44 protein-coding genes and 1 tRNA gene (1 of these 45 running past the window's edge) are annotated in these 57671 nt (G+C 49.2%); 20 read left to right on the top strand and 25 right to left on the bottom strand.

Annotated features, from left to right (window positions below; genetic code table 11):
- Positions 1 to 716: the 5' portion of an SLC13 family permease gene (locus DRJ53_RS14275; protein ID WP_114236330.1), read on the bottom strand. 703 nt of this gene lie to the left of the window's left edge; only the first 716 of its 1419 coding nucleotides appear in the window; it begins with the start codon at positions 714 to 716; the stop codon falls past the left edge of the window.
- Between the two features lie 317 nt (positions 717 to 1033).
- On the opposite strand from DRJ53_RS14275, the gene DRJ53_RS14270 reads away from it, so the two are divergent.
- Positions 1034 to 3418 (top strand): T9SS type A sorting domain-containing protein, encoded by a 2385-nt coding sequence (locus DRJ53_RS14270; RefSeq protein WP_114236329.1) that lies wholly within the window; start codon positions 1034 to 1036, stop codon positions 3416 to 3418.
- A 320-nt stretch (positions 3419 to 3738) separates the two neighbouring features.
- Here the strand turns inward: DRJ53_RS14270 and DRJ53_RS14265 are convergent, their stop codons facing one another.
- Complete coding sequence (locus DRJ53_RS14265; RefSeq protein WP_241558557.1) at positions 3739 to 4386, bottom strand: DNA-3-methyladenine glycosylase; 648 nt, start codon at positions 4384 to 4386, stop codon at positions 3739 to 3741.
- Between the two features lie 143 nt (positions 4387 to 4529).
- Here DRJ53_RS14265 and DRJ53_RS14260 point away from each other — a divergent pair, with 143 nt between their 5' ends.
- Positions 4530 to 5288: an EI24 domain-containing protein gene (locus DRJ53_RS14260; protein WP_114236327.1), complete on the top strand. Its 759-nt coding sequence runs from the start codon at positions 4530 to 4532 to the stop codon at positions 5286 to 5288.
- Between the two features lie 157 nt (positions 5289 to 5445).
- A complete protein-coding gene (locus DRJ53_RS14255) occupies positions 5446 to 6144 on the top strand; it encodes an SAM-dependent methyltransferase (RefSeq protein ID WP_114236326.1) in 699 nt (232 codons plus the stop codon).
- A gap of 194 nt (positions 6145 to 6338) precedes the next feature.
- Here DRJ53_RS14255 and DRJ53_RS14250 read toward each other — a convergent pair whose 3' ends face one another.
- The gene (locus DRJ53_RS14250) at positions 6339 to 6764 is read right to left on the bottom strand and encodes a hypothetical protein (RefSeq protein WP_114236325.1); all 426 of its coding nucleotides are present in this window, start codon (positions 6762 to 6764) and stop codon (positions 6339 to 6341) included.
- A 199-nt stretch (positions 6765 to 6963) separates the two neighbouring features.
- A complete protein-coding gene (locus DRJ53_RS14245; RefSeq protein ID WP_114236324.1) occupies positions 6964 to 8346 on the bottom strand; it encodes a M20/M25/M40 family metallo-hydrolase in 1383 nt (460 codons plus the stop codon).
- Between the two features lie 221 nt (positions 8347 to 8567).
- On the opposite strand from DRJ53_RS14245, the gene bshA reads away from it, so the two are divergent.
- A complete protein-coding gene (bshA, locus tag DRJ53_RS14240; RefSeq protein ID WP_114236417.1) occupies positions 8568 to 9701 on the top strand; it encodes an N-acetyl-alpha-D-glucosaminyl L-malate synthase BshA in 1134 nt (377 codons plus the stop codon).
- Positions 9702 to 10256: 555 nt separating this feature from the next.
- Here the strand turns inward: bshA and DRJ53_RS14235 are convergent.
- The 5 genes from DRJ53_RS14235 to porV form a co-directional block, all read right to left on the bottom strand.
- Positions 10257 to 11639, bottom strand: coding sequence for a murein hydrolase activator EnvC family protein (locus DRJ53_RS14235; RefSeq protein WP_114236323.1), 1383 nt, complete (start codon positions 11637 to 11639; stop codon positions 10257 to 10259).
- Between the two features lie 50 nt (positions 11640 to 11689).
- Positions 11690 to 12502, bottom strand: coding sequence for a lipoprotein insertase outer membrane protein LolB1 (gene lolB1 / locus DRJ53_RS14230; protein ID WP_114236322.1), 813 nt, complete (start codon positions 12500 to 12502; stop codon positions 11690 to 11692).
- 4 nt (positions 12503 to 12506) lie between these two features.
- Complete coding sequence (gene dut, locus DRJ53_RS14225) at positions 12507 to 12947, bottom strand: dUTP diphosphatase (protein WP_114236321.1); 441 nt, start codon at positions 12945 to 12947, stop codon at positions 12507 to 12509.
- Positions 12948 to 13108: 161 nt separating this feature from the next.
- Positions 13109 to 13585, bottom strand: coding sequence for a 2-C-methyl-D-erythritol 2,4-cyclodiphosphate synthase (gene ispF / locus DRJ53_RS14220; RefSeq protein ID WP_114236320.1), 477 nt, complete (start codon positions 13583 to 13585; stop codon positions 13109 to 13111).
- A gap of 122 nt (positions 13586 to 13707) precedes the next feature.
- A complete protein-coding gene (gene porV, locus DRJ53_RS14215; protein WP_114236319.1) occupies positions 13708 to 14874 on the bottom strand; it encodes a type IX secretion system outer membrane channel protein PorV in 1167 nt (388 codons plus the stop codon).
- A gap of 604 nt (positions 14875 to 15478) precedes the next feature.
- Between porV and DRJ53_RS14205 the strand changes: the two genes are divergently transcribed.
- From DRJ53_RS14205 to DRJ53_RS14195, 3 genes are all read left to right on the top strand, one after another.
- A complete protein-coding gene (locus DRJ53_RS14205; protein WP_175580757.1) occupies positions 15479 to 17014 on the top strand; it encodes an SUMF1/EgtB/PvdO family nonheme iron enzyme in 1536 nt (511 codons plus the stop codon).
- 169 nt (positions 17015 to 17183) lie between these two features.
- Positions 17184 to 18470, top strand: coding sequence for a UDP-N-acetylmuramoyl-tripeptide--D-alanyl-D-alanine ligase (locus DRJ53_RS14200; RefSeq protein WP_114236317.1), 1287 nt, complete (start codon positions 17184 to 17186; stop codon positions 18468 to 18470).
- A 73-nt stretch (positions 18471 to 18543) separates the two neighbouring features.
- Positions 18544 to 18999 carry a DUF983 domain-containing protein gene (locus tag DRJ53_RS14195; protein ID WP_114236316.1) on the top strand — a complete coding sequence of 152 codons (456 nt, stop codon included), beginning with the start codon at positions 18544 to 18546 and terminating at the stop codon, positions 18997 to 18999.
- A 263-nt stretch (positions 19000 to 19262) separates the two neighbouring features.
- On the opposite strand, the gene DRJ53_RS14190 is transcribed toward DRJ53_RS14195, so the two are convergent.
- Positions 19263 to 20144, bottom strand: a complete 882-nt coding sequence (locus DRJ53_RS14190) for a glutamate--tRNA ligase family protein (RefSeq protein WP_162303881.1) — start codon at positions 20142 to 20144, stop codon at positions 19263 to 19265.
- A gap of 160 nt (positions 20145 to 20304) precedes the next feature.
- Here DRJ53_RS14190 and DRJ53_RS14185 point away from each other — a divergent pair.
- Positions 20305 to 20378 (top strand) — tRNA-Asp (locus tag DRJ53_RS14185).
- A gap of 123 nt (positions 20379 to 20501) precedes the next feature.
- On the opposite strand, the gene DRJ53_RS14180 is transcribed toward DRJ53_RS14185, so the two are convergent.
- The 4 genes from DRJ53_RS14180 to DRJ53_RS14165 form a co-directional block, all read right to left on the bottom strand.
- A complete protein-coding gene (locus tag DRJ53_RS14180; RefSeq protein ID WP_114236314.1) occupies positions 20502 to 21191 on the bottom strand; it encodes a PKD domain-containing protein in 690 nt (229 codons plus the stop codon).
- Between the two features lie 96 nt (positions 21192 to 21287).
- Positions 21288 to 21824, bottom strand: a complete 537-nt coding sequence (locus DRJ53_RS21325) for a hypothetical protein (protein WP_155523215.1) — start codon at positions 21822 to 21824, stop codon at positions 21288 to 21290.
- A gap of 105 nt (positions 21825 to 21929) precedes the next feature.
- Positions 21930 to 22754, bottom strand: a complete 825-nt coding sequence (locus DRJ53_RS14170) for a helix-turn-helix domain-containing protein (RefSeq protein WP_114236313.1) — start codon at positions 22752 to 22754, stop codon at positions 21930 to 21932.
- A 30-nt stretch (positions 22755 to 22784) separates the two neighbouring features.
- Positions 22785 to 23234: an SgcJ/EcaC family oxidoreductase gene (locus DRJ53_RS14165; RefSeq protein WP_114236312.1), complete on the bottom strand. Its 450-nt coding sequence runs from the start codon at positions 23232 to 23234 to the stop codon at positions 22785 to 22787.
- 397 nt (positions 23235 to 23631) lie between these two features.
- On the opposite strand from DRJ53_RS14165, the gene DRJ53_RS14155 reads away from it, so the two are divergent.
- The gene (locus DRJ53_RS14155) at positions 23632 to 24810 is read left to right on the top strand and encodes a threonine aldolase family protein (RefSeq protein ID WP_114236310.1); all 1179 of its coding nucleotides are present in this window, start codon (positions 23632 to 23634) and stop codon (positions 24808 to 24810) included.
- 24 nt (positions 24811 to 24834) lie between these two features.
- Here the strand turns inward: DRJ53_RS14155 and DRJ53_RS14150 are convergent, their stop codons facing one another.
- From DRJ53_RS14150 to DRJ53_RS14135, 4 genes are read right to left on the bottom strand one after another with little or no spacing between them, the layout of a single operon-like run.
- The gene (locus DRJ53_RS14150) at positions 24835 to 26985 is read right to left on the bottom strand and encodes an FN3 associated domain-containing protein (protein WP_114236309.1); all 2151 of its coding nucleotides are present in this window, start codon (positions 26983 to 26985) and stop codon (positions 24835 to 24837) included.
- A 43-nt stretch (positions 26986 to 27028) separates the two neighbouring features.
- Positions 27029 to 28057: a 6-bladed beta-propeller gene (locus tag DRJ53_RS14145; protein ID WP_114236415.1), complete on the bottom strand. Its 1029-nt coding sequence runs from the start codon at positions 28055 to 28057 to the stop codon at positions 27029 to 27031.
- A 36-nt stretch (positions 28058 to 28093) separates the two neighbouring features.
- Positions 28094 to 29542, bottom strand: coding sequence for a DUF1501 domain-containing protein (locus DRJ53_RS14140; protein WP_114236308.1), 1449 nt, complete (start codon positions 29540 to 29542; stop codon positions 28094 to 28096).
- Positions 29543 to 29544: 2 nt separating this feature from the next.
- Positions 29545 to 31860: a PSD1 and planctomycete cytochrome C domain-containing protein gene (locus DRJ53_RS14135; RefSeq protein ID WP_114236307.1), complete on the bottom strand. Its 2316-nt coding sequence runs from the start codon at positions 31858 to 31860 to the stop codon at positions 29545 to 29547.
- 184 nt (positions 31861 to 32044) lie between these two features.
- On the opposite strand from DRJ53_RS14135, the gene DRJ53_RS14130 reads away from it, so the two are divergent.
- The 3 genes from DRJ53_RS14130 (at position 32045) to DRJ53_RS14120 (ending at position 34800) form a co-directional block, all read left to right on the top strand.
- Complete coding sequence (locus tag DRJ53_RS14130; RefSeq protein ID WP_114236306.1) at positions 32045 to 32641, top strand: 3-keto-disaccharide hydrolase; 597 nt, start codon at positions 32045 to 32047, stop codon at positions 32639 to 32641.
- Between the two features lie 67 nt (positions 32642 to 32708).
- The gene (locus DRJ53_RS14125; protein ID WP_114236305.1) at positions 32709 to 33980 is read left to right on the top strand and encodes a Gfo/Idh/MocA family protein; all 1272 of its coding nucleotides are present in this window, start codon (positions 32709 to 32711) and stop codon (positions 33978 to 33980) included.
- A 106-nt stretch (positions 33981 to 34086) separates the two neighbouring features.
- The gene (locus DRJ53_RS14120) at positions 34087 to 34800 is read left to right on the top strand and encodes an endonuclease III domain-containing protein (RefSeq protein WP_114236304.1); all 714 of its coding nucleotides are present in this window, start codon (positions 34087 to 34089) and stop codon (positions 34798 to 34800) included.
- 413 nt (positions 34801 to 35213) lie between these two features.
- Here the strand turns inward: DRJ53_RS14120 and DRJ53_RS14115 are convergent, their stop codons facing one another.
- Positions 35214 to 37688 carry a zinc-dependent metalloprotease gene (locus DRJ53_RS14115; protein WP_114236303.1) on the bottom strand — a complete coding sequence of 825 codons (2475 nt, stop codon included), beginning with the start codon at positions 37686 to 37688 and terminating at the stop codon, positions 35214 to 35216.
- Positions 37689 to 38030: 342 nt separating this feature from the next.
- Here DRJ53_RS14115 and DRJ53_RS14110 point away from each other — a divergent pair, with 342 nt between their 5' ends.
- The 8 genes from DRJ53_RS14110 (at position 38031) to DRJ53_RS14075 (ending at position 43904) form a co-directional block, all read left to right on the top strand.
- Positions 38031 to 38351, top strand: coding sequence for an ArsR/SmtB family transcription factor (locus DRJ53_RS14110; protein WP_114236302.1), 321 nt, complete (start codon positions 38031 to 38033; stop codon positions 38349 to 38351).
- Complete coding sequence (locus DRJ53_RS14105; RefSeq protein ID WP_114236301.1) at positions 38348 to 38848, top strand: SRPBCC family protein; 501 nt, start codon at positions 38348 to 38350, stop codon at positions 38846 to 38848. The genes DRJ53_RS14110 and DRJ53_RS14105 overlap by 4 nt, the downstream gene beginning before the upstream one ends.
- 309 nt (positions 38849 to 39157) lie before the next feature.
- Positions 39158 to 40021 carry an STAS domain-containing protein gene (locus DRJ53_RS14100; RefSeq protein ID WP_114236300.1) on the top strand — a complete coding sequence of 288 codons (864 nt, stop codon included), beginning with the start codon at positions 39158 to 39160 and terminating at the stop codon, positions 40019 to 40021.
- A gap of 3 nt (positions 40022 to 40024) precedes the next feature.
- On the top strand, positions 40025 to 40426 hold the full coding sequence (locus DRJ53_RS14095; RefSeq protein WP_114236299.1) for an STAS domain-containing protein: 402 nt from the start codon (positions 40025 to 40027) through the stop codon (positions 40424 to 40426).
- Positions 40407 to 40820: an anti-sigma regulatory factor gene (locus tag DRJ53_RS14090; protein WP_114236298.1), complete on the top strand. Its 414-nt coding sequence runs from the start codon at positions 40407 to 40409 to the stop codon at positions 40818 to 40820. The genes DRJ53_RS14095 and DRJ53_RS14090 overlap by 20 nt, the downstream gene beginning before the upstream one ends.
- Positions 40813 to 41829 carry an ATP-binding SpoIIE family protein phosphatase gene (locus DRJ53_RS14085; RefSeq protein WP_114236297.1) on the top strand — a complete coding sequence of 339 codons (1017 nt, stop codon included), beginning with the start codon at positions 40813 to 40815 and terminating at the stop codon, positions 41827 to 41829. The genes DRJ53_RS14090 and DRJ53_RS14085 overlap by 8 nt, the downstream gene beginning before the upstream one ends.
- Positions 41830 to 41834: 5 nt before the next feature.
- Positions 41835 to 43475, top strand: a complete 1641-nt coding sequence (locus DRJ53_RS14080; protein ID WP_114236296.1) for a sensor histidine kinase — start codon at positions 41835 to 41837, stop codon at positions 43473 to 43475.
- 9 nt (positions 43476 to 43484) lie between these two features.
- A complete protein-coding gene (locus DRJ53_RS14075; protein WP_114236295.1) occupies positions 43485 to 43904 on the top strand; it encodes a response regulator in 420 nt (139 codons plus the stop codon).
- Between the two features lie 94 nt (positions 43905 to 43998).
- On the opposite strand, the gene DRJ53_RS14070 is transcribed toward DRJ53_RS14075, so the two are convergent.
- The 6 genes from DRJ53_RS14070 to DRJ53_RS21415 form a co-directional block, all read right to left on the bottom strand.
- Entirely contained in the window at positions 43999 to 45159 is a 1161-nt protein-coding gene (locus DRJ53_RS14070; RefSeq protein WP_114236294.1) for a M20 aminoacylase family protein, read from the bottom strand.
- Between the two features lie 434 nt (positions 45160 to 45593).
- Entirely contained in the window at positions 45594 to 45851 is a 258-nt protein-coding gene (locus DRJ53_RS14065) for a hypothetical protein (protein WP_114236293.1), read from the bottom strand.
- Positions 45852 to 46198: 347 nt separating this feature from the next.
- On the bottom strand, positions 46199 to 47023 hold the full coding sequence (locus tag DRJ53_RS14060; RefSeq protein ID WP_114236292.1) for a hypothetical protein: 825 nt from the start codon (positions 47021 to 47023) through the stop codon (positions 46199 to 46201).
- Between the two features lie 160 nt (positions 47024 to 47183).
- Positions 47184 to 47690, bottom strand: coding sequence for a hypothetical protein (locus tag DRJ53_RS14055; RefSeq protein ID WP_114236291.1), 507 nt, complete (start codon positions 47688 to 47690; stop codon positions 47184 to 47186).
- Between the two features lie 21 nt (positions 47691 to 47711).
- Complete coding sequence (locus DRJ53_RS14050; RefSeq protein ID WP_162303880.1) at positions 47712 to 56831, bottom strand: hypothetical protein; 9120 nt, start codon at positions 56829 to 56831, stop codon at positions 47712 to 47714.
- A partial coding sequence (locus DRJ53_RS21415; RefSeq protein WP_162303879.1) for a hypothetical protein occupies positions 56831 to 57671 on the bottom strand: 841 nt, incomplete at its 5' end. The genes DRJ53_RS21415 and DRJ53_RS14050, both read right to left, overlap by 1 nt.

The following is a 57671-nucleotide window of genomic DNA, read 5'->3' as shown; positions in this document are numbered from 1 at the left end:
GGGTATAGCCATTTTACCATTACCACATACAGCAGCAACAGCAGCACAATGGCCAGCGGCATACACAACATCATCCAGTTGAAAAACCCTGGGCCGGCGCCGTATTTTTTTTGCATATAAGCTGCATACGCCACGTTGGGCGGCGTGCCAATGATGGTGGCGATGCCGCCAAAATTGGAGGCCAATGCAATGGCCAGCATCATGGTGAGGGCAAAATGGTCCATGCGGCCTTCGGGCTTTTGCTCGTCGAGCACCTGGATGACCGAAAGGGCAATGGGAAACATCATCATGGTGGTGGCCGTGTTGCTCAGCCACATGGAAATGCCGCCGGTAGCCAGGATAAAACCCAGCACGATGCGGTTACCGCTGGTGCCGGTAAGGCGCACAATATTGAGGGCAATACGGCGGTGCAGGTTCCATTTTTCAATAGCCAGCCCAATCATAAAACCACCCATGAATAAAAAGATCACCGGATTGGCAAATGATGTGGCCGTGGTATCGAGCGGCGCTATGCCCAGCAGCGGAAACAACACCAGCGGCAACAGGGCCACTACCGCCATGGGCAACGATTCGGTGAGCCACAACGCCACCATTAATACGCCAATGGCAATTACGCGGTTGGCATCGGCCGCTGCGCCAAAGGGGTTCCATAAATAAAATGCAAGGGACAGTAATACCGAAGAAACAATAAAAACAAGGGGCCTTCCTTTTTTCATGCAGGCAAACGATCTGGTAAAAGATTACAATATATTTCGCCTGCTCCGGGCCAAAAAATTTGTTTTCGCATAACCATGCGCCGCAGCCAATCCCGCTATAATTGCCTAACGGTAAAATGCAACAGACAGCCTACCGTTTAAGCAGCTCAACGACCCTCAAAGACTGAAAACAAAAGCTATAAATATTACAAAAAACGCTTGCACGTTCAACAGTTTTTATTGTACATTGTATCAACCATTGAAGCTCCTGCCCTAGCCTGCCTGCCCTATTCTTTTCAGCCGTCTATTTATTTCTTCACCCAATACCGCTAACGTTTATGAAAAGAATCTTCTACTTTTTACTGCCAGCATTTTTGATCTTTTGTATTCCCTCATTTGCCCAACAACTTAAGAAAGCCGACCTGCAGGCGGTGTATGGCGAAAATGCCATCCGCAAAAAAACATTTGCCACACAGCAGGCCCGCACCATGGATGCTACCCGCCCCCCGGTAATGCGCACACCCATACGCTACAAAATGGAATACCGGAAGTTTAAGAAGTTCAAACCCGGTGGCGTTGAAAAAAACATGGGCGATGATGCCGAAGAAAGCCTGTCGCGGGCCGAGGCCGCCGATGACAGAGATGAAGCAGACGATGCCGCCGAAGATGATGTACCACCCAATGTATGGTCCAACTACCTGGCGGCCTCTTTTGAAGAAGCACCTTATATGACCCCGCCGGACCCCAACGGCGCCGTAAGCGGCAGCCAGGTGGTGGTGGCCACCAATGCCAGCATCAAAGTGTTTGAAAAACGAAGCGTAACCGAAAAGGCAATGACTACGCCAAAAGGCACATCGCGCAAACATGCACCGGAAGAAATCTTTATGCTGCTGGATGATTTTTTTGCACCGGCGCTACCTGCAGGCAGCTATGCAGTGGACCCGCATGTACGGTTCGACCGGCTTACCCGCCGCTGGTTTTTCAGTGCGATGGAGGTAAACGCGCAGCAAGCCAACAACTACATTATGCTGGCGGTAAGCGATGCCGAGCGGCTCGATGAGTCGACCAGCTTTTTGTACTACCGGTTTCGTGCAGGCGCCGTTATTCCTTACAACCCGGCAGCGCCCTTGGCGCCCTTTCTCGATTTTCCGCGCATGGGCGTAGACCGCAATGCAGTGGTGATCGGTGGTGTAAACTTTTTTAGCCCCAATGGTTTTACGGTTGACTCGGTTCAGTTTGTCGGTTTTTTACTGGATAAACGCAGGCTGACCCGCGGACAACTGGTGATCTATGGATTAAAACTGGGTGGCATTTCCAACGTCACGTTTACCGGTGGCGGCATGTTTGTACCGCAGGGCGTACACAACGACGACCCGGCTGCTTCGCAAAGCTTTTTCGCCGGCCTCTCGGTAACCACAGATGCGCTATCGCTGGCTTCTATTTCATTCAATGCATCTGGCATACCCACCGGCGGAACGGTTGGCGAACTGCCGGTACAGCCGTTTAATTTTCCACGCGATGTAACGGCCATTGGCAGCCCTATGCCCATTGATGCACTGGATGGAAGATTGCTGGTGGCCAATATTCATAAAAATAAAATTACCGGCACCAGCAGCTTGTGGACGGCCCATGCCATTGGCGTAAACCGTGCCGGGGGTTTTGTACCCGATGATGCGTATGTTGCCGAAGCCCGCACTGCATCGCGATGGTATGAAGTCGGTAATATCTATTCCCGTCCTTCCATCAGCCAGTACGGTACGGTGCACGATGACAAGCCCAGTGGCCGGCGGGCCATACAGTATTTCAACCCCAGCATCATGGCTAACGGCCAGGGACATGCGCTATTGGGCGGAACTACCGCAGCATTTAACAAACGACTCAATGTATTTGTGGCGGACCGCTTTGCCGGCGATGCCGCGGGAACCACCAATGCACCCATGCGGGCAACCAACACTAAAGCGCTGTATGCATTGGTGTATGGAAACTATATTGGCCGCTGGGGCGACTACAGCCAAACGGTGGTAGACCCCGACGACGACCAAACGCTATGGACCTTCCAGGAATATACCAATGTGGATGATAGCTACGGCACCCGGGCCGTGCAGCTAAAAGCGCCGCCTCCTGCCACACCCATGCCGCTGGGGCTCATCTCAAGCAGGCGGGATACGGTGATAACTATTAAAGGACTATCCATTGACCGGTCGGGATTTTTTGACCCTGGCGCAGATAGAAACGGGCCGGGCTACAAGAGGCTTTCGGTAAAATCGACCGGCGGCATACCGGTGAGCAACGTTATGTTTATCAGCCCCACCGAAATAAAAGTACGCCTCAACACCCGCAACAAAGCTGCCGGCACTTACACCCTCATCATCACCAACCCCGATGGTCAGGTAGTGACCACCAATTATCACATTACACCGCAGGCCATTCCGGGCAGCGATGCCAATTCGGAGTTGCTTAAAGCAATCAATTCGGTTAAGGTTACGCCCAACCCAACCAATGGTGCATTCAAGCTGCAGTTTCAGTCGCCGGTAAATTTTACAGGCAAGGCATTGGTGATGGATGTGAATGGCAAACAATTATTGCAACAGCCACTGAACGTTGTTGTGGGCTACAACGAAATCTCCATTTCGCTGGCTGATTTTACCGACGGTGCCTACATTGTTGCCATATTCGATACCTCGGGAATATTAGTGGCTACACAGGTAGTGATCAAACAATAAAGTTTTGAAGTAGCACATAAAAACTCAAAACAACCTTATACAACAACACTGTACTGAACCTTTGCATTTGGTTCAGTACAGTGTTGTTTTTTTATGGAAAACGCCAAGCTTATGTTGGCAAAAGATTGGCGTCGCGATAAAAAATGGGCTACTTTTTATACCCTATTGCTATCGAGTAATGTTCTTGAACTTTAGGGTTGCCATGCCGAACTTGTTTCGGCATCTCCTACATTTCGCGGAGTTTATCTCAGCACAAGGGGATGCCGAAACAAGTTCGGCATGACAGCTCTCAAAAGCCCATTACTGCAAACTACAAGTCCTCAACACGATCCAACATCCGGAACTTTCTTACCACTCACAAACGGGTTGCCCCGAACCAAAAACCGGTACGGAAGCAACGCATCCTCAGCGGCATAAGCCACACCAATGCGGGGCGTGGTAATGATGTCTTTTTCGCCAATCAAAAAACCGTCACTGCCAATAAACATTTCATCACTGTGCAGCGACCAGCCCGTTTGTGATGTATGAAGACCCATGGCCTTGCCTACATTGCCCGGCCCACGGGTAAGTGAATGATCCAGTACTTTCTTGCCGGTACGCCGCAGCATTACATCCACGCCAACAAGCGGCTCCACTGCACGGATCAATATGGCATGCGGCATGCCTTCGGTGTTGGTAACAATATTGAACATCTGGTGCAATCCATAACACAGGTACACATACGCCACGCCGCCGGCGCCATACATTACAGCAGTGCGGGGCGTGCGGCCGCGGTATGCATGCGATGCACGATCCACTTCGCCGGCATAAGCTTCTGTTTCCACAATGCGGCCTGCAGTAAGTTCGCCATTCCATGCCGTAACCAGCACTTTGCCCAGCAGCTCGCGGGCTATATACTCCACATCGTGCCGCAGGTAAAAAGGGAGCGGAAGTTTGGGCAGGTTCATTATATCCAATGGAGCCATCATTATTTATGCTGCGCAATTTAAATACCCAATGGCTGTTATATACAGAATAGTTGTGGTCCGCTGACGTGGCGCATTCCTTTGATGTGCAAATGCCTGCAGCCATACTGTTTTGTTTTTGATATATTTAGCCCAAAACTTAGTATTTGCTCAAAGAAATCGTTATCGCCATTCAGTCGTATGCACAGGCCCACAGGTTCATTAAAGAGCACCGGTTGTGGAAGTGGATCCTTATTCCGGGTATTGTGTATGCATTGCTGTTTGTAACGGGCATGTACTTTTTTTGGCACTCGGCCAACGATGCCGTAACGCTGCTTAGCCGCAGCATTGGGCTGGAGCGCTGGCTGCAGGAGCAAAGCAGCGAGATCCTGAGTTTTTTGTTTGTAATGGCCGGCATAGGGCTGCGGCTTATTTTGGTGTTCTTTTATTTTTCCTTGTTTAAATACCTGTTCCTCATCATCGGTTCGCCCTTGTTTGCTTACCTCAGCGAAAAAACAGAAAGCATACTCGAAGGCCGCGATTTTCCTTTTTCGTTCAAGCAATTACTGAAAGACAGTTGGCGCGGATCGGTAATGGCGCTGCGCAACGCTTTGTGGCAAACGGTGTATGCGGTGTCGTTGCTGTTGTTGTCGCTGGTGCCGCTGGCCGGCTGGATCGCACCCATCATTGCCTTGTTCGTTGAGTGCTATTATTACGGCTTTTCGATGATCGATTACAGCTGCGAACGGGCCAAGCTTTCCATGACTGCTTCCATTGATTTTATTGGCCGCCACCGCGGGCTGGCCATTGGCAACGGCGCTGTATTTTACCTCATGCACGGCGTGCCCGTTGTGGGCTGGGTGCTGGCGCCTGCTTATGCCGTAGTGGCCGCTACACTGAGTTTGCACGCAGTGGATAAAGCCTGAAAGGATTTACGATTTGGGAGTTTGGATTGACGATTTTTGCAACATTGTGGTGTGTTCGTCAAACGTGAAACGTCAATCGTGAATGGTGAATGCTTTTATAACGGCGTCAGCTACAATCGTAAATCCCAAATCGTAAATCGTAAATCGTAAATCGCATATGTCTGCAATTGTATACCTGATTCCAACCGTGCTGCACGAAGGCCAGACTGATTGTTTGCCGCAATACCTGTTGCCGCATATACAACAATGCAGTGCGTTTTTTGTGGAGCAGGAGCGCACTGCCCGCCGCTTTCTGAAGTTGTTGTGGAAAGAAATGGTGATTGATGATTATGCATGGCACAACATGCAGGAAGTAACACCCGATGTTCGTAATTCATTGGTGCAGGCCATCAAAACGGGCAAAACCATCGGCATCATCAGCGAGGCCGGCTGCCCCGGCGTAGCCGATCCCGGGCAGGCATTGGTAGCCATAGCACAGGAAATGGGTGCAGTGGTAAAACCTTTGGTAGGCCCGTCTTCTATTTTGCTGGCCCTGATGGCCAGCGGCATGAACGGCCAGCGGTTTCAATTTGTAGGCTACCTGCCCATCGATGTGGCGCAGCGCTCCAAAATGATCAAAGAACTGGAAGCTGAATCAAGACAGCGGGGCACCACGCAAATTTTTATTGAAACCCCTTACCGCAACAACCAGTTGCTGGAAACACTCACCAAACTGCTGGCGCCGCAAACAAAAATTTGCGTAGCGGTAGATCTTACCGCACCTACTGAAAACGTACAAACCAAAACCGCGCAACAGTGGAAAGCAGCCACGCCGAAACTGCACAAGCGGCCCGCGATTTTTTTAATTGGTGTGTAGGAAAAGGAACGCTCCGGCATTACAAATACATACCTAACTTTTCAGGTTGTCATGCCGACGCATGTCGGCATCTCCTGATCCATCAAGCAAATTGCAATGCGTACACGACCAGCAAATGCAGCACGTTAAACGATTGAATTAGCTATATAAACAAGAGAGCGGGTGTTGATCACACCCGCTCTCTTCATGAAGCCCTAATTAGGATTGTTTTGCTCCACCGATACAACACTGTCTACAAGGTATGGTGTTTCGCCGCGCCAAAACAGTGCCCCATTTTTTTCTTTGTAATGCACCGTTACTTCCTTGCCCTGCAGGTTCATCAGCTTGTTGGCAACACCTTCATCAGCTACAGAAAAAAAGAATTTTTCCGAAGCCAGCGCAATGTTGTTGTTCGACCGCACCGAACTCAGGATCATTTCACCTTCATAAGTTTTAAACAAGTTGCCTTTGTGCGAAAACTTCTGCAACAAGCCATAGCGGTTGCCGCTGCTGTAGGTATAAAAATATTTCCAGTAAAAGAAAATGCCCAGTCCAAGAATAATGAGCAGGAATATGGTGGAAAAAATACGGCGGGCCGCACGGCCTGCCCTACTATAATCCCGCGCCGGTGCAGATTGCATATGGTTTGTGTTTGGTTAAACTAAGTTACAAATACGTTGAAGGTTTGAGGTTTAATGTTTAAGGTTATATGGGTTCCATTCGTTCAATTGATTCAATGCTGTTCACTGAGTTTTTCCATTGCAACAATTGAACCTATCAAACTCATTGAACAAGTTAAAGAACCTTAAACATTAAACCTTAAACTTCAAACTCCTCTGCTTACAGCCCGTGCTGGTCCACCAGGTATATCAGTGCGGCCATGTTCAAAGCGCCCAGTTCCAGCTCTCGTTTATTCACCGCTTCAAATACATCGTTGCGGGCATGGTGCACATCAAAATAACGCTGCGAGTCGGGCTGCAAACCGGCCACCGGCGTGCCTTGTGTGCGGTTGAGCGGGCCAATATCGGCGCCACCGCCGCCCAGGCTCCACTCCGATGCACCGTAGGGTGCCACCAGGCTTTGCCACTCCTGCACTTTTGCCCACTTATCGTTGGTAATGGTAAAACCAAAACCGCGGGGTGTAAATCCACCGGCGTCGCTTTCCAGCGCAAAAATGTGTTTTTCTCCTTTGGTCTGTGCTTCCTCGGCATACTTGGTGCCGCCGCGCAGCCCGTTTTCTTCGTTGGCAAACAACACAAAACGAATGGTGCGTTTGGGCTGGTAACCCAATGCTTTAAATGCCCGCAATATCTCGATGGTTTGCACGCAACCGGCGCCATCGTCGTGTGCACCTTCGCAGTTGTCCCAGCTATCAAGGTGGCCGCCAACGGTTATGTATTCGTTGGGAAATTCAGTGCCTTTTAGTTCACCAATCACGTTGTGGCCAATAGTGTCGGGCAAAAAGCGGCCGTTGGTGCGCATGGCTACATTGAACGGTGCTTTGGCCAGCTGGCTGCTCATCCAGTCGGCATCGCGGAGGCCAATGGCAAGGGCCGGAATTTTCGCATAAGCACTATCGTAACGCATACCGCCGGTGTGCGGGTGATTGTCGACGCTATGGCTTAAGCTGCGCACAATAACGCCCACTGCACCGTATTTGGCAGCGCGGCTGGCGCCGGTGCTGCGGTAGGTATTAGCATCGCTATAGGCCTGGAATGTTTTTACAAAAGTTGGATTAAAAGCATAGTTGTAAAAAACGATCTTTCCCCGCACCAAATCCTTTTTGGCTTCGAGGTCATCGAACGATTTGATTTCAATAACCGGTGCAGTGAGCCGCCCGTTGGAGCCCAGCGAGTTGCCCAGTGCCACCACATCGAGCATGCGTGCACCGCGCCGGGCACCGTTGGCCAGCGGCACGTTCAGGGCCGTAGCTTCGTCTTTACCACCACGCACCCAATGCGGCACCATACACTCCTGCAGCCAGGCCTTTTCGGCACCGGCCTGCTGCACTGCTTTCAGGCCCCATTTTTCGGCCTGCACCATTTGCGGCGAGCCGGCCAGTCGGCCACCAATTCCTTTGGTCAGCACCCGCAGGTTTTCGTAGGCGCGGCTGTTGTGCAGCACTTCGTTGGCCAAGCGGCTCAGAAAAACGGAATCTTTGTTTTGGGCAAAAGACATAAAAGAAGCACTGCATAGTGCCAGGGAAAAAAGTATTCGCTTCATGTGAAAGTGTAATCAGCTTTAAAAGTAAAGATTCCGCCTGTACAATAATTTAATGATGGGCCGGAAACTGGGCCTACTTTTGCAGCGAAGCCTAATGTTGCCTGACCAATAGCGTGCAGGAAGATGAATGGAGCGTCGCAAGCAAAGCTTCACCGGAGCGCTGCAGCCGGCAACAAAAATGGCAGCATTTATTCACGTTATTCAAACAATCATCAACACTTATGCGCATCGGCATAGTTTGTTATCCTACCTACGGCGGCAGCGGCGTACTGGCAACGGAGCTGGGCAAAGCGCTGGCCGGCAAAGGCCATCATGTGCACTTTATTACGTACCAGCAACCCGTGCGGCTGAATGTGTTTGTGCCCAATATTTTTTACCACGAAGTGCAGGTGCCCACTTATCCCTTGTTTGATTACCCGCCCTACGAAACGGCGCTGGCCAGCACGCTGGTGGATGTGATCAAAAACAACCACCTGCAATTGCTGCATGTGCACTACGCCATTCCGCATGCATCGGCGGCGTACATGGCTAAAAAAATTCTGGAGCAGGATGGCATCGACATACCTGTTATTACTACCCTGCACGGTACCGATATTACGCTGGTGGGTAAAGACAAAACCTACGCACCAGTGGTGGCTTTTTCCATCAACCAGAGCGATGCCATTACCGCAGTATCGAAAAACCTGTGCGATGAAACGTTCCGCACCTTTAATATTAAAAAGCCCATTGAGGTGATCCACAACTTTGTGGATGTGGAGCGCTTTGCCCGCAAGCCCATTGATGCTTTTAAAAAAGTAATTGCGCCCAACGGCGAACGGGTGCTGCTGCATGCATCGAACTTCAGGCGCATCAAGCGGGTGCAGGATGTAGTGCTGATCTTTAACGAGGTGCGTAAAAAAATACCAAGCAAACTGCTGTTTGTGGGTGATGGTCCGGACCGGCCCGTGGCCGAGGACCTGGGCCGCCGCCTGGGTATTTGCGATGATATCCGCTTTGTGGGCAAGCAGGAGCAAATGGAAGACATCCTGGCCATTGCCGACTTGTTTTTGCTGACGTCGGATTACGAGAGTTTTGGCTTGGCGGCACTGGAAGCCATGGCGGCCGGCGTGCCCGTGGTGACCACCAATGCAGGCGGGCTGCCCGAAGTGATTGAAGAAGGCGTGACGGGCTACATGGCCAATATTGGCGATGTGGATACGCTGGCTGCTAAAGCCATTTCTATTTTAACCGACGACGAAACGCTGCAGCAGTTCAAGCAGGGCGCTTCGGCACATGCCCGCAAGTTCGATATCCACAACATTGTGCCGCTGTATGAAGCGCTGTATGAGCGGTTTTTGGAAAAGGCAGTGGTGTAGGGAGGAAGTTGGTAGTTGGTAGTTGGGAGTTGCCAGTTGGGAGTTGATAGTTGGCAGTCGGGAGTACAGAGTTAGGAGTTTATAATTTGTTGTTTGGGAGTTGTTGTTTTTGCAAAAGCTGTGTTTTTACAACCCTGCTGCTTTGGCGACAGTGGCCGTCATTGCGAGGCGCAGCGGTGGTTTTGTAGTTGAGTAAATGATGTGCGCCGAAGCAATCTCCTAAAGTGAATTAGAAAACTTGCAAATCGGCCGGTGCTTTTCGCTTTAGTGCAGGGGATTGCTTCGGCGCACCAGGTGCATTTTTATTATTAGCCGCTGTTGCGCCTCGCAATGACGGGTAAGTGATTCGAAGTTGGTGGATAAGAAATAAAGAAGCCTAAAGCGAATGCATAGCCGAAAATATAAAACTCAATAAAATAGATAAGCCGCTCATTGAGCGGCTTATCTATTTTATTGAGTTGATCAGGAAAACACCTGATCTATATTTCTGTCAACTATCAACTGTCAACTATTATCTCCCTACTATCATCCACCATCTATCATCCATCATCCCTCCTACCTTAGCCACGGCTCCGGGTTCACGTTCTTGCTTTCCACCATCAGCAGCAGGTCAATCTGTCCGCCAGCGCCATCTTCGGCGGGGCCCGAGCGGCCAATTACCTGGCCGGTTTTAATGGCCATGCCTTTGCTCACTGTGGCCGATGAAAGGTTGCTGTACACCGTAAAGTATTTACCATGGCGCACCATCACCGTCATGCCATCGCCCAGGTTGGCTACGGAGCTTACCTCGCCATCAAATATCGCTTTTACCGAGGCGCCTGCCGATGGCGTACCAATGGTGATGCCCGGGTTATCGAATGTAAGGGAGCCTACTTTTGAAGTGCCAAACGGAATGCTCACCACGCCATTGTCAACCGGCCAGGGCAGCTTGCCGCGGTTGTTGGCAAAACCTGCGTTTAGCGCCACGTCTTTTTCGTTCAGATCGAGGTAGCTTTTTACCGGCTTGCTCGGTGTGGCCTTCACCACCGGTTCCTCTTCTTCCACAGCCGGGGCTGGTGTGGCAGCGGCGGTGCCGGTATTTTTGCGGGCTTCAGCGGCTTTGTTAGCGGCGGCTTTATCGGCAGCCACTTTTGCGGCACGTTCCTTTGCCAGGCGTTCTTTTTCAGCAGCTACGCGGCGCCGTTCTTCCTCCTCGGCACGTTTGCGGGCCGCTTCAATTTCGCGGCGCACCACGGCGGCAATGGCGCCTTTCAGCTGCTGGTCGCGTTTGCGTTTTTCGGCCAGCTGTTTCGACAGGCTCGACTCCTGCGACCGCAGTTTGTTGGCCACTACATCAGTTTCTTTTTTCTGCTCGGCCAGCACTTGTTGTTGCTTTGTTTGGTTGGCCAGGGCTGCATTTTTTTCGTTCTTTTTACCCAGCAACAGGTTTTTGCGGTCTTCGATCTGGTGCTGCGTTTGCACAATTTCATCTACCTGCTGCTGGCGGTAGCCACGGTAGCTTTTCAGGTATTTTACCCGCTTCAATGCATCGTTGAAAGAAGATGCAGAAAAAATAAAGTTCAGGTAATCGTAGTTGCTGCGGTTTTTATAAGCATAGGTTACGCTGCGGGCATACTGCTGGCGCAGGGTATCCAGCTGGCGTTGCAGCCGGTTGATCTCCAGGGTGCTGAGGTAAATTTCATCATTCACCACCTTTATTTCCTTACTGATGTTGTTGATGTACTGGTTTTGCAGGGCCAGCTTTTTTTGCAAAATGGCCAGTTGGCCCAGGGTTTCTTTGCGCTGTCCTTTTACTTTGGTGTATTGCGATTGTATTTCGCTGATTTCTTTTTGAATGGCGGCACGTTCCCGCTCCATGCGGCTACGGTCGGCCACTACCTGCCCAAAGGAGGTAACGGCTACAAAAAGAAAAAACAGCAAAGCACTCCATTTCTTCATTCAAAAACATTTACAAGGTTCACTACTAACGGCGCAGCCCCGCTTAAATTTTATGGCTGCTTGAAATTCTTTGGAACCGAGAAAGGAAAACTTACTTCCTCGTTGAATGTGTACTGCTTAAAATCCAGTGCGATGTCCAGCTTTTTCTTTTCCACCACGGTAATGCGGCGCTTGGTAGCAAAGCGGCGCCCGGTGCGGCTTTCATAATCGCTGTAGCCCAGTTCGGCAGTGCGGCTGCGCGACATATTGGCGTCATCGAGCTTAATGCGCTGCAGCGAAAAATCGGCAGCAGCCACATTCAATAATGTTTTAAACCATTGGCCCAAAGTAACCAGCGAAAGTGCATCTGCACTGCGGCTAAACGAAACCACGTTGCTGTCTACAAACACCGGGTTGCCAATCAGCAGGTCCTGCACGGTGCGTAAATCCAAAGGCAGTGCCGTTACCTCCTGCAGGTAATCGATGCGTCGGGCGGTGTACACTTTATTTTGCTTATCAAGCACTTTTACCGAATCGGCGGTAATGAGCATGCGCAACGCCTCAATGCCCAGGATGGCATTTACCGAAACCCAAAGCGCACTGTCGCGTACCATCCGCATATTAGCATTGAGGTCGTAACGTTTGCCATCGGCATCGCGGTAGTCTACATTTACTTTTGCCGAAAACGTTTTGAAATCAATGCGGCCGGAGTCCAGCGTACGAAATACCTGGCGCACCTGCCGGGCCGAGTCGCTTTCGGCCACCGGAGCCACTACGGTGGTTGCGGTGGTATCTTTTTGCGAAATGGCCGTTTGTATTTTTCGCGTGGAGCGGCACGAAACCAGGAGTGCCGCCATACCGCAAATGCATAAAATGCGCATCATAAGTTTATTTTTTTCCCGTAGAACCAAAGCCGCCGGCAGCCCGTTCTGTTGGTGATAAAATTTCTTCTTCCTGCCACTGCACCTGCTCCACGGCTTGCACCACCAGTTGGGCAATGCGGTCGCCGTTGTGGATGGTTTGTGGCTCGGCCGACAGGTTGATGAGAATAGCATTAATCTCGCCACGATAATCGCTGTCGATGGTGCCCGGCGAATTGAGGCAGGTAATACCCTGCCTGATGGCCAGCCCGCTGCGTGGCCGCACCTGCGCCTCGTAGCCCTGTGGCAGTTCAATAAAAATGCCGGTGGGCACCAGGGCCCGCTCCAGCGGGCCCAACTCAATAGGCTCCTGCAGGTGTGCCCGCAGGTCCATACCGGCAGCGCCGGCAGTGGCATAATGAGGCAACGGGTTGCCGGATCGGTTGATGATTTTTACGTTCAGGGGCATTGCGCCAAAGATAGGGTGATCGAGTTCGGGTTTGCCTGTTCGCGGGTGGCGGGTTCGTTAAAAGTTCACAGGTTCACAAGTTCACAAGTTATAACCTCACGCAGTTTTCAAACAACTGCCCTTTCAACCAACTTGTGCACCCGTGAACGTTCAAACTGTTCCTACCCTTCCAGCAGCGCCGTGGCATAGGCCACCAGTCCCTCTTTGCGGCCTACAAAACCCATTTGCTCGGTGGTGGTGGCTTTTATGGAAACATCTTTTTCCCTAATGCCCAAAATGCCGGCAATAGCTTGTTGCATCTGCGGTACAAAGGGTTTGATTTTAGGTTCCTGCAAACAAAGCGTAGAATCAACGTTCACTACGCGGTACCCTTCTTTTTGAATCAGGTCGGCAGTGCGCTGCAGCAGTATTTTGGAATCAATGTCTTTATAATCGGCGCTGGTGTCGGGGAAATGAACACCAATATCGCCCAGTGCGGCGGCACCCAGTATGGCATCGCAAATGGCATGCAGCAGCACATCGGCATCACTGTGGCCAATGCCGCCCTTGTCGTGCGGAATGTGTACGCCGCCGATCATCAGGTTACGGCCTTCGCCCAGTTGGTGAAAATCAACGCCTAATCCAATTCTGAATCCCATGTCTCTTTGTTTTGCGCAAAGAAAGGCCAGTTATCGGGTTAAGTAAAAAGTAAAAAGCCAAAAACAGAAAGAGGCCCCGTGTAAACAGGACCTCTTTCGGTTTTTGACTTGTACGTTTTGCCTTATTCTGCGGCTTCGCCATCCAGGTCAAACACCAGCGAAAAACGCAGCGTGTTCGACAGCGGGTTCTGGTTTACACCCGAGCCCGTAGGCAGCAGGTACGAAAAGTTGAGGCCAAACACATTGTATTTTACGCCAACGCCGGCTGTAAGGTAGCGGCGGTTGCCTTTGGTTTTGTCTTCGTAAAAATAACCGGCACGCACCGCAAACTGGTTGTTGTACATATACTCGGCACCCAGCGATGCAGAAAACTCACGCAGCTCTTCGCTCATGCCGCCCGGCGCATCGCCAAACGATGAAACCCAGGAGCTAACCGTGCTTTTGCGGCGGTAAGCGGTGTAAGCGGCATTGTCCACAGCCGGGTCGCCGGTTACCGCCGGTGGCGTAGGCACCAGCAGTTTGTTTACATCCACACCAAATGAGATCTTGTTGGTCTCGTCAATCACCTTGGTATAAAAAGTTCCCAGGCCCAGGTTCGATGGGATAAAGTCGCGCTGATCGGTATTGTCGGTATAACCAATTTTCGAACCCAGGTTTTGCAGTGCTGCGCCAAATGCCCAGCCGTCGCCCAGTTCGTCGGTATTGTTATAGTAAAATCCAAGGTCGGCGGCTACAGCGCTACCGGCTTTGTAATTGCCACCACCGGCAGCGGGGCCAGTGGCCAGCGCCGAGTTGATGTACTTAATGCCCACACCCAAACCAATCTGGTCGGAAAGGCGGCGTGAGTAACCGAAATCAATACCGAATTCGCGGGGTGTGTTGGAGCCCAGCGAGTTGCCCAGTTGGTCGGTAAACTGTATGTTGCCTAGGCTGAAATAGCGGAGCGAACCGGAAATGGCCTGCAGGTCATCGAGTTTATAAAAAGCCGATGCCGATGCCATGTACACATCGTTCACCAGATTTTTGAGCCAAGGCGTGTAGGTTACGTTTACACCGGCACGCTGGGTATTGAAAGGCACTTTGCCCAAATTGAAAAAAGAAGAAGCCGCATCGGCGCTGGTAGCCACGCCCAGGTCGCCCATACCGCCGGCACGGGCATCAGGCGAAATACGCAAAAACGGAACGGCAGTGGTTACAATATTGATTCTTTCCTGAGCTTTCACAGAGTGGGCAGCTCCCGCAATCAAAAGTGAACATAGCGCGGCAGCCTTCAGAGCAGTTGATCTCATTTTTAAAGCGATTGTCATGAGGAAGAGTTGGCGAAATTATAGGGTTTTAAAATGCGGCAGGTAAAATAATGCATGCAGCAACTTCCGGGTTTGCTCCAGCCTCAACAAGCCGGCAACTGACCCCGCACAGGATACTCTGGATTTTACTTTGCCAAGTTGCCCTCTTCAACGGCAGCCGCACTTTTTTATTGTTTTGTTAAAGAAAAAATATGTTTCCTCAACCAAATCAACGGCTTCACGTTTTGGGCAGCTGTAACAAACCAAAATCGAACGCTCCGCTGAGCAACTGGCATCCGAACGGCTTGTTCTAAAACAGCTGCGTAGAAAGCCCATCAGTGCAAACACTTATATGGCAGAAAAAAGGCTTGTATTTTCTCCTTAAAGACAGCTCATTTATTCACAGCACACCGCCATTCATCAACATTTTCAGGGGTCGCATTAAAGATTTTAGCCAAACTGATTATATTCGCCGGGCGATGTCCCTAATTTTTGTTTTGGGCCACAATAAAGGGCAAAACCTGCCGTTTATTTCACTACAAAACTTGGGTTTCCGGGGCACCGCACCAATATTTCTGGTGTCCTTTTGAAAGACAAACTCTTTAACATGCAAGTGAAAAATTTTCTAATCCTGCTATCCTCAACGGTGCTGCTTTCATCCTGCAGCCTGTTTAACAAGAAAAAGGAAAAATCGGATGTAACCGGCTGGAACTACGACGACAAAAACATGGGCGGCTACCAGGTGGCCAAATCCAGAGACCAGGCAACCGGACCGGGTCTTGTATTTGTTCAGGGTGGCACCTTTACCATGGGCCAAACCGAAGAAGACGTAATGGGCGATTGGAACAACATTCCCCGCCGTGTTACGGTTCCCTCATTTTATATCGACCGCACCGAGGTGGCCAACGTGCACTACCGCGAATACCTGCACTGGCTGCACCGCGTATTTGACCCCGAAGCGGACGAAAACAACAAACGCATAATCGACGCCGCACTGCCCGATACCCTGGTATGGCGCAGTGAGCTGAGCTACAACGAACCCCTCGTTGAATATTATTTCCGTCACCCCGGCTTTAACGAATATCCGGTGGTGGGCGTTTCCTGGAGGCAGGCGTACGACTTCTGTCTGTGGCGCTCCGACCGTGTAAACGAAGGCATCCTGATGAACAAAGGACTGGTTGCCAAGCAAGGCATCCAGGGCCAGCAGCAGGAAAACAACTTTACCACAAAATCTTACCTGCTGGGCCTGTACCAGGCACAGCCGGGCAAAGACGCTAAAAAAGCGGGCTTGAAAACTCCGCAGGGCACACCCCGTACTACCGTTTCGATGGAAGACGGCTACCTGCTGCCCGACTACCGCCTGCCATTTGAAGCAGAATGGGAATACGCCGCTTATGGCCTGATCAACAACAACCCCCGCCCTTCGGTTAAAGAAGGCAAGCGTGGCGAGGAACTGATTTCGCAAAAGCAAGTGTACCCATGGAGCCAAAACGTAAACGGCCTGCGTGAAACCAAGCACGGCAGCTGGCACGGTCAGTTCCTGGCCAACTTCAAACGCGGCTCAGGCGATAACGCCGGTGTGGCCGGTGGTTTGAACGACCGCGCTATTTACACTGCCCCGGTTAAATCATTTTACCCCAATGGCTTTGGTGTGTACAACATGGCCGGCAACGTTAGCGAATGGGTAGCCGACGTTTACCGTCCGCTGACCATGCTCGATGCCGACGACGTATCGCCTTTCCGTGGTAACAAGTTCATGAAGTTGTATAAAAATGAAAGCGGCGAAGCCGAAGTGGACAGCACCGGCCGTGTGAAAATGGTACAGGTGACCGATGAAGAAAGCCGCAGCCGCCGCAACTATCAGCGCGGTAACGTGATCAACTTCCTGGATGGTGACTCGCTTTCCACTGCATCGTACGGTTATGGCCAAACTACCCTGGTAAGCGACAAGAGCCGCGTATTCAAAGGTGGTAGTTGGAACGACCGTGCTTACTGGCTCAGCCCCGGCACACGCCGCTATATGGAAGAAGACCAGGCGAGCAGCACCGTAGGTTTCCGCTGCGCTATGGACCGCATGGGCAGCCCCGAAGGTAACAAACGCAAAACCGGCAACTTCTTTAAAACACGCCGGCAAGCCCGATAAAAGTCTTTCCCTTCAATGTTTTGTAGGCCCTCCCCATAAAGGAGGGCTTTTTTATTTTGGATTAACGATTTGGGATTGACGATTGGTTGTAATACTTGTATAAACCGTCACTACGTTGCGCAGTGATTACCACCTCAATCGTAAATCCATTTGGGTACCTTTGCACCGTATGCACACGGAGCAACTTTATTCCATTTACCAACAATATCCCTCGGTTCAAACCGATACCCGAAAACTAAGATCCGGCGACCTGTTTTTTGCGCTAAAAGGCCCCAGTTTTAACGGCAATGCATTTGCGCAGCAGGCATTGAACATGGGCGCCGCATATGCGGTAATCGATGAAGCGGAATACAGCATTGAGGGCAAAACCATCCTGGTTCCGGATGTGCTGCTGGCGTTGCAGGACCTGGCTCGCTACCACCGGCAGCAACTGCCCATTCCGTTTCTGGCCATCACAGGCAGCAATGGTAAAACCACCACCAAAGAGCTAGTACATGGGGTACTTTCCACCACATTTACCACCTACACCACCGAAGGCAACCTGAACAACCATATTGGCGTGCCACTCACCATCCTAAAGATCCGCAGCGATGCACAAATGGCTGTTATTGAAATGGGCGCCAACCACCAAAAAGAAATCGAACTGTATTGCACCATTGCACAGCCCACGCATGGCCTCATCACCAATTGCGGTAAAGCGCACCTCGAGGGCTTTGGCGGCGTAGAAGGTGTGCGGAAAGGCAAGGGCGAGTTGTTTGATTATTTGCGAACCAGGCCCGATGCAACCGCTTTTGTGATGCAGGATTATGATTACCTAAAAGAAATGAGCGGCGGCATTGCGCATATCATTACTTACGGCACCAATGCCGCAAACGTAGTGGGCACTGTAGCACAAAGCGACCCGTTTTTAGCAGTGGCGTTTACGCAAGGTTTGCAGCAAGAGGTAAACACGCAACTAGTGGGCGGATACAACCTGCCCAATGTGTTGGCGGCAGCAGCAGTAGGGCTGCATTTTGGCGTGCCGTCGGAACAAATCAAATCGGCTATTGAGCTTTATACGCCAACCAACAGCCGGTCGCAACTGGTGCAGCGCGGCAGCAACAACATTATTCTCGACGCTTACAATGCCAACCCAAGCAGCATGAAGCTGGCGGTGGAAAACCTGGCCCGTGCCGCGGGCGACCACAAAATATTGGTGTTGGGTGCCATGGCTGAACTAGGCGCAGAAAGCCTGGACGAGCACCAGCAACTGGTGGCTGAAATAAACAAATATGCCTGGCAACATGTAGTGTTGGTGGGCGGCGATTTTTTAAAGCTGCAACACCCCTACCAAAGCTTTGCTACGGCTGCCGAAGCAGGCCAGTGGTTGCAGGCGCAACAGCCGCAACAGGCTACGCTGTTGATCAAAGGATCGAGAAGTACCGGTATGGAAAAAGTGCTGGAATATATTTCGTGAATGGGCGCTAGTGCATGACGCATTGTGTATTGCAGTAGCAAGTCATGGACCAACGCCTTCAAAAACAAACGCCATGAGTACCATTCAACCGCCCCGCGGCTATCTTGCTTCTGTTTTTGGTTGCTACTGCCCCCGCTGCCGTGAGGGCAAGTTGTTTAAAAATAAAGTAACGGCGAAGATCAACCGAAATGTGGACATGCATGAGCAGTGCCCGGTTTGCGGCCAGATCACCGATATCGAAGTGGGCTTTTACTACGGCACCGGCTATGTGAGCTATATGCTGGCGGTTATTGTCAGCGGCATCACCTTTGTTGCCTGGTGGCTGTTCATTGGCTTTTCGTTTTCCGACAACCGCTTTGGCTGGTGGATCGGCATCAACGCAGTGCTGCTTATTCTGCTGCAGCCTTGGCTGATGCGGCTATCCCGCAGTTTATGGATTTCGTGGTTTGTGCGCTACGATCCGCATTGGAAAGAAAACAGCCCGACCCACTATGAGCGGATTGTAAAAGAACATATGGGTAACTGGTAGTATAACAGCTACGGACAGCTGAAATAAACCTGGCTATGAAAAGCAAAAAAACATTGGGGCGTCAACAGTTTTAGCACCAATCATCCCCCGTCTATAGCATGTTTGAATGTTAGGGTAGTCATGCCGAACCTATTTCGGCATCTCCTTCTATCAGCAGCGTTAAGAATGTTGTAGGAGATGCCGAAACGAGTTCGGCATGACATACACTGCTTAACAAAATGCTGCCTTAATAGCAGTATCGTTTTACACCCTTAGATAGAAAATCAAATACCGCCACTCCAACCGGGTAGCCTTTTCATCGCCGCGGCCAATTCCTGCCAGTTGGTAACATCTTGATCTATTGCCAGCATGCGGGCCACAGCCCGGTACACTGCAGCTTTTGTATAACCCGCTTTACGCATTCCAAAAACCGAAGTGGCACCTGCCGATTTGGATAATTTATCGCCTCCTTCCGTTACCAGCAGCGGGTGGTGTACAAATGTGGTGCGGGCAAATTGAGGAACATCTAATAAAGTTGCTAAATACAATTGCGCTAAAGTAGAGTGCCACAGGTCGGCGCCCCTTACCACCAGGTCCACACCAAAATGAACATCATCCATCACCGAACAAAGCTGGTATGCCGGCATACCGTCCCTTTTGCGCACTACAAAATAGCGCAGCGCATCGGGGAATTGCGGCACAGACTGCACGCCGTTGAGTGTATGCACCTGTATCAAAACTGACTCCGGTGTTTTCAGGCGCAATGCGCTGTTGGGTGTATTCAACGGCAAACCTTTGTGCAGGCAGGTGCCGGGATAAATGCCTGCAGCATTTTGCCGCAACACATCTGCTCTTGAGCAGGTGCAGGCAAACACATGTCCGCCATCGATTAATTGTTGCACCGCATTTTGGTACAAAGGCAGACGGTGGTGCTGTGCAAAATGCAGCGCAAAATCATTCGCGTCAGCAGGTCCCTCCTGCCATGGCAACTCCAGGAAATGGAGCGTATCAAAAATATCTTCAATGAAATGCGGTGCGGCCCGTTCGCGGTCCATATCATCGATGCGCAACAATACTTTGGCGCCATGCCGCGCTGCCAGCGCCTGCGTGAGTACAAACGACAAGATGTTGCCCAGGTGCAGGTAGCCGCTGGGCGTAGGTGCCATGCGTGTTTTTAAAAAATGTGGTGTGGCCATGTTGCGTGGCTGCAAATCAACACAATTCTGTGGGCATAACCACGGCCTCTTGCGCCAACCGCCAACAGGGAACATTTTTTATAAAATTGGAACAATTTGAACCGAACACATTATATTTGCCGTCCGAAACGGATTGGTAGTTCAGTTGGTTAGAATGCCGCCCTGTCACGGCGGAGGTCGCGGGTTCGAGTCCCGTCCAGTCCGCAAAAAAAGCCCCGGATGCCTGTTGTACAACAGTCCGGGGCTTTTTCATTTATACCAGTTGGCTGGTGGGTTGGCTGTTTTTTATGTAAATGCTAATTGGTGAAGAATTAAGACCAACCACCTTCAAAACTCAATCTTCACAGTTGGCGCATCGCTGGTATTTAGTCCATAATAGAAAATATACAAACTGCCATAATTGTACATACCAGCGCCATCGGGCCGGGTTTCAATAAAATATTCATAGATGTTGTTATTTGCGTCAATTGATAATGGCGGCACCAGTACCCAATCAGGACTAAAACCTCGCCGAATAAACACTTTAAATGGCCTTGCCGGCGGAACAATGGCATCAATATCTGCCACCTCAAGTGAAGAGTACCAGGGAAATATCCACTCCAGGTTTTTAGCATAAAACGAATGGTCCGATCCCGCTGCCGGCAGTATTGTTGTTGTAACCGTATCCCGTGCCGACAGGAGGCTATTGTCCCAAACAGTTAATTCAAATTGGTACATACCAATTGAAAATTTCCTGGCCTTATGTTTTGCGGCATGCGCATCAACCACCAACACATCATTGCCACCAATTTGACGCCAGGAAATTTTTTGAATGGTTCCGTCCGGGTCATAGGATGCAGTGCCATCCAGCACAGCACTATCCACCGGAAACTGGATCGACACATCGCTGCCTGCATTGGCAACGGGAGGCAAATTGTTGCGGATATCGGAAAACTCATCCCCTTTTGTACACGCAACAATGGTGCAGGCTATACTCATAAACAATATGGCGTAAGGAAGCGCCAAACCAGCCTTCATTGCAAACAATTTTTGTTAAACAACTATTTGCGCAGCACATTAAAAAGCAGAATGGTGGGGCGCCATTCGAGCACCCAAACCATTCTGCCTGCAGCTTCAAAATTTGATGTAACCGTCGAACGTAACTTCAAACGTAGCGGTAACCTGGTCGCTGATCGCAACGGCATCAAAGCTTCCGCTGGCAGCCTGAAACCTGCCAGTGCCACCTGTAATAACGTCGTGCAAATTAGCCCTCGAAACACCGGGTGAAAGCGGCGTACTGATGCCGGTAAACTTGGTGAACAATTGATCGCCGTTTGCCGCGGTTAGTGTTCTTGTACCACTCACAGCAAACGGAGCCGGCGGAGTGACTTTTACGTTTGTAATAGCTTCAAAACTACTGGCGCCGAGGTGCGTGGCGTTTCCCTTTCCGGTCACCTTTTGCTGAAACATAGGCGGCGGCTGCAACGTTTGGTGTGTGTTGGTATAAGTGCCTTTAAACGGTACGCCTTTATCCATACCGCTGTTGCCTTTGCTGGCGTTGCTGGACAACATTTCATTGGGAGATAGCTGCGTTTCAGCTGCTTCTTTTTGGCACGAGGAAAAATAGAAACTGGCCATTAAGGCAAGTAACACTGAGCATTGCTTTTTCATGTATTTGGTTTTGGTGATGAAAAAAACTGTTGCAACCAGTGTAAAGCTCAAAATCAATCGGGCATAGAAGTGGTATAAAAACGACATTCTCACATGGAGCGCCACTTATTTGGTCAGCCCGAGGATGCGGCCCGGAGCATTGCGTTCTTCCTTGAAAAAATCGATAGGATTGGCATGCGCAAATGCCTTGTAATCTTTTACCAGGTGCTGGTAATCGGTGTAGCCGCAGGTCATTGCAATGTGGTACCAGCTTAAGGAAGGTTTTTTTAAATGCAGCCAATATGATTGGGCAAAGCGGGAAATGCGCAAATAGGTTTTTGGCGCAATGCCAATCCGCTCATTGAGCTTTCGTTCCAGTTGGCGCGGCGAAAGGCAGGCATGGCGTGCCAGCCAATCAATGGAGTGGTCAGGGTCGTCTTTTAACGAGATGAGCAAACGATCAACAGGCAGCAATTCCGGCGTTGACGATTGCACCAGTTCGGTAAAAAACTGTTCCACCAGCTGCACAATCTCGGGGTAAGCATCGGTGCCGCTCAAGCGGTCATTCAGGCCCTTAATTTTAGGCAGTACATCTTCGGCATCAAAATCCTTATTGGTCAGTTCAACGAATGGAATGCCGGTAAGCCGGTGCAGGGCGCCGGGCTGAAAATCGACCATCAGCATGAGTATTTCAGAATCGTTGATCACACGATCGCACCGATACGTAAACTGCCCTGAAATAACCGACCTTGGCTTTTTTACTTTAGTGCCGTCCTTGAAATAATGCGTGGTTTCGGAGCCCCGCAGGTAAAAAACAACACACTGCTCCGGCCGTGGCGGAAATGGTTTGGGCGGCGCAATGATTGCGTTTGCAAAAACAAAATGCCGCAGCCGGTATTGGCTGATGTATTCCCTTAAATGCGGTGACGGTGCAAAATCCTTTGCAATCATTTCCAGAAGGTTTATGCTGTATTGTGCGGCTTAACATTGCTGCCTTTCCGACCCGGGCAGATCCATGTTGTGCATCACCGTGATCTCCCATTTTTCGTTTTCCTTGGTCATGATTAACATAAGCAAGCCGTTGCGCGGTGGAGCATTCGAACCATCCTGCTTTTTCAATCCATCAAGGTCCCACCAGGCATCTACAGCAGCTACGTCCGGTTTTAAAAAACGAATCTTGACTTTTGAAATGCGCTGGGTGGAGCTGGCCCAAACGGTTTGAAACATGGGTTCATGAAATGCGGCGAATGCGGCACGGCCATGCCGGCTTACGCCTTTTACGTTGGTAAAATCAACATCTTCCGCAAAAACACTGGCAAACATTGTGGCATCATGTGCATTCCACGCAGCAATAAATTGGTCCAAAACATTTTGGATGGCCCGTTCATCTGCAATGTTGGTCGTTGTATTGGTTGCTGGAGCAAAAGTCATAACGTCATTTGCTTTTTAAATTAAATATATTTTTAATTTAAAAATAGCGTGGGACTGGAAATTTTGGGAATACATAGGAAGGCGTGCAAAAAAATGATTGAATTGGGCTTTTCTTTTAAAACAGCCAGTGCGCTTATAAATCATCAATGCTTCCGGCATTTGCAGTTGAAGTGTAAAACGCCTGCTGCAAATACCGTACACCACCATGCCAAAAAATTCTTGAAAACATACAGCATTTGCTGTTGGGCCAACAGCAAACCTTAGCGACTAAAGGAGCAATTGCAGTACTTTAGTTTATTGATCCAATATAGCTTGAACGCAATGCTGTTAATGCATTTTATTGCAAAACCAGATTTACTAAACTTGCACTTTGCTCACTGCAATAAAACTCTAGTCCATGGCTTTTCTTGGCAGAAGAAATTTTTTAAAAAGGGGAACAATAGCGTTGCTTCCAACACTGCTTCCTGCCGGCAAACTCATGGCGGCCGATAATGCAACGAATGCAGGTGCAGCGCCAGGCAATCATGCCATCAAGCTTTTTGGTGATGGCGAAATGTTTGCCCCGGAAGCATACATCGCTGAACTATCAAACGCATTTGCTGCAACTAAATTTGAGCAGGACCGGTATGGCGTTGGCGGTGCAGTAGCAGCGTTGGAAAACAAGTTTGCAGCCATAACCGGCAAAGAAAAAGCCATATTCATGCCCAGCGGCACCATGGCCAACCAACTGGCGCTTTCGGTATTGAGTGGCGACAAGTCGAAAGTGTTTGTGCAAGACACCAGCCACGTGTACCGCGATGAAGCCGATGCAGCACAAAGCATTTTTTATAAAAGACTGATGCCACTGGCTCCCGGCGAAACCTATTTTACCGCACAGCAACTGCAGCAGAGCATTGACGCGCTGGCAGAAGCGGAAGTTTTTGAAACAGGCATTGGTGCGGTGAGTATCGAAAACCCGGTGCGACGAACGAATGGCAAGACCGTTCCGCTGGCAGAGATCAAAAAGATTGCAGACTATTGTCGTGCAAAAAACATCAGGCTACACTTGGATGGTGCACGCATCTTTATGGCAGCAGCGTGGACGGGTGTTTCCGTAAAGGAATATGCAGCACATTTTGATACGGTTTATATTTCGCTGTATAAATATTTTGGCGCCAGCGCCGGAGCAGTATTGTGCGGCAGCAAAGAGGTGATTGATAAAATGCCGCACCTGATGAAAGTGCATGGGGGCTCGATGTACGGCAACTGGACCAATGCCGCGATGGCCCTGCACCGGCTGGAAGGCTTTGAAGAACGGCTGCAAAAAGCAATTGAAACCTGGGGTAAAATATCCGGTGCGTTGAATAAAATTTCTGGGATTAAAATAGCACCATTGCCTGGCGGCAGCAACATCTATTCGCTGGCCCTGTCAAAAGCAATTGATGGCACAAAAATGCATGCGCAACTCAACAAGGAGTTCAATATAAAAATGCCCCGGCCCGACGAACAAAACCATTCATTTGTATCGGTCAATGAAACGCTGCTTTATCAACCTGCCGACTATGTGATCCATGCATTTAAAACAAGCATGCGCTAACAGGCCAATTTAAATCCAGGCACTTTATCGGTTTAAAAAAACTTCATCCACAAACACCCAACCCTTATCGCCTTTGCCGCGATGCCATGCCGGCAATTTGCCTACCGGCACCGCCACCAGTTTTATTACACTTACCGGCGTCGCATCAAACAAAACCTCGTACCCCTGCATGTAGCCTGATGTATCCTTTAGGGGCTGTTGCGGACGCAGCCTGCCCAACAACCGCAACTTCGAAGGATGATTGCCGCCCCACACTTCAAGCTGTTGCGGCGGCATAATGTAAGAGCCAATATCAACAAGGGTGCTCACAGCTACTGATGAAAGTGTTACCGGTTGTTTGAACAACAGTTGCGCAGTGAGTGGTTGTTCCTTAAACCCCAACCATTTACCGCTGCGAAAGTTTTGATCACCTTTTTGGGCGTCGAATAATGTGCGGCCCCCATCGCCTTTATACTGCTCGTTGGGCGGGTGTACCAACAGTACCGAATCGGGTTTGTAACCGGCTTTGTAAAAACTTCGTTCCACCACATCGCTGCTGATCCAGCCTTGCTTGAATGCCTTTGCTTTGATGGTCATGCTTTGGTTGATCATTGCGCCGCTGGTAAATATGGGCGCATGCAGGCTATCGGGAATGGAACCATCAGTGGTGTAGCGAATGGTGGTGCCTTTGATGTAATGTTTTAATTGCAGCGGCACCGGTTCCGATATAATCTGCGCTTCGTTTTGCAGCAATGGCGGGTTTAGTTTTAGCACCACGGTATCACCTGTATACCCGCCTTCCATTTTTAGTTGCGGGTATCGTGCAGCAGCTTGTTGAATACCTGCACTGCCAATGGGTGTGTTCCACAAAAACAGGCGGGATAATTTGGGCAATGCTGCCAACGGTGCCACTTCATTCCATTCCACTTGTGTGCCCGATAATGAAAGCTGTTTTAACTGTGTCAAATCTTTTAATGCACCAAGACCTGCACCGGAAATGGGTGTAAAAGATAGGTTCAGTTTGCGCAGGTTTTTGAATTGCCCCACCAGTTTCAGGTCGGCATCCGTGATGGGCATTTTACTGAGGTTTAGCGATACCACCTGTTCTTTGATCGGCAACAATTCTTTTAAGTGCTTCGCATTAAAATTTGCTGCGCTAAAAAACTCCACACCAAGTGCCGGCGATGCCGCAGCGAGTGGGCTGATCACCCGGTAACTTGTATTGAGGCTTTTGATTTTTGTTTCGTCGGCAGCAGCAAAACTGTATTGATCCGTTTCAATGGTTTGAAACAAAAAGCCGGCAAGTATGCGCAACGTATCTGTAGCAGGCAGGTCCGCCACTTTTGCGCTAAAATCGGCACCCCTTTTTACCCAATGATAAATGATGGCTAACTCTTCGTCGGTAAGCTGCGGCTTGCCTTTCGGCGGCATGTGCTTTTTGTTTTCCAGGGGCAAATGAACACGCCGAAACATCAGTCCAAAATCCTGTTCGTTACGATCCCACAGCGGGCCGGTTTTACCGCCTTTGAGCAATGCAGCCTGTGTGGTCATCACCAGGTTGCCTTTTGCTTTTTGCTCATTGTGGCAGCCCGTGCATTTTGTTTCCAAAATAGGCTGCACCATGTGGGTAAATACGACTGCATCATCCAGTAAAATTGCGGGCTGGCCTGTTCCTGCCATCATGGGCGCCAGCAAAAAATTGTCGCCATGCGTGATGTTTGCACCCTGGTGGCCGGTCACTAAAATAGCAACCAAGCCAGCACCGGTTATAACAACTAAAAGAGGTTTTGCCTGGCGCACCTGCCGGCGCAGCATGTACCACACCAACGTAAGCAGCGACAGCGCAACGCCACCCCATTTATGCCACAGCAGCACATCAGGTGCATACCCCTCTTCACGCGAAAGAAAGAGGCCCAATAGCGAAGTAATTGCCGCACTCAACGATGTCGATAAAAGAAGCACATCACCGATGTATGTTTTGGCCGCTGCACCGGTTTGTTCGCTATGTGGTAACAGTTCCCAAAAAATGGTGAGCACCAGCAATACAATAGGAAAATGCAGTACCAGTGGATGCATGCGGCCCGCCACCTGCAACCAAAGCGGCACCTGCAACTGCTGCTCCAGCAAGATCAAAAAAAAGAGCAGGCAATTGAGTGCAAAAGCAATATTGAACAAAACCGTTTTCCAGCGCATCATGCAATACTTGCAGGGTTCAGAGATTCATCAAAAACAATACAAATCAAATAACAGGAGTAAGCTTATAAGGATAAATATTGCCCGAGTTCCATTGCGCTACATACATATTCTCTTCATCATCGATACATACATCATGCGGGTATTGAAATACTTTGTCCTGTTGCATCAACTCCTGCAACATTCCATTGTTGTACACCGGTTCGTTGCCACCTAAGTTGGAAACCACTTTAAAGTCTTTATCCAGAATGGTTACAAAACCAGATTGCTTCCATGGATTTGCATTGCTTTGCAACACAGCCGCATACAGGTAATCGCCCCTGATAACCGGGCGGCAAACCCATGCACCCGGCAGCGCCACTGTATTAAGGTACCGGCCGTCCAAAGTATACCGTTTGAATGCATGTTGTTGCCGCGAGGTAACGATCAGCGTGGGCTGTGCGGCATTACGCATATCCACACATACACCATGCGCATTGAGCAAGTATTGATCGCCTTCACCCCTGCCGCCAAAATGCCGGATGTATTTGCCTGCTGCATTGTATTGTATCACGAAGTCTTTACCATAACCATCTACTACATAAATGTCGCCATTAGGCGCAATGGCGGTTTCCGTAGGTACGTATTCTTCGGCTTTTGTGTATTGGCCGGTTTCTTTAGGATAATCCAGTGTCAGCAGCACCTTGCCATCCATCGTGGTTTTGATTACCTGGTGGCGGTTGTTGTCGCAAATGAATAAAACATCAGTGCCATTTTCATTGAATAAAGTAAGGCCATGTGCGCCGGGATATTCGGTGCCCCAACTGCTTAATAATTTTCCGCCTTTATCATAAATGAGCACATTGTTTTTTGTTTCGTTGGTCAATAAAATAATGCGGCCCTTTGCATCCTGCACCATTTCGTGGCAATCTTTTACCGGATACCGAGATACATCGGCACTGCTCCATTTTGTGTTGATGCGATACCTTTTGTTGTTGTGGCCCAACACTACTTCGCTTTGCGCTTTTAGCGGCGCCTGCAGCAAAAAACCGGTGATGCCCAACGAAGTGTTTCTGATAAAATGGCGGCGGTGCATGAACATTTTTTTAAGTGAAAAAAGGGAAGCGGTGGTTTATGCAATGATGTCTTTTACTACGTTGCCGGCAACATCGGTGAGGCGGTAGCGGCGCCCCAGGTGTTTGAACGTAAGCTGTTCGTGGTTGAGCCCCATCAGGTGTAAAATGGTAGCGTGAAAATCGTGTACATGCACACCGTTCTCGGCAATGTTGTATCCAAATTCATCGGTCTCGCCATACACACCCGGCTTCACGCCGCCACCAGCCATCCACACGGTAAAGCAACGCGGATGATGATCGCGGCCGTAATTGTCTTTTGCCAGCGGGCCCTGGCAGTAGTTGGTGCGGCCAAATTCGCCGCCCCAGATCACTAGTGTTTCGTCGAGCATGCCGCGTTGTTTAAGATCAGTAATAAGCGCCGCAGATGCCTGGTCGGTGTCGAGGCACTGTCCCCTGATTTCACCGGGCAGGTTGCCATGACCATCCCAGCCCTGGTGATACAACTGCACAAACCGCACACCGTTTTCCGACAGCTTTCGCGCCAGCAAACAGTTGGCTGCATAAGTGCCCGGCACCAGGCAATCGGGGCCATACAGTTTGATGATGTCTTCGGGTTCTTTGCTTAAATCAGTGATCTCGGGCACCGCGGTTTGCATGCGATACGCCATTTCATATTGCTGCACTTTGGCGGTAATTTCCGGGTCGCCAAATTCCTTGTATGTTTCTTCGTTCAACGCCGCGAGGTGGTCCAGCATGGCCCGCCGGTCTGTGGTGGAAATGCTTTCGTGGTTGCCCAAATACAACACCGGGTTTTCACCACTGCTGAATTGAACACCCTGGTGCACGGAGTCTAAAAATCCATTGGTCCACAGCTTTGAATAAACGCCCTGCCCGTTGCCTTTTCCTTTCGATAGCAACACACAGTATGCAGGCAAATTTTTGTTTTCACTGCCCAAGCCGTAACTGAGCCAGGCACCCATGCTGGGGCGGTTGCCTACCTGTGCACCGGTCTGGAAAAAAGTAAGTGCAGGATCGTGGTTGATGGCTTCGGTATGTAAGGTTTTGATGATACAAATGTCGTCCACCACTTTTGCGGTGTATGGCAGCAGTTCGCTAATCCATGCCCTTGCCTCGCCGTATTGATTGAACTGGAACATGCTGCCCGCCAGGGGAAACTTTTCCTGTTCAGCCGTCATGCCGGTAAGGCGTTGTCCCATGCGGATGGAAGCGGGCAAATCCTGCCCAAACATTTCCTGCAATTTGGGTTTGTAATCAAACAGGTCAAGCTGTGATGGCGCACCGTTTTGAAACAGGTATATAATGCGCTTGGCCTTGGGTGCAAAATGCGGCAGTCCTGCCATCAGCGCTTCTTCATCCGGCTTGCCGCTAAACAGGTCGGGAATCAGCAACGAACCCAGCGCTACACTGCCAATGCCCAGGCTCAATTTCGACAAGAACTTACGCCGGTTTATGTTGAGGGTATGTTCCAAAAATTCTTTTGCCATGACTATGTTTTTATAATGGCTTCTTCCATGTTATAGATCATATTCACCACTTTCATCAGCGCTGCAGCTGCCGCTTTATCCAATTGTTCATTGAGCGGATATTCACCCACATTTAGCGTTTTGACAGCATCCAATTTTCCCTGCCGGAACTGCGCCAATTGCGCATCGTGATAGCTCTTTAAGATGTTGAATTCTTTTTCGTTGGCATTGCGGCAAATAATGCGGCGGAACGCTGTGCGCAGGCGTTCATCGGTTGATGCTTTTTCCACCAAAAGGCGTTGTGCCAACACACGTGATGCTTCCAATACCGTCGGATCGTTCATCATCACCAGTGCCTGCAATGGCGTGTTAGTTTGCAATCTTTTTACTTCACACTGGTCGCGGTTGCTGGCATCAAACATCATCATGCCCGGTGGCGGCGCAGTGAGTTTGATAAATGTATACATGCCGCGCCGGTACAGGGCTTCTCCGGTATCTTGTTTATACGTAGCCAGTTCGCCGCGGCCCGAAGTGGCCGCTTCCCAAATGCCTTTGGGTTGGTAGGGTTTTACACTCGGCCCGCCAATGGTGGGCACCAACAGCCCGCTGCTGGCCAGCACCAGGTCGCGAACAAATTCAGCTTTCAGGCGCAAGCGCGGTGCCCGGGACAGGTATTTATTTTCGGGATCTTTTTTAAAATTTTCCGCACCCACCTTTGCCGATTGCCGGTAGGTAGCGGAAGTAACAATTTGCTTCACCAGCCGTTTGATATTCCAGCCATGTTCCATAAAATCAACAGCCAGCCAATCGAGCAGTTCGGGGTGGGTGGGCAACTCGCCCTGCATGCCAAAATCGCCGGATGTTTTCACCAGCCCGCGGCCGAATATTTCCTGCCACACCTGGTTTACAAACACACGGGCGGTTAACGGGTTTTCTTTATCAACTGTCCACCGCGCCAGGTCTAATCGGTTACGCTTCACCGCGGTATCAGTTTTCAACACGGCCTGCAGCGGCACGGGTTGCACTTCAACCGTTGGCCGGTCGTACACACCGCGGTCCAGGATATAAGTTTTACGCAGGGTATCATTTTCCCCCATTACAGAAACGCTAATTGCTCCTGTATCCTTTTTATTGATGAATGTGTATATACTCTTTACTTCAGCATCACTTAAACTCAAAACCGGATTTTTAGCTGGCTTCGATTGGGTAACATCCCCTTCATAACCTACTTCTTTGGTGTTGTTGAAGAATGCAAACAACTGGAAGTATTCTTTCTGCGAAATAGGATCATACTTATGATCGTGGCACTGGGCACATTCGGCCGTCAATCCAAGGATGCCTTTGCTGTAGGTTTTTGTTTTGTCGATGATGTATTCAATGCGGTATTCTTCGGGCACCACACCGCCTTCTTCGGTGTATTTGTGGTTGCGGAAAAATGCAGTGGCCAGCACCTGTTCTTTAGTAGCGTTGGGCAACATGTCGCCGGCAATCTGCCAGGTAATAAACTGGTCGTACGGCATGTTTTTATTAAACGCATGAATTACCCAGTCGCGCCATGCCCATTGTGTTCGTACATTATCATCCTGGTAGCCATAGCTGTCGGAGTATCGCGCCACATCCAGCCAGTGCACCGCCATCTTTTCACCAAACCGGGCCGATTGCAACAGGACATCCACCGCCTTTTCAAATGCAGCAGCACTGCTGTCGTTTTGCATATCATTCATCAATTCTTCTGTTGGCGGCAGCCCGGTAATGTCAAACGAAAGTCGTTTCAGCAAATACGCTGATGTTGCAGGTTCATTGGGTGTAAGCCCGGCCTGCTGTAGCTTTTCTGCAATAAAAAAGTCGATCTCGTTTTTTGCCCACTCCCCGTTTTTGATCTTGGGCAGTGCTGCTTTTTGAGGCTTTTGAAAAGCCCAGTGCGGCTCGTAGGTTGCGCCTTGTTCAATCCATTTTTTGAACAGTTTTATTTCATAATCGGTCAATGCACCTAAATGCGACTCCGGCACCGGCATCATGTAACTGGAGTCGGTAGAAGAAATGCGTTTGAACAGTTCGGACTGTTCGGGCTTGCCCGGCACAATGGCAAACGCACCTTTTGTTTCGGTAAGTGGTGCATAGGCAAATTGCGCTGCATCGAGGCGCAGGCCGGCTTCCAGCGTGTTGCCATCGGGGCCATGACACTTAAAACATTTATCAGATAGGATGGGCCGGATGTGAAAATTATAGCTCACTTTTTCGGGCAGATCCGGCACATTGTTTCCTTCCTGGAAACAGGCGATCCAGGTAGCGGAAAGGGCCAGCATCAAAGCAATTACAGATAATTGCTTTCTGTTCATACAGCGTTTGTTTTCGTTAGAATAGAGAAGGTAGCAAATTCCCGCGACATGAAACCCGGCGGCGGGTTGAACGGTGTTTTACTCCGTACCGACGTTCATTAAGGGTTCCGGCAACAGGATTGTTTATACAACAACCAAAACATGCGTTTCAGAAAACCTTATCTTCAGGAACAACATTGCCATCATGAAAACAATACTCTTTTTGCTGCTGTGCTGCGCCATGGCTGGCACTGCCACTGCGCAATCTGCCAAACCCATTTTTAACGGTAAAAACCTCAACGGATGGACCGTGCACGGCACCGAAAAATGGTATGTGGCCGGCGGCCAGCTGATTTGCGAAAGCGGGCCCGATAAAGGCTATGGATACCTATCCACCAACAAGCAGTATAAAAATTTTATCCTTACGCTAAAGTTCAAACAGGAAGCCAACGGCAACAGCGGCGTGTTTATCCGCTCGGGCATTGAAGGCACCAAAATCAGTGGCTGGCAGGTAGAGGTGGCGCCGCTGAACAATCATACCGGCGGCATTTACGAATCGTATGGCCGCGGCTGGCTGATACAACCAAAACCTGAAGACGAACAACACCTGAAAGTAGCCGACTGGAACGACCTGAAAATTGAAGTGATTGGCGACAAGGTTACCACCTGGCTCAACGGCCACCAGATGGTGCAGTTGAAAGACGAAAAGATTGGTGCAGGCAACGGCTTTGTTGCCCTGCAAATACATGATGGTGGCGGCATTAAAGTGCGTTGGAAAGATATCCAGATAAAAGAACTCTAAAGCGCTTTATCAGCCGCAACAAACGTTCGTTGCATTTTCTTTCACCGCTTTACCAACCCTTTCTTCCATGCATAGAAGACAGTTTTTACAACAGGGCGGAACCGCAGCCCTGGGCCTTGCGTTTTTACCCGCATTTGCACGCAAAGCCGCCGCCAGCGACCGGGTCCGAATGGCCATTGTTGGCGTTGGCCAAATGGGCAACAACCACCTGAAATGGTTTGCAGGTTTGCCCGATGTAGAAATTGTGGCGCTATGCGATGTGGATGCAGATCATTTAGCCCAAGGTTTGAAAACCCTCTCCGGCCTGCAGCCGCAACACAGGGCGCAGGGCTACAGCGATTTTAGAAAGGTGCTGGACCGCAACGATATTGATGCTATTTCCTGCGCCACGCCAGATCACTGGCATGCACCAATTGCAACACTGGCGTTCAAAGCCGGCAAAGATGTATATGGCGAAAAGCCCCTCTCCTACGATGTTTGGGAAGGACAGCAAATGCTGAAAGCACTGAACCGGCACAAGCTGGTTTTTCAGATGGGTACGCAAATACATGCCGGTGATAATTACCACCGCGTGGTGGAAATCATTCGCTCCGGTGCTTTGGGGAAAGTGCATACCGTGCGGCTTTGGAAAACCGGTGCGCCACCCGATTTGGGTCCGGCACAGATTGGGACACCGCCGCCATCGCTCAATTGGGACATGTGGCTGGGACCGGCGCCATATGCCGAGTACACACCGCAGCGCTGTCATTTTACATACCGGTATTTTCTCGATTATTCCGGCGGCGTGTTTGCCGATTTCTGGTGCCATATTGCCGATGTGGTGTATTGGTCGCTCAACCCCAAGGGACTGAAAAAGATCAGTGCAAAAGGCGAAGCGCCAAAAGGCATCAACGATGCGCCGCAGTGGCTGGATGTAGACTACGAGTTTGACGACCTGAAACTTTACTGGACCCACGAAGTGCCCGATGTGCCCGGCGCTGCGGGTCGAGGCATTGGTGCCTATTTCGAAGGCGATAAGGGCACGCTGCTGTGCGACTATAATTCGCGGCTGATTACCATCAATGGCGAAACGGTGCAGGACCTGCCCAATGTGCCCATCACGCTGCAGCGGTCGCCGGGCCACCAGCAAAATTTTATAGACGCGGTAAAAAGCAGAACCCAACCCGAATCGAACCTGGAGTATGCACGGCAAATGACGCTGCCCATGCACCTGGGTCTGATCTCGTACCGGCTGGGCCGTCCGCTTGCCTGGAACAGCAAAAAAGAACGATTCATCAACGACGATGAAGCCAACACATTGCTGCATCGCGAATACCGCAAGGGCTGGGACCTGTTGTAAAAAACCAAGGCTTGTTGCGGCTTATTTTATAAAAATGAGATGCACTAACAACTGTTGCATAAGATCCCTGCCCCATTTGGCAGGGATTTTATCATTATAAAAATGCATGCAGCAACAGGACGGACATAAAGAAGCTTTTGTGCTGGAAGTACACCGCCGCCTCAGCGAGGTGTATGGCACCGCCATCAAATATTTTCACGACCTCGACCCGATGAGCGAACTGGTTTCTGCATTACTATCACACCGCACCAAAAACAGCAACTCGGGCAAAGCTTTTGGCAACCTGAAAATTACATTTGGCTCATGGGAAGCCGTGCGGGATGCGCCTACCAACGAGGTGGAAGCAGCGATCAGCCCATGCACCTGGCCCGAACAAAAAGCACCGCGCATACAGCAGGTGCTGCGCATTATTTCAGAAATACGCAACGAATTATCGCTTGATTTTTTGGCCGATATGGAAGTGGCCGAAGCGAGGCGCTGGCTGGAAGCGCTGCCCGGCGTGGGGCCCAAAACAAGTGCGGCCGTCATGTCGTTCAGTACGCTGCGGGCAAAAGCACTTCCGGTCGATTCGCACCATTTCCGCGTGGCTGTGCGGCTGGGTATTATTGAAGCAAAAATTGGTGAAGCAAAAGCGCACCGCATATTGGAAGATTTATTGCCCGCAACATTTTCGGCGCAGGAAGTGTACGACAACCACCAGGTGATGATGCGCCACGGGCAACGTGTGTGCACGCATTTTCAACCCGACTGCAATCACTGCGTTTTACTGGACATTTGCCCCACCGGGCAAAGCATTGTTGGAAATGATGGCAAAGGCTAACCGTCACTTTATCCGCTGCGTTTTACTATTGTAGCAAATGGCTTTATCGGGCATGTAATACCATGTAAATGATTCAATACGTAATGAACTTGCAATGTTTAGTGAACTGTCATGCCGAACTTGTTTCGGCATCCCTTACAATCTTCGGAGTTGCTGATTGAAAAAGGAGATGCCGAAACAAGTTCGGCATGACAACCCTCCTTTCCTGAAAAGCAATTTGAATTGAGAAACTTAAAGCATTAAAAATCCAGTACGAATAGCATTGCAACAAATACCCTTCGGAACTGTTGAAACAAGTTCGGCATGACAACACTGGAAATCGTAAGTGCATTTTGTCCAAGCTCATTTAAAGTCATCAAACAAAAAACGGGAGTAGCGTGCACTACTCCCGTTTGCTATTTAATACTGTTTCCTTAGTCCTGCTGTGGCTTCAGGATCTTGTTGATGCGGTCTATTGAATCATCAATGTGGAAACGGGTAAGATCGTTGCTATGCTTTGCTGCAGCAACCGTTAACTGCTGCCGTAGCTTTACCAGGTTGGCCCTTGCAATGGAACGGATATCCGACTGGCTCAGGTTAACCGGCGTTGCATTAGGGTTGGCAGTGCTTGCTGCAGCTGGCGTTGCGGCCGGCGGGTTCAGCAACTGCGCCATGCGGTCGATATAAGCCTTTTGCAGGTTGCGGCGATAGATGTCGATCTTGCTGCCGCTTGCTAATTCACTCCAAATGCCGCGTTGCAATCCGCTCACCAGATCAACCGCAGTAAACGGCACACCCTTCACTTCATTTTCCATCAGGCGTGTCAAGCGGTCGGGCGACAACAGTGCATTGAGATGCCGCACTTGCAGCGTACGAATATTGTCTACATGAGCCGCATGATGGATGTTGCGAACGATCTTGGCCTGGTTCAACCATTCCATCGAACCAAATGCGTTTTTCAGCAACCAGTCCAAAGATGCGGCTTGCTCTTTTGCCGGTACCGGCGTGTAGATATCGCCTTTTTGATTGGGCTTTAAGCGTTCATATTTTACCCCGCCAATATTGGTTACCACATGGCCGATGTACCGGCTCAGCGTACCAGTGAGCTCACCATATAATTCCGATAAATCTTCGTAATCGTTGGTGGCGCCTGCGGTCCAGTCGTACAATTTTGGTGCAACCACCTTCAGGTTTTGCACGCCATAATTGCTGGCTTTTACCGGGTCGTCGCCAATGTTTTCGGTCTGGCTTTCGGGGTCAAACGAATCACCCGCACCAAAGCGATAAATAGGATCACCGGACTTTTCATCGATCCACTTCGATAGTGTCGGCACTTCATCTTCGGCAGAGCGGGCATCGGGTAAATAGCGATAGCCCCAGTTGATCACATAATGATCGTATGGCCCAAGCTGGCGCACAAAACGCAGGCCTTTATCACCCGGTTGTGCCACATAGTTGTAGCGGGCATAATCCATGATGGTAGCGGCAATACCGTTTTTGTTGGTAAAGCTGGCACTGCGCAACGAATCGGTTGGATACGCTGCACTGGCTTTCATATTATGCGGCAGGCCAAGTGCATGGCCCACTTCATGTGTGATTACGTATTTCATCATTTCACCCAGGTCCTCCAGGTCCGTATTCAGCGTACGTGCCTTGGGGTTAGCCGCACCGGTTTCCAGCATATAGCGGTTGCGGTATGAACGCAGGTGATTGTGGTACCAAATAATATCGCTTTCAATGATCTCGCCGCTGCGTGGATCGGAAACGCTTGGGCCAACTGCGTTGCGTGTGGTACTGGCCACATAACGGATCACCGAGTAGCGCACATCTTCGGGGTTAAAGTCCGGATCTTCAGCAGCGGTTGGCGGGTCTTTTGCCAAAATTGCATTTTTAAAACCGGCCGATTCAAAAACCGGCTGCCATGCTTCTACACCGGCTTTGATATAAGGCCGCAATTTGGCCGGTGTGGCAGGATCGAGGTAGTAAACAATGGGCTTGACCGGCTCTACCAGTTCGCCGCGTTTATAGGCTGCTACATCTTTGGGCTCCAGCCGCCAGCGGCGGATATAAGACACCACATCGGCCTTGTATGCCTCGCTGCCGTAGTTGATGCGCCGCAGGTTGAAATACCCTACGCGGTAATCGTTCAGGCGTGGTTGCATCGGCACTTTCGGCAGCAGCACCAGCGACTGGTTCATCAATACACTAATGGTGCCGCTCGATGCATTGGCAGGCGGTTCGGCCGCATCATAAGTTAGATCCTGCCGCACTTCCACATTCATCGGGAAGCTTTTCATGCTGTTGATAAAACTGCGGGTTTCGTCGAGCCGGGCCACTTTATAATCGCGCCGAATAGCAGTAGTCATGCCGCTGATGGCTTTTACATCGGTCAGAAAAAAACGCGTTACATCTACCACGCTGGATGCCGTTTCCTTGTTGTATGCAGCAATGTCAAATGCAAAGATCACTGGCATGTGGTTGTTGGCCACAACAGAGGTATTGATCGGTAACGAATCGGCTGCAAAGCTGGAAGTGCTTTTGCTTTTTAGTAAAATGCGGTTATCGAGCCGCTCCCAAACCACCAACTGCTCGTTTACGGAAGAACCGGCATTGATAAAGCCACCACCTAAACCGGACGGAATGGCGGCAAAGCGGGTGATCCACAGAAACTCGCGGCGCAGCAGGCTATCGGGAATTTCGAAGTAATGCTTATCGGCCACTTTGTGCACTGCAAACAGGCCCTTGTCGCTGATGGCATCTTTAGTTATAACATCGTTGTAGGCCCGCATGCTGCTCCGAGGGGCGGTGCGCCGGGCCGTATCTGCCGAGCGGGCTGCATCTTGTGCAACGGCGCTGTACCCGGTTGTAAGCAGTACGCCAGCTACCATTGCTTTCAGGAAAAGCTTCATTTTTTCTCATGTGTTTTTTGTGTGGAATATTCGAGGCGAAATCGTTGTTGCAATTTAAGATAGAATGGAGTTTTTGCCCATCATATTATGGAAGGCGTTGGGTTTTGGTTGATTCGCAATATCACATTGCTTACAGCAACTGCATTGAATGATACAGATATGGATTATGATCATTTGAAAAGACGCAGGCTTACATTGTTGCGCGTTTGACCACATTACTATAAAACCTCTTCAAACCCATCATCGCAATTGTATTTACAAAAAACATCATGAAAACTTGCGAAACCGAATAGTTGCACATAAATTTGCAACCATATGGTTTCATAAAAGATTTGCACCATTATGAGAAGAGATATTTTCCAGGCCATAGCCGATCCCACAAGGCGGGCCATCATTACACTAATTGCCCTGCAGGCAATGACACCCAACGCCATTGCCGAAAATTTTAATACCACCCGCCAGGCCGTTTCCAAACACCTGCGCATACTTACCGAATGCGAACTGGTGCAACAGGAACAACAAGGCCGCGAAATCTACTATTCACTCCAGGTTGAAAAAATGAAAGAGATCGACAAGTGGCTCGATCAGTTCAGAGCCCTTTGGGAAACCAGGTTCAATCAGCTGGACAACGTATTATCTACACTTAAAAAAAAGAAAAAATGACAACCAATTTGCTATTCGATTTTGTAGTTGACAAAGCAACCAGCACGGTGTACGTCAACAGGGAATTTGCAGCCAGCCAGTCGTTGGTTTGGGATGCATTTACCAAACAGGAAATACTGGACCAGTGGTGGGCGCCCAAACCTTGGGTATCCAAAACAAAAGTGATGGACTTTACGGTTGGCGGCCGTCGGTTTTATGCCATGGTAAGCCCCGAAGGCGATGAGCATTGGTCGGTTCAAAAGTATACATCCATCACACCCAAAACCGGTTTTAGCATGCTCAATGCTTTTGCCGATAAGGATGAAAATCCACAACTACCCGGCTCCAATTGGGACCTGACTTTTAGCGAGCAAAACGGCACAACAACAGTGAGGATTGTGATCCACAACGAATCTGCGGAACGATTTGAGCAGATGCTCCAAATGGGCTTCCAGGGCGGATTTACCATGACCTTGGATTACCTCGACCAGTTGTTGGCAACATTATCAAAACAGTAAATGGAAAGTAGTATTGCAGCTGATATCTAGCGGGCAAATTCGGATTAACATTGCCCTTTACAACTGGTAATCTTAATCATACATATGCCCATAATTTGGTAGGTAATTTTAAAAAATCCACCTGCACCCTGCGCCATTGCTCATTGTATGTGCAGCCAACCATTGGCTGCACATCTTTTTTTATCACCAGGGGTTTACAATTGATGCATATTCGCTTTCAGCAATGGGCAATATTACTTTGATTGTTCCCCGCTAAAATTTTGTTTAACCCACCCGATTTCACCTACTTTTATTCCTCAACGTATTAACATGAAAATAGACATTGCCAGACTGCTTCAAAAGAAAAGAAGCCAAATACTCGAAAACTGGATGACGAATCAGCTGGCTGATGCCGGCCTGCGTGAAGACCTGATGAGCAACGATGATTTGCGGGAGCAGTCCGACGAATTGTTGACCAATTTTTTGAATATTATCAGCGATAAAAACATAGGCGACAGCCAGTCTTCCGACTTCGAGCCGGTGTATGAAATCCTTTCCGGTATTTCCATGTCGCGGGCCCGTCAGGGATACTCTCCCCGCGAAACCGGCGTTTATGTCTTCAGCTTAAAAGATGCGCTGCTTCGCACCCTGCAAACCGAGTTGAAAGACGACCCCGGAGCCATGATAGAAGCGGTGTTGAAAATAAACCGGCTGATGGACAGCATGGGCATCATCACCTTCGAAACCTTCATCAAAGGCCGCGAAGAAGTGATCTTGCGGCAAACCGACGAGATCACAGAAATTTCGACACCCGTTATCCGCGTTTGGGACGGCATTTTGGCCCTGCCCATTATTGGCACGTTGGACAGTGCCCGCACACAAGTGGTGATGGAAAGCTTATTGCAGGAGATTGTGGAAAGCGGAAGCACCATTGCCATCCTGGATATTTCCGGCGTGCCGGCGGTTGATTCGCTGGTGGCGCAACACCTGATTAAAACGGTGGCCGCCACCCGCCTGATGGGCGCCGAATGCATCATCAGCGGTATTCGTCCGGAAATTGCACAAACCGTCGTGCACTTGGGCATTGATCTCTCTAACATTGTTACCAAAGCTTCGCTGGCAAGCGCCTTGCGTTATGCTTACAGCCTGCTGAGGCTCGAAGTCAAAAAAGTTCAAAACAAACACCTTCTCTAGCCTATGGATCGTATTCCAATTCTCCGTATGGGGAAATTTTTACTGGTTACCATACAAATTGATCTCTACGATCGCCTGGCCACCAACCTGGAAACCGACCTTGTGCAAATGGTGAGCAAAACCGGCGCAAGGGGTGTCTTGATCGACATCTCCGCACTGTCCATTGTCGATTCTTTTATGGGCCGCATTTTGGGCAACATCGGCAGCATGTCAAAAATTATGGATGCCGAAACCGTGGTAGTGGGCATGCAGCCTGCCGTGGCCATCACGCTGATTGAACTGGGCCTCGAGCTCAAAGGCGTGCACACGGCGCTCAACGTGGAAAAAGGCATGGAATTACTCACCACAAAAATTGGTTCGTACGAAGATGAAGAACTAGAAGAAGATGAAATTAGTCCTGAATAAAGACAAGATGCTGATTGAAAAAGAGCAGGACGTCGTTCCCTTCCGAAACCGGGTGAAAGAACATGCAGTAAAGATCGGGATGAGTTTACTGAACCAGACAAAACTCATTACAGCAGCATCCGAGCTGGTTCGAAACATGCTCAAATATGCCGGCGGCGGCGTGGCCATTATTGAGGTCATCAGCCAGGGCCGCGACAATGGCATACGTCTGATTTTTCAGGACCAAGGTCCGGGAATAAAAGATATTCCGCAAGCCATGAAAGATGGCTTTTCTACAGGCAAAAGTTTAGGACTGGGCTTGCCGGGCACCAAGCGCCTGGTAAGCGAATTTGACATTAAAAGCAAAGAAGGCGAGGGTACCACCGTCACCATCATAAAGTGGAAGAATGGGTAGGAGAACACATGTGGCGTTGCGGGCCGACGACCGGAGTTATTTCGCCATGCTGAAAAAAGAAATCCACGCAATGGCCGTGGAAGCAGGATTCAGCGAAACAAGGGTGGGAGAAACCGACATTATTGTTGCGGAGTTAACCAGCAACCTGGCAAAACATGCAGGCGGCGGCACCATTTGGGTAAAAGCCGTGGAAGAAGACGGCGTGCCGGGCATCGAACTTATTTCCGTTGACAACGGCCCGGGCATGCAGGATGTAACGCGGATGATGACTGATGGATTTTCTACAAAAAATACATTGGGCCACGGCCTGGGCGCCATGAAGCGGATGGCCGATGTGTTCCAGGTGTTTTCGCAAAAAGACTGGGGAACGGTGTTGCTGGTTCGGGTTTTTGCCGAACCATTCGCAGCTTTTAGGCGGCCGCCAAAAATTGAAGTACGATCGGTGGTGCTGCCCAAACCGACCGAAGAAGCCTGCGGCGACGGATTTTTTTACAAAGAAACCGACGACCATTACCAACTTTTTTTAGGCGATGGACTGGGCCATGGTGCCGATGCAGCCGCAGCGGTGATAAAAGCAGGCGAAGCATTTGAAACCTGCACGGAAACCGACCCGGTGAGCATCATCCGTTTTGTAAACGATAAAGTAAAAAAAACCAGGGGCCTTGTGGGCACAGTGGCGTCGTTTTGCAAACAGCGGCGGGTGTGGCAAATTGTTGGCGTGGGCAACATCAGTACCAAAGTGTACGGCCCTTCGTTTTTGAAAAACTATATGTCGTACAACGGCATCATTGGCCTGAACGTACCCAACACACTCAATGTACAGGAGGTAGCGTACGAACGTGGACAATACCTGGTGATGTGCAGCGATGGATTGAAATCACGCTGGGATACCATAAAATATCCAGGCATTGTGCGCTACGACCTTTCCTTGCTGGCGGCGGCGCTGGTAAAAGATTTTGCCCGCTATACCGATGACATGTCGGTAGCGGCCTGTAAACTAAACTTGTAATCATCATGCACGAAATAGCCCGGGTTACGCTTGAAAATGAGATGGACCTGATTTTAGCGCACCGCCGATCCATGCGCCTGGGCGAAGTGGCCGGCCTGTCGCTGGCGGCGCAAACCAGTTTTGCCACCGCCGTATCGGAAGTGGCACGCAACACCATTGAGCACGGCAAAAGCGGCTGCCTGGTGTTGCAGGTGGAAGTAGAAAGCCGCGACACCTATATTGTGGCCTGCATCAACGACGAGCAGCTCGAAGATGACTACAACCGGCAAGGTTTATCCTACGCCAAAAGGCTCGTTGACAAATACAATGTGACAACCAAAGGCGCGGAAACGTCCATTGAATTGTTTTATTCCGTTTCGCCTGCATTTAAAATTGATATTCACAAGCTGGATGAATGGCGGCAACTGTTTCGCAACGAGCCGCCGGTTTCGGCATATGATGAAATAAAACGAAAGAATGAACAACTGCAGGAGCTTTCGGAAAAATTAAAAAAGAGTGAAGCGCAGTATAAAACACTCACCGGTTCGTTACCACTGATTATTTTTTCCATTGATACCGAAGGGCAATTGCTCTACGCAAACGAATGGCTTACACGGTTAACAGGTTTTACCGCAGATGGGTTAAACACCAGCGGATGGAAAGCCATTGTGTACGAAGAAGATTATCCCTCTTTTTCGCTGTTGCTCAAAAGCAACATCCGGCAGGGTGCTACCACTGTAAAAACGCAAACCCGCATCCGGCACAAAGTAGGCAACGATTACTTATGGCACCAGGTTTCACTTTCGCCACTTACCGATGACAAAGGCGCATTGCTTTACTGGATCGGTTACATCGTTGACATTCATGCGCAAAAGGTGGTGGAAGAAACCCTGAAGGATAATGCGGAATTAAAACAAACGCAGGAAGAGCTGAAAAGAAACCAGCAAACGCTGGAGCAATACATTGAAGAACTGAACCGCAGCAACCACGAGTTGCAACAGTTTGCGTTTGTGGCGTCGCACGACTTGCAGGAACCGGTGCGCAAATTGCTTTTTTACAGCGATTTCCTCATGAGCCGTTATGCATCGGCCATTGATAAAAAAGGCCTTGATTATTTAAACAGCATGCAGGCTGCAGCGCAGCGCATGCGCAACCTCATTCATGACCTGCTTACCTTCTCGCAAATCAACCGCGAGGAAGTACGGTTTAAAGAAGTGGATTTAAATAAGATCGTTGCTGATGCCTGCCAGGATTTTGAAATGGTGATTGAGGAAAAAGGCGCTACGCTCCATATTGCAACACTTCCCACGGTGTGGAGCGATGAACGGATGATGCGCCAGTTGTTTGAAAACATCATCAGCAATTCATTGAAGTACAGCAAGCCATCAGAGAAGCCGGTCATTGACATTTCCTGCGAGGTAAAGGATAAAACAATAGAACTGCGTTTTAGCGACAATGGCATTGGGTTCAATCAAAACTACCTGCCGCAAATGTTTACGCTGTTTCAGCGGCTGCACACCCGTGAAAATTTTGAAGGCACGGGCATGGGTCTCGCCATCTGCAATAAGATTGTAGAAATGCACGGCGGCAAAATATGGGCGGAAGGAAAAGAAGGCGAAGGCGCAATCTTTTATGTTTCCCTGCCGCTGAAAGCCGCTGGCAATTAAATTTGTGCCATGACTGCAAAAAATATTTTGCTGGCCGATGATGATCCGGAGGACAAATCGATTATCCAGGATGCAATGGAAACGCTCCACTCCGCCGATGTGATGCGCTTTGCCGACAACGGGCAGCATGCATGGGAATTGCTGGAGCAATACTGCGCAAAGGATTTTGTTCCGTGCCTGATTGTGCTGGACCTTAACATGCCCAAAATGAATGGTGCGCAAACCCTGGCAAAGATCAAAGACGACAGCCGGTTTAAAAATATTCCCGTCATTATTTATTCCACTTCCATTAACCCGCTGGAAAAAGAGCGGTGCCTTTCGTTAGGCGCACATGCCTATTTTACCAAACCTGTTTCTTTTAAAGAAAGCGTTGAAACTGCGAAGAAGTTCTTGGCTTTTTGTGAACGGGAAAGCTTAGCGCAGGAGTAACGTTGTTGCAGGCATCAATGTTCGCTATTGCGGAACAGATTGTTGCTAAAAAGCTTAATACATCCGTTTAGAAATATGCCATAGTGTTTGGCAGTCACTGAAGATATGATTCAGCCAGGCCTACCCAATAGGCAGCACCGATGGGTAAAATTTCCTGGTCAAAAATATAAGCCGGATGATGCACCATTGGCGTATCGCCATTGCCCAACATACAATAAGCGCCCTTTTTCTGCTGCAGCATAAAAGCAAAATCTTCGCTGCCCATATAAGCGTGCAACGAATCATCAACCGCTTCATCGCTAAAAACGGCGCGGGCCACACCTGCCGCCCACTGCGTGTTTTCGGGAGTGTTGACCAACACCGCACCGGGAATGCCTTCCCGTATTTCGTATTGACAATTGAATGATGCTGCCTGTGCTTTTGTAATAGAGCGGATCTTATCCAGCACCATCTCCCGCAACTGCGGGTCCATATTTCGTATGCTTAAACGCAGGATCGCATGTTTCGGCACCACGTTGCCAGCATTGCCGGAAAGAAAAGCGCCCACCGAAACAACACAATGTTGCCACGGCGACACATTGCGGGAAATAATGGTTTGCAAAGCCATTACCAGCGACGACCCACATACGATCGGGTCAATGCCCAGTTCGGGCATAGAACCATGACTACCCTTGCCGGTTAATTCAATTTCCCAGTTGTCAACCGCTGCCATTGTCTTCCCTTCGCGGAAATAGAGCTTGCCTTTTTGCAGACCGGGCATATTGTGCAAACCATATACTGCATCCACCGGGAAACGTTCAAATAAGCCGTCTTTGATCATAGCCGGACCGCCTTCCATCGTTTCTTCGCCGGGCTGAAAAATAAGTCGCACCGTTCCCCTAAAGTTTTTCGTTTGTGCTAAATAGCTAGCTGCACCCAGCAGCATGGCGGTGTGCCCATCGTGACCACACAGGTGTGCCCTGCCTTCAACTTTGCTTTTGTACAGAAGGTTGTTTTCTTCCTGGATTGGCAGGGCATCAAAATCGGCACGCAGGCCGATAGCTTTATTATTGCTGCCAACAGTTAAGGAAGCCACTATGCCCGTTTTACCAATGCCTTCGGCAACTTCAAAGCCAAACGACCGCAGCTTTTCGGCGATGAAGCCTGCGGTTTCGGTTTCTTCCATGGCCAGTTCCGGATGCTGGTGCAAATGATCCATCCATGCCTTCATATCATTATGCAGAGCCTTTGTGCCGGCTACAATTGCAGTGTGCATACCTCGGGCTTTTTTCAAGCAATAATGATACAACTGTCGTGCTGCTTTTTAAAAACCATTTTGCATCTGTATGCATTAAAACAAAAAGTGCAAATAACTTTTACAGCTGTTTGCACTTTTACTATTTCTGCGGAGAGAGCGGGAAATGAACCCCTAATATTTTTCGTCAAAATAAAATTGTAAATAACTGTTTTACAACGATTTAACTCCACCATCCAACTACAGAAAATTTTGCAAGTGATTTATGTCTCTAAAAGTACACCAGTAAAGGAATAGAGCTACCGCAAATTTAAAAATGAGGATAATGTGAAGGTATAGAAATGCATCGATTTGCATCAGAAATGTTGGATTTGGCACTAGCCTTCATCTTAATGCAGCCAAGCATTTTTCCGATTAGAAGTCCTTCGAAATTGGATAGCACTTTGTGAGGAATTTTAAAAGTTTTGTTTATGAAAGTGTATGCGCCGGTGAAACTGACCACTGTTCGCCGGTTTAAGCTGACCATGTCTCGCCGGTCCAAATTGACCAGGGCTGGCCGGCGTAAATTGACCATTTAAGAAGAGCGCAAAAAGGTTCATGCGGTGTAGGTCGCCGCTGCTATTAGTTTTCCCGAAAACTTCAGCAGGAATGGCGAACAAACCGATCAGCATGAGCAGTGTATCGGCCCCCTTTAAAACTGGAGAGTATTTCAAAAGTAGTTAAGTAGTTTTTAGTATCAAAAGGGTTTGGATTGCAATATTGGTAGGAGAAAGGTGAGAGTGCTTTTCCATTTAGTGAGCCATACCATCGCTTTCCATTTTAACAATTTCAGTAGCGATCAATATTCATTTGTGCATGTTGAATGGAATCAAACTCAAATCGAACGTTTACCTCCCATTGCAAGTTAGATACATAGCCTTGATGTAATTAGCCTACGAGTTGGTGGCAATGACTTGGGTTTCTTGAAGAGACATTAAGGTGTCGGGTCAGGACTGTTCAATAGGCATTGGTAAGTTGAATGAAATCCCCATGAATAGCCATCCAAAATTTTTCATTGCAATTACCACTGGTAGAAATATTGTTCCTTCCATCGCCAATATACACCAGTACCAAAAGCTATTTTCTTATCAGAATCATAAATAAGTACATGCCCTCCGCCCCCTGGATATGCCTCCTCATCGTGCTGGTAAACCGCCCAAAAGCCTTGATTGTCTGGTCTCTCGGTTTGGCTGGATTTCTTCATTGACTTAAACCATTCATGCATCTCTTTTGCCTTAATGGGCCTAGCATTTTCATTTTTGGTACGTGGAGGAGTTATGGTATCACACCAATGGTGAAATATTCCTCTGCCTTCACTATTCTTTCTTAATAATTCATTATAGCCAGCCCGGATAAAGGCACTTGATAAATAATGAGTACAATGGTTCTGATTTGGAAGGGTTGCGCCCAATTCACATTCATTCTTGTACTTAGATGCAGCGTCAGACAGTGTTTTGGCTAAGGGTCTACTAGCTACCAATTCAGTGATATCACTTTCTGTTGCTAAAGGAGGATCGCCTAATTTATGTATAGGAAGAGGTGGTTCACGGTTGTCAATGCCATCAATTAGACTCACCGTATAATGATCTACAATATAAGGAGTTGTCATCATTCCAGAACAACCCGGGCGCATAGTGATTCTTACAAACCCTTCGGATGTTTCTTCCTCGTCAAGAATATCATCAGAATTGAATGAATAAATTTTACTTGCACTTTCAACCAACAAAAAATTGCCCGGAAAATTTCGATCGAGGAGCTTCTTACCAGTAAAAGTATGGTAGTGGCTTTGTAAAGCGGAATGCTGCACCACATCAAGTGCTGTTGGATTTTTTGTTTTTTTGGGCATAATGGTACTTTTATTAAATCCTAATAACACAAATAACTTCTAAGAATAATCCTTAGTTAACTTTTTATATTAACTCAATAAGGAACGATTTGATGAGGGCCTATGTGCCGCAATGTGAACTTCGAATCATTATCATAGGTACTCCCTTTGATCAGCTCTTTTAGCTTTGAGGGATTGAGCCTGCAGCTACTTGGGCTTGAACTTGAGTATTACTATCCGCAGGAGGGCCTAAAATAATGCGCTCCAGTAGTGGGACGATAAGTCCTGTATAAATAATGAGCAGTATGGAAGCCAGCACTGGTTGATACCAATGGCAGACTTCTCCTTGATCTACCTTGCCGCACAAAAGGTGTTGAAGCAGCTCATCCCCAATGGCATAAATCCACACGGCTAATGACACCGTTGCAATGATGGAGTGGAAAACCGCGGCTTTCTTTACGGCTATCAAGCCCATAGGCTGATCGTTGTCCTTCACCGAAAAATAAGTCCACACGGGTGTAATCACTCCTAGTAAGATTAGCACCCATAGGTAATAATTTAAGTAATCGGTGTTGGGCTTTAATAAACCTGCAATGGCCGTATACACCGCAATGATTTCACTGGGAATATACTTTATAATCTTAGCCAAATAGGTATCGTCGTTTCTGACAGCAGGACGTAAAATCATGATGTTTGTTTTAGTGATGGTTTAGATGTTGAATTCAATTTCTTTAATAGATAAAAGCTTGCGTTCCCCACCTGAGTTTTCAGGGGAGGTATAAAGCTGGATGTACACCTTTATGCGCCCACCTGTTGCCACAGCACCTGCTGTAAACATGGGCAGCTTTTTGATTTGCTGCACGATGGTGGAAAGCGTTGACGTCGCCAGCCGTTCAAGGGGCAGGGAGAGGTGGCAGGCTGTTTCAAGGCCTTTTTTCTTTTCATAGCGAAACTCCAAGTCTATTTTCCGCGCACCGGGTTCAAAGCTTTTCGCCACTTGACGGCACAACGGCGCGAGCACTTCCTTTTCCAAGGTTTCGGGGACAAGAGCAAGGGAGGTGGAAAAACCAGCGGAGAGAAACGCCGCTTTTTCCGGGTAGAGAATATTACCGAAAAGCTGAAGGGGTGTTTCGTAAACAAAGACCGGGTTTACTTTTAAGGTTGAACTGGCGTTGGAGAAAGTTGTATTGCGCTTCACTTTGATACCCGCATGTACGCTTTCCACCGCCAGCAGATCCAAATCCTTTAACCGCAGCAGCAAGCGACCTTCCTCGGCGGGAATAAATGGCTGCTGGGCCGTGTATTTATCCCCTTTGCGGGTAAATGAAATATCCTTGCCATCCAGCTGATAAAGCAAATCCAGGGAGACGCTAGTGATATTGTTGAGGGTTATGGCCTCTAATTGGCTTTTGCTATTGTAGTGTACACGCATCGGAATACGGTAAGCATCCTCCTCCTGCAAGGCCTTTTGTTGCACTGGGTGTAAAATGGCCGTACACGCTGCCACAAAATTTTTAAGCAAACTAAGGCCACTAGAAGTAAAAGAAAGCAACTCTTTGGCACTGCTTTTCCAAAGGGAAGACGCTTGGCAAATCGCTTCGAAGTTCAGCGGAGCGGACGCCTTTAGCAATCCAAAACCTTTGTTTTTGTTTTTCAACACCACGAGCTCAAAATCATCCTGGGGCAGCAAAAGCGAAGCAATCGTGACCTCATAATCCCACAACCGCACTTGTTTTAAGGTGCCCTTCACAGTTTTGTAATCAGCTCGCTGCGCAACAACGCGGGTGTCGCGTGGATAGCGGCGCAGCACTACCGGAGCTTTGGCCGCTTTTATGGAAAAAGTAGTTGTTGGCTGAAACAACCGAATCCAGTAAGAAGGCTGGTATTCGTCCCAATCTCCTTCGATGTGGTGTTCGATGTAGGCCACCCGAAAACTGCTCTCCACGTCAAATTCGGAAATACTCTGCATAGCCTCGTCGTTTGGCAAGTAATTGAATAGTAACGGCAGGTGCACTTGCCTTTTTTGGGAAAAATCAAGCTTTCCAAAAGCACTAGCATACTCTTTACTCTGGGGATTTGGTTTTGACCACTGAGCTTTTAAGTACAGGCGGCTACCCGCAGGCCAGGCATTGCTTTCGGCTCTGAATTGCAGCACGGTATCCAGCCCGTAGAGGTGCTTTAAGCTTTCTTTGCCATAAAAGCGAACCTTTTGCCGCACGGCTTCCGAGGGTGTTTGTTCACTCGCCCCCACCAGTACCGGCGCCAGCAGGTTCCCGGCAAAAACTTCGGCAATCTTTTCTTTAAACTGCAAAAGATCGTGGAGCAGCACGCGTCCCTCTTCACTTACTAACAACTGCACCGCATTACGGTTTTCCAGCAACAATTCTACCGCTTGGGTAATCGTTTGCATTTCCACATCTAAATCCATATCCTTGTACAAGGCGCTGGAATACAGCTGATTCAGAAGTGGACGAAACGAGAATACTTCATCTATTGCGCCCGTTTGCTGTAGCGCTATAGATTGAAGCGCCGTTCCATTTATTATCCACAAACACTCGCGGTTGGTTTGTGGGTGGAGGCCTGTCCCTAATTTGCTGCCCGCGAAAATTTCTTCAAACCGCGCGGCCAGCGCCTCGCGGCTGCCCCCGTAGAGCACTTCGGTTTGAGAACGCCACACTTCTTCCAACTGCGGGTCCTTACGGACTTCCGGGTCTACATGTTGCTCTGGTCTTTCCAAGAGGAGTTGCACTGAAAGTGGACTAAAATCAGCAGGTATTTTTAATTCATTACCCTTTAATTTGAGCGCATAGATTTGACTGCTCTTTTCAGCATAGTGTACTAGGAGCTTCGCTTTTTTATTTTTCAAATACGCCTCTCCCTTTTTACGAAGCGTATCTTTGAGGGCCTCAGACAGGGTAAGCACGACGCCGCCCTGCCCGTCAAAAACGAGCGCACTTTCTTTCGTTACGTCCCCGAGTTCGTCGAGCACAAAGCTGAACTGATCGATATAACCAACCGCGTTAATGGCCAGGGTGAATGGTTGGAAGTCCTTTGTTTCGGTGTTATAAACTGTGTCCTTTAACGGAAGCGACTGATCGGATTTTTTGTTTACCAGCTGGGCCGGATCCTCCTTGGTCAGAACATGCAGCGCTGCATTCACTAAAGAGAGCAAACTCCCTTTGAGGGCGGGAGCCTGGTCCACGAACCCTTCCTGGAAATAAAGCCCCTTCACCGTAAAATCATCCATAAGAAGTTGATCGCGAATCAGGCCGTATTTCTCCAGAGCAGCCTTTCGTACCTCTTGCTGGATAGCGGTAGTTCCTTTTTCCTTCGTCAAGTAAAAGCCCGGATCAAAACTAAACGTTAGCGCAAGATGCTTGTCCGTGCGCAACGTATAGGTTAGGCCCAGCCCCGGGTACTCTGTTAACCCGACAATGGGATCAAAATAGCAATGCATCACGGCATGCTCACCCGGAATCAGGAAAGCATTTCCAAAGGGGTCGCGCAAATAAAAGCGGGCGCGGGCAACGGGCACTATCCCAACTCCGGCATAACGGTTGAGCGCAGGCATTTGCGGACCATACTTGATGAGCGAAAAGGTATGCTGATAAGGCAGGATCTTTGGGCCTTTCTCAGTGGCTTCCTGTTCGCCGTTTAGGGGAATGACCTGGTGCTGCTGAATTATGTTGAGACCTGTTATCGGCGCCGAAGCGGGCAATAAATCGTAAGCCAAGTTTCCGTAAAGATGCGTCGCATAATGGGCCGCAGGGGATATGGACCGGGTAATGTTCCACCGCTGCTGGTAGGGATGCTGCTTGGGCTGTGCGGTGTACTGCTCCGCGGACTGAAGGGTGTACCTCCCTTTGGCATCATAGCCCTGTACATGAAGGGCATTGTGGTAGGTTTTGATTACGGACTTATCCGCTGCAGCGCCGCCGCGAAGGTGAACCACCACACGAAGGAGATAATGCTCCTGCTCCAGCGTCGCTGACCCGTTCACAATTAACGCAAATCCTTTGCTGTTGACGATGGTATAGTGTTGCAGCAGGGTGAAAAAGGCCCGGTGATTGTTTTTCCCGTTGGCCTCCTCATAATCCGCAAAGTATAGAGGGGCTGGTTGTGGATCCTCGGCTGCCTTTACCGGATTCGACTCTTCGGAAAGATTGGTTTTCAGCAGTGTGAAGCGGGGCCCCGGTAGCGGTAAGGTTTGGTTGTTTTCATCCTGCAGGAAAAACGATGCCTCGAACCGCTCCACTCCACGCTCCCTTAACAGTTCATTGAGCAATTGGAGGTTTCCTTCAAAGTTGCGCTCCAGCAAGAGCACGTTTTTGCGCACAGCGTCCCTGTGCACTCCGAAGAGCATCGTAGTACAGAACGAATACCTATCCGAAGGCAGTGGTGCAGGCTCCTTCCCGTCTTGCTGTACCCAGACACTTACTTTGCCTAATGCAGCCTTTGGATCATCGACAATAAGGGGCAAATGGAAAAGACCGTTGGTTGCGGCACCGGAAGACAGCAGGGGTGTTTCAATTCGGGCCTTATAATAACTCTTTTCCACGGGTGCGGCTACTTCAACGCGCAGCGCGGATTCGGGTTGTGGAATAATGGTGGGATCCAGGTCATTGGCATCAAAATGCAGCACCACTTCTTTTCCCGTACGGTCCCGCAGGGTAAGACAGCGGTCCTTCACCAACAGGCCCTGTTCGTCTACCCCGTGCCCATCCCAAAGGGTAAAGCGGCTCAGGGGGTGCAGTTGGCCCGTGAGGGCATAAAACGGCAAGGTTTTGTGGACAGGGTCGCCTGGGTCGGGACAAATAATTCCCTGACGCAAAAATCGCGACATAAGGGCACCAGTCATAAAGACGGATGCTTTCTTAAAGCACTCGTGATTGGTTATGCCGGTTCCAAAAATCAACGGCTCGATGATTTCGGTTGAAATTCTGGCATACGAGAGCGGCTCTTCCTCGCTAAATTTAGAAAGGTGCTTGCGCAGATCGAGTAAAAGGAATTTCAATACGGTTTTCGCATAATCATTGATAAGAGATTGCACCAAAGAAATCTCCCCCCTTCCAGCCGTGGAGATTTTAGGAGTGGACTGATAGTTATAAAAATCGCGGAAATAAGTATCGAGCACCTGCGTACGGTAGGCAGCATCAACCCTAATGGCATCAAAATCCACCCCATAATTGTTGGTGGCGTCCTTCAGCCGTACGCCAGGCAGCGGTGGGAAGAATATGGGGTGGAGTTCGGTATCTTTCCCCAGCCCGCCTTCCAGATACTGCAATTGAAAGTGAAAATGGGCACTTACCGCATCCTGCCACAAAGCCTCAAAATCTTTGTAGGTCGCACTTTTCGAATCATCCAGACTATTTAAAAAGTGGATCCACAGAGCGGCCCGCTGGCCACTGAGCCGGCCCAATTGATCTTTGAATTTCAATTCAAACAATTCGAACAGCGTCCGTGAAAACTGCCGGTAAGATTCATGGTAAGAGCATCCTGGATGGTCTTTGCTTAAAAAAGCAAAAGAGAAAACCACCTGAGGCTCTGCCACTCCTGCGGAGGAATAACGGTATGTCAGCTCATGCACCAGGTAAAGAGTCAAAGAAGGCTTTACCAAGGGCAGAACAGGGTTTTTAGTGCGTTTGGGCAGCGTTTTGAAGAGTTGAGCCATCTCTTTGCCCTCCCGATCGGAGCCGAGTACAAAGTTAAGCTGCAGCTGATAACGCAGTTGAAAATTAAAGGTGATAGTAATTTTAATAAACCCCGCTTTGATCCGGATTTGAACCCAGACTTTTATAAGAACTTCTGCTTTTATATAAAGGCGAATGGCCTTGTCTTTTTGCACGACCAATCCTTGCCCAATGCCCAGACGAACGAGGAAGCCGCCGCGCACAATCCCGAAATCTACCGAGCCGAACAATTCGAGAATAATGCCGACTTCGCCTGCAATCTTGTAATTATTCAGGACAAGGGCAGTGCCCTGCCTTTTGAGTTGAACCGCTCCTTCCAACACACCGTATACATTCAGCGAGATACCGGCCGTCAGCGGGCCCAGCTGTATTTCCTTGCCCAATCCAAAACGCAGCGCGAGTCCGGCATAGATCGTGGTGGTGCCTTTCTCTGCCGGCCAGTCATAGGCAATATTGCGGAGGACCCCGAAATAGACACCGCCCTTTCCAATAAAGGGAATGAGCTGAAACGCCCCGGAACGGCTGTAATCAAAGCCCCGCGGAAATCCAAGATCGACTTTAAAACTTCCGTTGGTGAACAGGTCCAATCCTATGTTGGGCAGTCCCAAGGACGCAGCCCCCATTTCAATTTGGCGAAAACCCATGGGCGGGGGCACCTCAATGGACCAGAGTCCCTCGTTGCCGATGCGCTGGTATAAAATGGAGAGTTCAAAAAGGTTGACCAAATTCAGATGAAGTCCGTATAAACTGGGATCAGAGAAAATTACCCGTACATCGGCAAACCCATTAATGTGTACATGGGTGGCGAACTGCCAGCCGGCATTGTTATCGATATAAGTGGCAAGTTCGGAGAGTTTTTCCCCACTGGGCAGGCCTTCTTTTACCCGTTCAAAAGCTTCGTAGAAATTCCTAAGGGTGCCTACACCGGCTACTTTTACCCCATATCCCATAGCCAATAAGCGTATCAGTTCACCCTGGTCGTCGCGCAACTTAATCAGCCATTTAACTTTTTCCTTGGCAGTGGGTACAGCAAGGAACAGCTGATTGTTCTTAAAATCTTCCAATAGGTTTTTTCCAAACAGAAAAATTTTACAATCATTGAGTTGCAAGAAAAAGAAGTTATTGATTTGCCCCAAGGCTATGTTTTCCGCCTCAATTTTGATGACCTGCTGTATGCCAAGACTAAACTTATTGGTGTTGATAGTGGGCAGACGCAGAGCAAGAGTAAAATGGTTTAAATCATCCCAGCCCAAGAGCAGATCGGCTTTTACGGAGGGAAATTCCGGAACCAGGTTACCGAGGCTGCCCAGATCCAATTCAAAGTTTAGCCCGTATTTAAACGCCTTAATGGCATTGCTGATCGGCACAAAACCCAAAGCATCCAAATTAAAGGCATCAGCATAGGTGCCTTTCCAGCTGACCAGGAAATTTTTCAGCTTTACCGGAAAATGTTTGAGCAATCCATCAGTGAGCTGGCTTAAATGCAAGTTAGCCGTCAGGTCAAAGAGACTAAAATCCGGAAGCAAAAGTTTTCCCACTCCTACCTTAAATCCCAGGTTTTTAAAATAAAGGGATTCGAATAGCCCCAGCTTTTGTCCGGCGAGCTTAAATTTTGGATTGTCAAAGTCAAAATGGATCCGTCCGTCAAATAAAAAGGCGTTGTGGCCGCCCATACCCGTAAAGGTGACACTGTCCAGCTGCATGGACTGGATAATATTGTCCTTTTCAAAATTAATTTTGAGCAGCGGGTTTTTGTGTACGGTAAATTGATAGGTATCTACGCCATCTTTTTTCTCATAGGTGCCCTTTAACTGAAAGACTTCGTCTCCGGTATCGGCCTTTTTTTCAAAAAATCGCCCGGGCTTAAAATACACTTCGCAATCAAAATCCGTGATGCAGGAATTTTCAAATTCCACCAGCAGTTTTTTGACCATAAATGCCGACTGATCTTCGCCAACTCCATAGGTCACCCAAGCAGAACTTTTAGTGGAAAGCTCTGCATCGAAATAATTTATTTTTCCAAAAAATGATACCTTGTCGATTTGAAACCGATCGGTGGCCGTCAGTTTGTTTTTATCAAATCCTAAGTAGGTGGCGAAGAATTTTTCCGGACAGCGGATCCCTTCAAACAAGCCTTGAAGTGCGGAAGGAAAACTCTCTTTGATGATTCGGTGCTTTAAGCAAACAAGCCCGTTCCATTTTTCCTGAAATAGCTTCCGGTAAATCAGGGTCGTGTTCTGAATGTTGTTTTCCAACTCAGGCAGTTCCTTTTCGACGAACTCCTTTAGTTCGAAAAGGCTCTCCGGCAGTGCTTCCCTGAGGCGCTCTTCGTTGGCCAAATCCTCCAGTTTCACATTGGCTTTTAAGGCTATGCCAACTTTTTGTAACAGCGGTACGCTACGGTAGTTGATCAAGGTTGCCAGCACCTGGTCTTTTTCTTTTTGCAGGAAGTTGAATTTCCAACCCACCGAATCCACCACGCTCTGCACGATACCGGAAGCAGTGAGGTATTGGTGGTGTAAGGGGGTGAGCATAGCCAGCGCATTACTTTTCAACAAACTGCGCTGTAAATCAACCGAAGGCCACGGTACGGTAAAGGGCGTAGAAGAAACGCAAAATTGAAGGCTCTGAGTTCGGTGGGCCTTTTGCTCGTCTTCCCTTATATCAGCCAAAAACCCCTGGGGCGTTGCACTGTTATAAACAATTTCTTCTTCATAGTCTCTTTGGGCCATAAATGACTTGAAATCGTGCCCCGTCCGTACAATGCGTTGCCGTTCGCGCTTTATAAAATTATCCTCCGCATCAAATAGAGTCTCCGTTTTTTGCGGCGATTGTACCAAAAAAGAATTGTGCGCGCTGCTGGAAAAAGGCACCACAGGGATGGGTGCGGTATCATAGACCAACCCAAATAGAACGTCACGAGGTAAGGTGTCTTGTTTATACAGGGGTGCTTCTTGAGGCTGGGCAAAATACCCGGTAGCCTTGCTGCAGGAAAGGTAAGCGGTCTGCGAACCACCTCTAATGTTGAGCAGTGAAGCTTCCTCGCTAAAAAGTCTGAGGGTGGCCACATTGAGTAGGGCACCCTGCCCGCTTACAAACTGCAGCGTGTCGCCCTCGGAAAGCTCCAGGTATTCATTACCGGAGGCACCGATGATCATTTTAATGGGCTTTTGCCTTTTTTTTCCTTTTCCCTTGGCAGGGGGAGAGGAAACGGAGAACGTTCCAACCGGGTTAAAATAGCTCGCAAGCTCACCTTCATTGGGTGAGCCCTGCCAGGTGCCGTCTTTTTGCACCAAACGCAGGCTTTGACGCGCCAACTGAAATCCGGCCTCCTTATCAGGAGTAAAATAAATGTCGAAACCATCGGTAGCTATAAAAGCAGATTTTACCGGGCCTTTCTGCAACAGGGTAAGGCGGTTTGTGGCATCATACGCATAAGTCCCATCCGGGGTGGCAAATGGATTAAACTGCACTGAAAAACCCAAAGACGGCTCCTCCGCAAGAAATGCATAATGTTTCGCCTGCACCTCCACGCTGTTGGGCAGCTGTTTAAAGGGATACGAGAACCGAAACCCGATATAGGCCCCGACAAAACTGGGGGGAGCCGCTACGCTGAATTGAAATACACCATTACCTTCCACTCCGGTAATCGAAAGCCGTACCGCGTCTTGAACCGGGAGGGAGGCATACCGGTTATGGCCGTCGTCGTTTTGTGGCGCAAACACCAAAAAACCCTGGCTCCCTTTCTGCTCTAGCCACACTTTTGTATTGGCATAGAGCTCCAAATACACCTGGTCATCAAAGGCAAACTCAAAAACGTCTTTTTCCAAAAAATACTGACCACCCTGTTCGTAAAACTTGCTAAGCCTAGCGACAATTTTATCGCTTCGGTTACTTAGGTAGAGTAATCCTCTTTGCTGAACAGCAGGATGGCTTGCTAAATAGTCCTGTATGGCCTGGGCACTTAGTTTGGTTTGGTCAAACACCACAATGGTAGCGTCCAAAGTAAATAGCTTGTTTGTATCCAGTGTGGCGCCTCCTCCGCGGAGAAATACGACACTGCGCAAATCTTTCCACTTGGAAGTGTCAGCAGAAGCAGCGAATAAATCGGTGCCATCGATTTTGTACAACAAAGGCATTATTTACGTTTTAATTGGTCAAATAAGAGTAAGGGTAGTTCATCAATCGGTCCACGGACTGTGCGGTAGCCGTTTTTATAACGCCGCTTTACTTTAAGGGCTCCGCCCATTTGAGAACCTAGGCTACCGGCTAGCGTACCCATTTCAACAGGCATCAAAGCACCTTGGGGATTTTTAACCATTAATGCGGTGCTAAGCACAATGCGTGTATAGGCTGAACTACCAAAATGGCAGCACGTCTCGGATGTACAATTTGAAATAATGGATTGCAGTGAGAGGCTGCCCCGGCAATCCTTAAACGCGGGTAAAAGCGATTGGTGAAAAGTTGCAAATTCCGTCTGTCCAATCAGTACTTGGTTGCATTTATTAGTCGCTGAGGTATAGAGGCAGCCCCCTCCTGCGCTGGCGCTGTTGACCGGGCGCAGTAAGGAAGGAGTAGACACCCCCATATAGCGCCAAGAGTTGTTTTGCACGGCACAATCTCCAGCACCGGCTGTTGCTTTTGGGGTGGCAGGATCGTCGTATGGCACCGAAAAAGCCGCCATAGAAGAAAAATAGGGAGACAATTGCAAGTATCCCTGTGGATGGCGCGCTACATCGTAATACCCTACCGTGTCCAAAACATGGGCACGATCCTCATCATCGTTTGCTAGGCCTTTTTCAATCCGTAGACGCATACCCGGCAACAGGTCATGGTAGGTTAAGCTTTCGTCACTTCGGTAGCTATACTGCATACGCCGGTCAAATTGATCCAGGTTGGCCGGTTTAATGTGACCCGGTTTGGCCGGAGCAAATTGATCCAGGCTGGCCGGAACAAACTGACCCACCTGGTGCACTGAT

It is taken from the genome of Paracnuella aquatica (genome assembly GCF_003332885.2).
GTDB classification, from domain to species: Bacteria; Bacteroidota; Bacteroidia; order Chitinophagales; family Chitinophagaceae; genus Flavisolibacter; species Flavisolibacter aquaticus.
The sequence above is the reverse complement of the archived record's forward strand: the minus strand, read 5'-3'. Positions and strand labels throughout refer to the sequence as shown.

What these genes read in the sequence shown, in the direction of transcription:
- DRJ53_RS14270 (WP_114236329.1), top strand. Translation starts at nt 1,034, where the DNA reads ATGAAAAGAATCTTCTACTTTTTACTGCCAGCATTTTTGATCTTTTGT.
- DRJ53_RS14265 (WP_241558557.1), bottom strand. Translation starts at nt 4,386, where the DNA reads ATGATGGCTCCATTGGATATAATGAACCTGCCCAAACTTCCGCTCCCT.
- DRJ53_RS14255 (WP_114236326.1), top strand. Translation starts at nt 5,446, where the DNA reads ATGTCTGCAATTGTATACCTGATTCCAACCGTGCTGCACGAAGGCCAG.
- DRJ53_RS14250 (WP_114236325.1), bottom strand. Translation starts at nt 6,764, where the DNA reads ATGCAATCTGCACCGGCGCGGGATTATAGTAGGGCAGGCCGTGCGGCC.
- DRJ53_RS14245 (WP_114236324.1), bottom strand. Translation starts at nt 8,346, where the DNA reads ATGAAGCGAATACTTTTTTCCCTGGCACTATGCAGTGCTTCTTTTATG.
- bshA (WP_114236417.1), top strand. Translation starts at nt 8,568, where the DNA reads ATGCGCATCGGCATAGTTTGTTATCCTACCTACGGCGGCAGCGGCGTA.
- DRJ53_RS14235 (WP_114236323.1), bottom strand. Translation starts at nt 11,639, where the DNA reads ATGAAGAAATGGAGTGCTTTGCTGTTTTTTCTTTTTGTAGCCGTTACC.
- lolB1 (WP_114236322.1), bottom strand. Translation starts at nt 12,502, where the DNA reads ATGATGCGCATTTTATGCATTTGCGGTATGGCGGCACTCCTGGTTTCG.
- dut (WP_114236321.1), bottom strand. Translation starts at nt 12,947, where the DNA reads ATGCCCCTGAACGTAAAAATCATCAACCGATCCGGCAACCCGTTGCCT.
- ispF (WP_114236320.1), bottom strand. Translation starts at nt 13,585, where the DNA reads ATGGGATTCAGAATTGGATTAGGCGTTGATTTTCACCAACTGGGCGAA.
- porV (WP_114236319.1), bottom strand. Translation starts at nt 14,874, where the DNA reads ATGAGATCAACTGCTCTGAAGGCTGCCGCGCTATGTTCACTTTTGATT.
- DRJ53_RS14205 (WP_175580757.1), top strand. Translation starts at nt 15,479, where the DNA reads ATGCAAGTGAAAAATTTTCTAATCCTGCTATCCTCAACGGTGCTGCTT.
- DRJ53_RS14200 (WP_114236317.1), top strand. Translation starts at nt 17,184, where the DNA reads ATGCACACGGAGCAACTTTATTCCATTTACCAACAATATCCCTCGGTT.
- DRJ53_RS14195 (WP_114236316.1), top strand. Translation starts at nt 18,544, where the DNA reads ATGAGTACCATTCAACCGCCCCGCGGCTATCTTGCTTCTGTTTTTGGT.
- DRJ53_RS14190 (WP_162303881.1), bottom strand. Translation starts at nt 20,144, where the DNA reads ATGGCACCTACGCCCAGCGGCTACCTGCACCTGGGCAACATCTTGTCG.
- DRJ53_RS14180 (WP_114236314.1), bottom strand. Translation starts at nt 21,191, where the DNA reads ATGAAGGCTGGTTTGGCGCTTCCTTACGCCATATTGTTTATGAGTATA.
- DRJ53_RS21325 (WP_155523215.1), bottom strand. Translation starts at nt 21,824, where the DNA reads ATGAAAAAGCAATGCTCAGTGTTACTTGCCTTAATGGCCAGTTTCTAT.
- DRJ53_RS14170 (WP_114236313.1), bottom strand. Translation starts at nt 22,754, where the DNA reads ATGATTGCAAAGGATTTTGCACCGTCACCGCATTTAAGGGAATACATC.
- DRJ53_RS14165 (WP_114236312.1), bottom strand. Translation starts at nt 23,234, where the DNA reads ATGACTTTTGCTCCAGCAACCAATACAACGACCAACATTGCAGATGAA.
- DRJ53_RS14155 (WP_114236310.1), top strand. Translation starts at nt 23,632, where the DNA reads ATGGCTTTTCTTGGCAGAAGAAATTTTTTAAAAAGGGGAACAATAGCG.
- DRJ53_RS14150 (WP_114236309.1), bottom strand. Translation starts at nt 26,985, where the DNA reads ATGATGCGCTGGAAAACGGTTTTGTTCAATATTGCTTTTGCACTCAAT.
- DRJ53_RS14145 (WP_114236415.1), bottom strand. Translation starts at nt 28,057, where the DNA reads ATGCACCGCCGCCATTTTATCAGAAACACTTCGTTGGGCATCACCGGT.
- DRJ53_RS14140 (WP_114236308.1), bottom strand. Translation starts at nt 29,542, where the DNA reads ATGGCAAAAGAATTTTTGGAACATACCCTCAACATAAACCGGCGTAAG.
- DRJ53_RS14135 (WP_114236307.1), bottom strand. Translation starts at nt 31,860, where the DNA reads ATGAACAGAAAGCAATTATCTGTAATTGCTTTGATGCTGGCCCTTTCC.
- DRJ53_RS14130 (WP_114236306.1), top strand. Translation starts at nt 32,045, where the DNA reads ATGAAAACAATACTCTTTTTGCTGCTGTGCTGCGCCATGGCTGGCACT.
- DRJ53_RS14125 (WP_114236305.1), top strand. Translation starts at nt 32,709, where the DNA reads ATGCATAGAAGACAGTTTTTACAACAGGGCGGAACCGCAGCCCTGGGC.
- DRJ53_RS14120 (WP_114236304.1), top strand. Translation starts at nt 34,087, where the DNA reads ATGCAGCAACAGGACGGACATAAAGAAGCTTTTGTGCTGGAAGTACAC.
- DRJ53_RS14115 (WP_114236303.1), bottom strand. Translation starts at nt 37,688, where the DNA reads ATGAAGCTTTTCCTGAAAGCAATGGTAGCTGGCGTACTGCTTACAACC.
- DRJ53_RS14110 (WP_114236302.1), top strand. Translation starts at nt 38,031, where the DNA reads ATGAGAAGAGATATTTTCCAGGCCATAGCCGATCCCACAAGGCGGGCC.
- DRJ53_RS14105 (WP_114236301.1), top strand. Translation starts at nt 38,348, where the DNA reads ATGACAACCAATTTGCTATTCGATTTTGTAGTTGACAAAGCAACCAGC.
- DRJ53_RS14100 (WP_114236300.1), top strand. Translation starts at nt 39,158, where the DNA reads ATGAAAATAGACATTGCCAGACTGCTTCAAAAGAAAAGAAGCCAAATA.
- DRJ53_RS14095 (WP_114236299.1), top strand. Translation starts at nt 40,025, where the DNA reads ATGGATCGTATTCCAATTCTCCGTATGGGGAAATTTTTACTGGTTACC.
- DRJ53_RS14090 (WP_114236298.1), top strand. Translation starts at nt 40,407, where the DNA reads ATGAAATTAGTCCTGAATAAAGACAAGATGCTGATTGAAAAAGAGCAG.
- DRJ53_RS14085 (WP_114236297.1), top strand. Translation starts at nt 40,813, where the DNA reads ATGGGTAGGAGAACACATGTGGCGTTGCGGGCCGACGACCGGAGTTAT.
- DRJ53_RS14080 (WP_114236296.1), top strand. Translation starts at nt 41,835, where the DNA reads ATGCACGAAATAGCCCGGGTTACGCTTGAAAATGAGATGGACCTGATT.
- DRJ53_RS14075 (WP_114236295.1), top strand. Translation starts at nt 43,485, where the DNA reads ATGACTGCAAAAAATATTTTGCTGGCCGATGATGATCCGGAGGACAAA.
- DRJ53_RS14070 (WP_114236294.1), bottom strand. Translation starts at nt 45,159, where the DNA reads ATGCACACTGCAATTGTAGCCGGCACAAAGGCTCTGCATAATGATATG.
- DRJ53_RS14060 (WP_114236292.1), bottom strand. Translation starts at nt 47,023, where the DNA reads ATGCCCAAAAAAACAAAAAATCCAACAGCACTTGATGTGGTGCAGCAT.
- DRJ53_RS14055 (WP_114236291.1), bottom strand. Translation starts at nt 47,690, where the DNA reads ATGATTTTACGTCCTGCTGTCAGAAACGACGATACCTATTTGGCTAAG.
- DRJ53_RS14050 (WP_162303880.1), bottom strand. Translation starts at nt 56,831, where the DNA reads ATGCCTTTGTTGTACAAAATCGATGGCACCGATTTATTCGCTGCTTCT.